General features: G+C 35.8%; 49 protein-coding genes (1 of these 49 running past the window's edge). 35 read left to right on the forward strand and 14 right to left on the reverse strand.

Translation table 11 applies throughout. The features are described from left to right. The 9 genes from pth to HNQ37_RS01035 all read right to left on the reverse strand — a co-directional run. Positions 1 to 354: the 5' portion of an aminoacyl-tRNA hydrolase gene (pth, locus tag HNQ37_RS00995; RefSeq protein WP_183538424.1), read on the reverse strand. Its footprint begins 216 nt before the window's first position; the window shows 354 of its 570 coding nt (coding positions 1-354); the start codon lies at positions 352 to 354; its stop codon lies off the left edge, out of view. 171 nt (positions 355 to 525) lie between these two features. Beyond that, positions 526 to 1,641 (reverse strand): redox-regulated ATPase YchF, encoded by a 1,116-nt coding sequence (ychF, locus tag HNQ37_RS01000; RefSeq protein ID WP_183538426.1) that lies wholly within the window; start codon positions 1,639 to 1,641, stop codon positions 526 to 528. Positions 1,642 to 1,747: 106 nt separating this feature from the next. Beyond that, positions 1,748 to 1,945 (reverse strand): DUF951 domain-containing protein, encoded by a 198-nt coding sequence (locus tag HNQ37_RS01005; protein ID WP_183538428.1) that lies wholly within the window; start codon positions 1,943 to 1,945, stop codon positions 1,748 to 1,750. 25 nt (positions 1,946 to 1,970) lie between these two features. Next, positions 1,971 to 5,549, reverse strand: coding sequence for a helicase-exonuclease AddAB subunit AddA (gene addA, locus HNQ37_RS01010; protein ID WP_183538430.1), 3,579 nt, complete (start codon positions 5,547 to 5,549; stop codon positions 1,971 to 1,973). A 4-nt stretch (positions 5,550 to 5,553) separates the two neighbouring features. After that, positions 5,554 to 8,874, reverse strand: coding sequence for a PD-(D/E)XK nuclease family protein (locus HNQ37_RS01015; RefSeq protein WP_331035757.1), 3,321 nt, complete (start codon positions 8,872 to 8,874; stop codon positions 5,554 to 5,556). A gap of 129 nt (positions 8,875 to 9,003) precedes the next feature. After that, complete coding sequence (gene dnaN / locus HNQ37_RS01020) at positions 9,004 to 10,146, reverse strand: DNA polymerase III subunit beta (protein ID WP_183538521.1); 1,143 nt, start codon at positions 10,144 to 10,146, stop codon at positions 9,004 to 9,006. A gap of 219 nt (positions 10,147 to 10,365) precedes the next feature. Further along, positions 10,366 to 11,748: a chromosomal replication initiator protein DnaA gene (gene dnaA, locus HNQ37_RS01025; RefSeq protein ID WP_183538434.1), complete on the reverse strand. Its 1,383-nt coding sequence runs from the start codon at positions 11,746 to 11,748 to the stop codon at positions 10,366 to 10,368. Positions 11,749 to 12,082: 334 nt separating this feature from the next. Next, positions 12,083 to 12,865: a ParB/RepB/Spo0J family partition protein gene (locus tag HNQ37_RS01030; protein ID WP_183538436.1), complete on the reverse strand. Its 783-nt coding sequence runs from the start codon at positions 12,863 to 12,865 to the stop codon at positions 12,083 to 12,085. Continuing rightward, positions 12,858 to 13,328 carry an Rrf2 family transcriptional regulator gene (locus HNQ37_RS01035; protein ID WP_183538437.1) on the reverse strand — a complete coding sequence of 157 codons (471 nt, stop codon included), beginning with the start codon at positions 13,326 to 13,328 and terminating at the stop codon, positions 12,858 to 12,860. The genes HNQ37_RS01030 and HNQ37_RS01035 overlap by 8 nt, the downstream gene beginning before the upstream one ends. Before the next feature lie 103 nt (positions 13,329 to 13,431). Between HNQ37_RS01035 and gap (HNQ37_RS01040) the strand changes: the two genes are divergently transcribed. Continuing rightward, positions 13,432 to 14,448, forward strand: a complete 1,017-nt coding sequence (gene gap / locus HNQ37_RS01040; RefSeq protein ID WP_183538439.1) for a type I glyceraldehyde-3-phosphate dehydrogenase — start codon at positions 13,432 to 13,434, stop codon at positions 14,446 to 14,448. 76 nt (positions 14,449 to 14,524) lie between these two features. On the opposite strand, the gene HNQ37_RS01045 is transcribed toward gap (HNQ37_RS01040), so the two are convergent. Then, on the reverse strand, positions 14,525 to 15,790 hold the full coding sequence (locus tag HNQ37_RS01045; RefSeq protein ID WP_183538442.1) for a replication-associated recombination protein A: 1,266 nt from the start codon (positions 15,788 to 15,790) through the stop codon (positions 14,525 to 14,527). A 29-nt stretch (positions 15,791 to 15,819) separates the two neighbouring features. After that, entirely contained in the window at positions 15,820 to 16,326 is a 507-nt protein-coding gene (locus HNQ37_RS01050; RefSeq protein WP_183538444.1) for a GNAT family N-acetyltransferase, read from the reverse strand. A gap of 102 nt (positions 16,327 to 16,428) precedes the next feature. Here HNQ37_RS01050 and HNQ37_RS01055 point away from each other — a divergent pair, with 102 nt between their 5' ends. The 15 genes from HNQ37_RS01055 to recO all read left to right on the forward strand — a co-directional run bounded on the left by HNQ37_RS01055 (position 16,429) and on the right by recO (position 30,741). Then, positions 16,429 to 16,896, forward strand: coding sequence for a DUF3013 family protein (locus HNQ37_RS01055; protein ID WP_183538446.1), 468 nt, complete (start codon positions 16,429 to 16,431; stop codon positions 16,894 to 16,896). Positions 16,897 to 17,103: 207 nt separating this feature from the next. Continuing rightward, positions 17,104 to 18,663, forward strand: a complete 1,560-nt coding sequence (locus HNQ37_RS01060) for an ABC-F family ATP-binding cassette domain-containing protein (RefSeq protein WP_183538448.1) — start codon at positions 17,104 to 17,106, stop codon at positions 18,661 to 18,663. Between the two features lie 269 nt (positions 18,664 to 18,932). Further along, complete coding sequence (locus tag HNQ37_RS01065) at positions 18,933 to 19,118, forward strand: hypothetical protein (protein WP_183538450.1); 186 nt, start codon at positions 18,933 to 18,935, stop codon at positions 19,116 to 19,118. 355 nt (positions 19,119 to 19,473) lie between these two features. Further along, entirely contained in the window at positions 19,474 to 20,412 is a 939-nt protein-coding gene (locus HNQ37_RS01070) for a cation diffusion facilitator family transporter (RefSeq protein WP_183538452.1), read from the forward strand. Between the two features lie 13 nt (positions 20,413 to 20,425). Continuing rightward, complete coding sequence (locus HNQ37_RS01075; protein WP_183538454.1) at positions 20,426 to 20,569, forward strand: hypothetical protein; 144 nt, start codon at positions 20,426 to 20,428, stop codon at positions 20,567 to 20,569. Then, positions 20,562 to 21,140: an NUDIX hydrolase gene (locus tag HNQ37_RS01080; RefSeq protein WP_183538456.1), complete on the forward strand. Its 579-nt coding sequence runs from the start codon at positions 20,562 to 20,564 to the stop codon at positions 21,138 to 21,140. The genes HNQ37_RS01075 and HNQ37_RS01080 overlap by 8 nt, the downstream gene beginning before the upstream one ends. 280 nt (positions 21,141 to 21,420) lie before the next feature. Then, on the forward strand, positions 21,421 to 22,353 hold the full coding sequence (gene prmA / locus HNQ37_RS01085) for a 50S ribosomal protein L11 methyltransferase (RefSeq protein WP_183538458.1): 933 nt from the start codon (positions 21,421 to 21,423) through the stop codon (positions 22,351 to 22,353). Then, positions 22,353 to 23,093 (forward strand): 16S rRNA (uracil(1498)-N(3))-methyltransferase, encoded by a 741-nt coding sequence (locus HNQ37_RS01090; RefSeq protein ID WP_183538460.1) that lies wholly within the window; start codon positions 22,353 to 22,355, stop codon positions 23,091 to 23,093. The genes prmA and HNQ37_RS01090 overlap by 1 nt, the downstream gene beginning before the upstream one ends. Before the next feature lie 150 nt (positions 23,094 to 23,243). Continuing rightward, positions 23,244 to 25,469 (forward strand): RelA/SpoT family protein, encoded by a 2,226-nt coding sequence (locus HNQ37_RS01095; protein WP_183538463.1) that lies wholly within the window; start codon positions 23,244 to 23,246, stop codon positions 25,467 to 25,469. A 70-nt stretch (positions 25,470 to 25,539) separates the two neighbouring features. Continuing rightward, positions 25,540 to 26,001 carry a D-aminoacyl-tRNA deacylase gene (gene dtd, locus HNQ37_RS01100; RefSeq protein WP_183538465.1) on the forward strand — a complete coding sequence of 154 codons (462 nt, stop codon included), beginning with the start codon at positions 25,540 to 25,542 and terminating at the stop codon, positions 25,999 to 26,001. Positions 26,002 to 26,072: 71 nt separating this feature from the next. Further along, the gene (locus HNQ37_RS01105) at positions 26,073 to 26,684 is read left to right on the forward strand and encodes an HAD family hydrolase (protein WP_183538468.1); all 612 of its coding nucleotides are present in this window, start codon (positions 26,073 to 26,075) and stop codon (positions 26,682 to 26,684) included. Between the two features lie 10 nt (positions 26,685 to 26,694). Continuing rightward, on the forward strand, positions 26,695 to 27,351 hold the full coding sequence (locus HNQ37_RS01110; RefSeq protein WP_183538469.1) for a lysophospholipid acyltransferase family protein: 657 nt from the start codon (positions 26,695 to 26,697) through the stop codon (positions 27,349 to 27,351). A gap of 85 nt (positions 27,352 to 27,436) precedes the next feature. Then, positions 27,437 to 28,546, forward strand: a complete 1,110-nt coding sequence (gene dnaJ, locus HNQ37_RS01115) for a molecular chaperone DnaJ (protein WP_183538471.1) — start codon at positions 27,437 to 27,439, stop codon at positions 28,544 to 28,546. A gap of 115 nt (positions 28,547 to 28,661) precedes the next feature. Then, positions 28,662 to 29,600, forward strand: a complete 939-nt coding sequence (locus tag HNQ37_RS01120; RefSeq protein ID WP_183538474.1) for a 2-dehydropantoate 2-reductase — start codon at positions 28,662 to 28,664, stop codon at positions 29,598 to 29,600. A gap of 382 nt (positions 29,601 to 29,982) precedes the next feature. Next, positions 29,983 to 30,741, forward strand: a complete 759-nt coding sequence (gene recO, locus HNQ37_RS01125) for a DNA repair protein RecO (RefSeq protein WP_183538476.1) — start codon at positions 29,983 to 29,985, stop codon at positions 30,739 to 30,741. A 54-nt stretch (positions 30,742 to 30,795) separates the two neighbouring features. Here recO and HNQ37_RS01130 read toward each other — a convergent pair whose 3' ends face one another. Continuing rightward, complete coding sequence (locus tag HNQ37_RS01130; RefSeq protein ID WP_183538478.1) at positions 30,796 to 30,993, reverse strand: cold-shock protein; 198 nt, start codon at positions 30,991 to 30,993, stop codon at positions 30,796 to 30,798. A 110-nt stretch (positions 30,994 to 31,103) separates the two neighbouring features. Between HNQ37_RS01130 and HNQ37_RS01135 the strand changes: the two genes are divergently transcribed. From HNQ37_RS01135 to HNQ37_RS01160, 6 genes are all read left to right on the forward strand, one after another. Continuing rightward, a complete protein-coding gene (locus HNQ37_RS01135) occupies positions 31,104 to 31,619 on the forward strand; it encodes a 5-formyltetrahydrofolate cyclo-ligase (RefSeq protein ID WP_246415548.1) in 516 nt (171 codons plus the stop codon). Then, complete coding sequence (locus HNQ37_RS01140; protein WP_331035761.1) at positions 31,612 to 32,304, forward strand: rhomboid family intramembrane serine protease; 693 nt, start codon at positions 31,612 to 31,614, stop codon at positions 32,302 to 32,304. The genes HNQ37_RS01135 and HNQ37_RS01140 overlap by 8 nt, the downstream gene beginning before the upstream one ends. A gap of 163 nt (positions 32,305 to 32,467) precedes the next feature. Continuing rightward, positions 32,468 to 32,920: a dUTP diphosphatase gene (locus HNQ37_RS01145; RefSeq protein ID WP_183538482.1), complete on the forward strand. Its 453-nt coding sequence runs from the start codon at positions 32,468 to 32,470 to the stop codon at positions 32,918 to 32,920. 57 nt (positions 32,921 to 32,977) lie between these two features. Further along, positions 32,978 to 33,724: a YutD family protein gene (locus tag HNQ37_RS01150; RefSeq protein ID WP_183538484.1), complete on the forward strand. Its 747-nt coding sequence runs from the start codon at positions 32,978 to 32,980 to the stop codon at positions 33,722 to 33,724. Positions 33,725 to 33,727: 3 nt separating this feature from the next. Next, positions 33,728 to 34,825, forward strand: a complete 1,098-nt coding sequence (rlmN, locus tag HNQ37_RS01155) for a dual-specificity RNA methyltransferase RlmN (protein WP_183538486.1) — start codon at positions 33,728 to 33,730, stop codon at positions 34,823 to 34,825. A gap of 105 nt (positions 34,826 to 34,930) precedes the next feature. Then, the gene (locus HNQ37_RS01160) at positions 34,931 to 35,542 is read left to right on the forward strand and encodes a nitroreductase family protein (RefSeq protein WP_183538488.1); all 612 of its coding nucleotides are present in this window, start codon (positions 34,931 to 34,933) and stop codon (positions 35,540 to 35,542) included. A 65-nt stretch (positions 35,543 to 35,607) separates the two neighbouring features. Here the strand turns inward: HNQ37_RS01160 and HNQ37_RS01165 are convergent, their stop codons facing one another. Further along, positions 35,608 to 36,384, reverse strand: coding sequence for a DUF1129 domain-containing protein (locus HNQ37_RS01165; protein ID WP_183538490.1), 777 nt, complete (start codon positions 36,382 to 36,384; stop codon positions 35,608 to 35,610). A 250-nt stretch (positions 36,385 to 36,634) separates the two neighbouring features. Here HNQ37_RS01165 and HNQ37_RS01170 point away from each other — a divergent pair, with 250 nt between their 5' ends. Further along, positions 36,635 to 36,901: a phosphocarrier protein HPr gene (locus HNQ37_RS01170; protein ID WP_183538492.1), complete on the forward strand. Its 267-nt coding sequence runs from the start codon at positions 36,635 to 36,637 to the stop codon at positions 36,899 to 36,901. A 1-nt stretch (position 36,902) separates the two neighbouring features. Beyond that, positions 36,903 to 38,630 carry a phosphoenolpyruvate--protein phosphotransferase gene (ptsP, locus tag HNQ37_RS01175; protein WP_183538494.1) on the forward strand — a complete coding sequence of 576 codons (1,728 nt, stop codon included), beginning with the start codon at positions 36,903 to 36,905 and terminating at the stop codon, positions 38,628 to 38,630. A gap of 73 nt (positions 38,631 to 38,703) precedes the next feature. Here ptsP and HNQ37_RS01180 read toward each other — a convergent pair whose 3' ends face one another. After that, entirely contained in the window at positions 38,704 to 39,000 is a 297-nt protein-coding gene (locus HNQ37_RS01180; protein WP_183538496.1) for a YbaB/EbfC family nucleoid-associated protein, read from the reverse strand. A 247-nt stretch (positions 39,001 to 39,247) separates the two neighbouring features. Between HNQ37_RS01180 and HNQ37_RS01185 the strand changes: the two genes are divergently transcribed. From HNQ37_RS01185 to gap (HNQ37_RS01235), 11 genes are all read left to right on the forward strand, one after another. Further along, positions 39,248 to 40,024, forward strand: coding sequence for an ABC transporter ATP-binding protein (locus HNQ37_RS01185; RefSeq protein ID WP_183538498.1), 777 nt, complete (start codon positions 39,248 to 39,250; stop codon positions 40,022 to 40,024). Then, entirely contained in the window at positions 40,011 to 41,978 is a 1,968-nt protein-coding gene (locus tag HNQ37_RS01190) for an ABC transporter permease (RefSeq protein WP_183538500.1), read from the forward strand. Before HNQ37_RS01185 ends, HNQ37_RS01190 begins: the two co-directional genes overlap by 14 nt. Before the next feature lie 85 nt (positions 41,979 to 42,063). Then, positions 42,064 to 42,723, forward strand: a complete 660-nt coding sequence (locus HNQ37_RS01195) for a response regulator transcription factor (RefSeq protein WP_183538501.1) — start codon at positions 42,064 to 42,066, stop codon at positions 42,721 to 42,723. Beyond that, a complete protein-coding gene (locus tag HNQ37_RS01200; protein WP_183538502.1) occupies positions 42,710 to 43,606 on the forward strand; it encodes a sensor histidine kinase in 897 nt (298 codons plus the stop codon). The genes HNQ37_RS01195 and HNQ37_RS01200 overlap by 14 nt, the downstream gene beginning before the upstream one ends. Before the next feature lie 83 nt (positions 43,607 to 43,689). After that, on the forward strand, positions 43,690 to 45,648 hold the full coding sequence (locus HNQ37_RS01205) for an alpha-amylase family glycosyl hydrolase (RefSeq protein WP_183538503.1): 1,959 nt from the start codon (positions 43,690 to 43,692) through the stop codon (positions 45,646 to 45,648). A 140-nt stretch (positions 45,649 to 45,788) separates the two neighbouring features. Beyond that, a complete protein-coding gene (gene codY / locus HNQ37_RS01210) occupies positions 45,789 to 46,577 on the forward strand; it encodes a GTP-sensing pleiotropic transcriptional regulator CodY (protein ID WP_183538504.1) in 789 nt (262 codons plus the stop codon). Positions 46,578 to 46,712: 135 nt separating this feature from the next. Next, positions 46,713 to 47,015 (forward strand): Asp-tRNA(Asn)/Glu-tRNA(Gln) amidotransferase subunit GatC, encoded by a 303-nt coding sequence (gene gatC, locus HNQ37_RS01215; protein ID WP_183538505.1) that lies wholly within the window; start codon positions 46,713 to 46,715, stop codon positions 47,013 to 47,015. Next, complete coding sequence (gene gatA, locus HNQ37_RS01220; protein WP_183538507.1) at positions 47,015 to 48,481, forward strand: Asp-tRNA(Asn)/Glu-tRNA(Gln) amidotransferase subunit GatA; 1,467 nt, start codon at positions 47,015 to 47,017, stop codon at positions 48,479 to 48,481. Before gatC ends, gatA begins: the two co-directional genes overlap by 1 nt. 37 nt (positions 48,482 to 48,518) lie before the next feature. Further along, positions 48,519 to 49,952 (forward strand): Asp-tRNA(Asn)/Glu-tRNA(Gln) amidotransferase subunit GatB, encoded by a 1,434-nt coding sequence (gatB, locus tag HNQ37_RS01225; protein ID WP_183538509.1) that lies wholly within the window; start codon positions 48,519 to 48,521, stop codon positions 49,950 to 49,952. A 215-nt stretch (positions 49,953 to 50,167) separates the two neighbouring features. Next, the gene (locus HNQ37_RS01230) at positions 50,168 to 50,671 is read left to right on the forward strand and encodes a DUF536 domain-containing protein (protein ID WP_183538511.1); all 504 of its coding nucleotides are present in this window, start codon (positions 50,168 to 50,170) and stop codon (positions 50,669 to 50,671) included. Positions 50,672 to 50,955: 284 nt separating this feature from the next. Next, on the forward strand, positions 50,956 to 51,969 hold the full coding sequence (gap, locus tag HNQ37_RS01235; RefSeq protein WP_183538513.1) for a type I glyceraldehyde-3-phosphate dehydrogenase: 1,014 nt from the start codon (positions 50,956 to 50,958) through the stop codon (positions 51,967 to 51,969). Positions 51,970 to 52,168: the final 199 nt, after the last annotated feature.

Below are 52,168 nucleotides of genomic sequence, written 5' to 3' on the forward strand. Positions count from 1 at the left end.
AGACTTGATTCCTCGTTGCCCTCCAGATGAACCTTTTTGACGCATCCGAAGTCTACCTGTAGGTGAATCCATATCATCAACTACAACTAGTAAATCTTCCAAATCAAGATTGTAATAAGTTAATAAAGGTTTAACTGCGCGACCTGATTCATTCATAAAAGTTAAAGGTTTAACCAAAAATATTTTTTCACCGTTCACATAAGCAGTGGCTATGGAAGCTGAAAAAGTTTTATTCTCCGTAAAACCTACCCCAAGTTCTTGGGCCAAAAGATCGACCGTCATAAAGCCCATATTGTGGCGTGTAATCTCATACTTTTCTCCTGGATTTCCTAATCCTACAATCATCTTCGTCATTAAATAATACTCCTTTACGAACGCAAAAATGCTGAAAGTTCCGTTTCAGTTTTGTCTTAGTATACTATTTTATTTCAATTTTTAAATCAAAACTCAAATAAATAGTTTTAAAACATCTAAATAAAAATGGTGACCGCTCACCATAGTTAATCAATCTATTGTAAACTAACTTTACACATTAAAACGGAACTCCATGATATCCCCATCTTGACCTACATAATCCTTTCCTTCTTCACGAAGTCTACCAGCCTCACGGACCGCCTTTTCAGAACCATATTTAATTAAGTCATCAAAAGATATGGTGACCGCACGAATAAAACCTCGTTCAAAGTCTGTGTGGATTATACCTGCCATCTGTGGTGCCTTCATACCTTGTTTAAAGGTCCAAGCACGGCATTCTTTTTCACCGGCTGTCAAAAAGGTTGAGAGCCCCAACAAGTGATAAGCAGCGTGTGTTAATTCATCTATACCTGATTTCTCAAGTCCAATAGATTCTAGGAATTCTTTTTTATCTTCTTCAGCTAAATCAGCAATTTCTTCTTCAATTTTTGCAGAAATAACAACTACCTCAGAATTCTCGGTCGTAGCAAAATCACAAATTTGCTTGACATATTCAATTGAAGCAGGTACACCTACTTCATCCTCTGATACATTTGCAACATATAGTACTGGTTTGCTTGAAAGAAGGAAAAGACCCTTAACAATCTTTTTCTCTTCTTCATCAAATGAAATTGTACGAACAGATTTACCTTCTTCAAGGACAGATTTAATCTTTTGTAATACATTAAACTCGGCCACAGCAACTTTATCAGTTTTGGTTTTGGCAATTTTAGCCACACGTTCATATCGTTTGTTGACAGATTCAAGATCGGCAAGAATTAATTCAAAATTTATTGTTTCTATATCAGAAATTGGATCCACAAAAGCACCTTCGTGGTTTTGCTCACGCATTACGCTCTCATCATCAAAAGCTCTTACCACATGAATAATTGCGTCGACTTCGCGGATGTTAGCTAAAAATTTATTTCCAAGACCTTCACCTTTTGAGGCACCCTTTACAATACCAGCAATATCTGTAAACTCAAAGGTTGTATGAACAACTTTTTTTGTGTTATAAATTTTTGCTAATATATCAAGTCGACTGTCAGGTAGTTCAACCACGCCAACATTTGGATCAATAGTAGCAAATGGATAATTGGCAGCTTCCGCGCCTGCTCGAGTGATGGCATTAAATAAAGTTGACTTACCAACATTAGGTAAACCTATAATTCCAGCTGTTAAAGACATTTAATAGAAACTCCTCTAAAATAAGTTGTCTACATTTTAGCAAAAATCAACATTTTTTGCTAACTGATAGAATTAATGCCTTTTAATAATGTTAATTTCAATGAATTTACAAAATCTTCTTCATCTTTCGCTCAAATTCCCAACGGCTCATCATTATTTCATGTTCACAATTTGAGCAACGAAGTTTTATGTCAGCACCGAGGCGTGTGATCTCAAATCTGTTGGCATGTTTTCCTGTTGACTTTATCTTACAGGCATGAGGTTTTTTCATTTCAACGAAATTTCCCAAGTCATAGCTTTCCATAAATTTCTCCCAATAAATTGCAAGTCTAATCAAGTTTTTCTACTATCACTTTAGTAGGACCACCTAATAAGATCAAGTATTTTTCTACAGTAAATCCAGGGTTTGCCTTAACCAAAGCTTCTGAATAAAGCCTCTGCTGTTCAATATATCTATCCTTGATTTCGTCAATTTTTGATTCGTCTTTAAAGAAATCTGTTTTATAATCAAAAAGAATTATATTATTGGAATCTAAGTAATATCCATCAATAATACCACGAACCACTGTTTGTTCAACAAATTTTCCTTTCTTTTCAACCGTCTTTAACATTGAAAAAGGTTGCTCCAAATGTAAATTGTTTGCATTTCGAATCAAGGCTTTTCCAAAATTCGTATCAAATAATGTCAATATCTTTGGAATGTCAATCGCTTCTTCCAATACTTCTGGTAAGTTCATGTTATCAAGTTGAGACTGTAAAGTAAATAAATCTGGATTTTGAAAATTTAGATGTTCCATAAAGCTATGAACAACTGTTCCTCTATCTGTAGAGCTGTAAATTTTACTGTCAAGCATGTCAAGCTCAAATTTAAAGTCTTTTTCAAATGGAATATCTTCATCATATTTAAGTATTTGTCTCTCCAACATACTTGGTGAAACGTTGCTTGATAGTCTCGTCGCTTCTATATTGTACGTGTTGAATTCCATGATTTTCTTTGCTTTAACAAAATCTTGACCTACTTCCAATTTATTTGACCAGCTTGTTTCATTTTCTGAAAGTTGAAAGAGAATTTCGGGTTTTATATGTTTCATTTCGATGTTAGATTTAACACCTTCAAAAATTAGTGATCCCTTCTGTTCAGTCAAAAAATTCAACAAAGTCAATATCCAAGTCAAATAACCTTTACTTGGCAATTTTTCAAGATTTAAAGAAACTTGATTGACAATTTCTTCAGCTTTATTGACTTTTCCAACCATGTAAAGTTTCTTCTTTGCACGTGTAAATGCCACATAAAGCATCCTTAACTCTTCCTCAATAATTTGGTGGGTTTGCTTATTCTTATTTATTAGATAAGGGATCGTTTCCATTTTAACCAGGGCATGTGGAAAGTCTGAAGTAATTTTTTTGTCTTTAACAAGATCAGCTGTAAACTTGATCCCTGCTCCCTCTTCCTTATCAAGCAAGATATCACTTCGAAAATCTAGAGCACTAAATTTTGATTGAAAGTTCATTACGAAAACATAATCAAATTCAAGGCCTTTTGATTTATGAATAGTTTGAATACGGACAGCGTTTTGTGGGAGACGATTATTTACATCAATTAAATCATTATTTTGTTCCAAATAATTGTCAATCATGTCAATGAACTTCACTAATCCTTTGTAGCCGTTACTTTCATATGACAAAGCTCGAGAAACTAATGATTGTAAATTTGCTTGACGTTGCTCTCCATTTGGCAAAGCACTAACATATTCCATATAAAACGTATCAAGATAAATTCTATTAAGTAATTCATGGACGGAAGAAGTAGCTGACAATTTTCTCCAATTCATAAAAGTCACTTCAAAATCAGTCAACTTATTGTAAAGATTACCCTCAAATTGAATGTTTTCAGAGTGAGCCTTTTCCCAAAAATTTTCTCCTTTTTGTAAGCTGATTCTAGCCAGATCATCATCAGAAAAATTAAATAAAGGAGAATGTAAGGTAGCAACCAAGGGGAGGTCGAAAAGAGGATTATTAATAGCTCTAAGTACATCCAACATAATTTGAATTTCAATCGATTTCAAGTAATTTTCTGGTACTTCATCAAGAACAACTGGTATCCCATGAGATTCAAAAATCTTTTTAATCTTTTCATTGTTTGATTTGGTCCGCACTAACACTGCGATATCCTTAGGTGCTACATCGTCATTAATTAGGTTTACAATTCTGTTAGCTGCTAATTCAATTTCACCATGCGAAATTTCAAAATTCTCAAGTTCGTTTGATTCAACTCTTTCATTCGCTTGACCTGATTGCTCTGAACAATAAATTAGTAATTCTGCTTGAGGTGAAATACCCATAGGCAACCGATATTCCTCATTAAACCTATCTAACAATGTGTCTTCCCGTTTTGGAAAGACTAACTTTTCTTTTTCACCATAGCTCGACATTAGCTTGACAAAAACATCATTGGTAAATCCTAAAACTTCCTCACGCGATCGAAAATTTTCCTGCAGGAGAAGCAGCCTATTGTTCTCATTTGATTCATCCTGTGGAAAATTATCATATTTTATTTTGAAAAGGCTAGGATCTGCTTGACGAAAACCATAAATTGACTGCTTAATATCACCTACCATAAACATATTATGACCATTTGACAATAATTGATAGAGTTTTTCTTGTGCTTTGTTGGTATCTTGATACTCATCGATCATTATCTCAGAATACCTTTCTTGTAAGGTTTGATGAATCTCTGGATGCTCACTCGATTCTAAAATCTCTAAAGCAAAATGAAGAATATCGGAAAATTCAAATGCAGCAAGTTCTTTCTTTTTATCCATATATGTTCTCGAGAAATTTTGAATAAAATCTCTTAAATCCTCAAGCATTTTTTGGGCTGGTACATGATAATATTCTATTAATTCTGAAAAACGAACCTGTTCTAAAAGAACAAAAATGGAACCTTTAAGTTTTTCTGGACCGCCCCCCATGACTTCATAAAATTTATCTTGAAGTCCCAATTCTTTTGCATCTTTACCTTTGAAGTTATTCCCATTTAACTTTGCATTTGTTTTTAAACTACTGACAATTTCTGTAAATTCTTTAAAGTCTTTTTGATTGATGGCTTCGAATATGTAAGTTGAATTTTCAATCCATTTTTTTACTGCTTCATTTGTATTTTTAGATAAAGCCTTTTGATCTATTGCCACATTGAAAAGGCCAATTAGATCTTCAATACCTTCCTTGACTTGATCCAAGTTTAACAAATCATCTGGTAAAACTCGAAAATTGGAGTATAATTCAAAACCTTGTAAAAAGTTTGTATTCAACCAATCCGTAACATTTTCTGTTGATTGACAGAAGTTGTAAACTTTGTAAACCACATTTTTAAAACCATCAATATTTCTATCATTTGAAAAGTTCTTGACTAGTTTTTCAAATTTTACATGATTTTCCGCTGATAGATAATCTTCAATTAAATCTTTAAAAATTTGATTTTTAATTAATTCCTGTTCAGCTGAATCAGTTAAAACTCGAAAATTTGGATCAATATTTACAATATTGTAATAATCCTTAACTAATGCATTTGCGAATGCATCTGTTGTTCCAACCGTTGTAAATGGTAATTCTTGTAAAGCTCTGTTAAAAAGTTGCTTAATTTCTAATGAATTCTCATCATTTTTAAGTTCAATTCTAATTGCAGATTCTATGCGATTTTTTAATTCTGCTGCAGCCTTTACTGTAAAGGTTGAAATAAAGAGCGAAGATAAAGATACGCCTTTTCGAATTTTTTTGATAATTCGATTAGTTAACACAAAGGTTTTACCAGACCCAGCACTTGCTGAAACTAATACATTTTTAGGTTCTGAATAAGAGATTGCCAATTCTTGTGAGGCAGTTAACCTTAATTTGATCTTTTCAGACATGTCTTTAATCCTTTCTAGCTTTCATCTCTTCTAAAACTTTTTTCCAATCTTTTGCTTTTACAGAACTACCATCACTAAAAGTATTAATCTTTCTCCCTATATGTCTTGTAGCTTCAAATTTGCAAATTGATTTGAACGGACAAAAACGACAACCAGTAACATTGTATTGATCATCTGCATCTGTGTAAATAGGGTTTACAGCTATTTGACTTGATTGTAACCTCGAAATACCTTCTGAGTACTGATGAACAGCAAAATCAATTAACGCTCCAATGTCATCTGCTGAAAATTGATTTCCTGAACTATTCCACGTTTCATTTTTGAGTTGAACAAATGAAGCTATTTTATTCGTATCATCAATAGCTGAAGAGTTAATCAATCCTTTATATTTCATTTGTTCTAGCAATTTTTGGTTCACGTCTGTCAAACTAGACAATTCAGATAATATTAAAGTTGGGTTTTGAAGATGCAAATATAGCGCGCCCCAAACACTTGAATCTTTCGATAAAGCTGCTAGATATGTTAAGAGTTGTAAACTTGTCTTGTTAAAAACTTCTGTTAAATTAAAATCATGACGCCCTGATTTGTAATCAGTTGCTCCTATTAGATTTTCAAAATGATCTACTCTGTCAATCTTACCTTTGATGTTAATTCCTCGAATTTTAGAGAATTCAACTTCAGTTTGATTCTTTTCAATTTCAAAAACCTGGATAGATTTTTGAATCATTATTTTTGATTGCTCTAAAATTTCTGACAAATTTAATTTTGTAAACATTGACAAGAAGTCTCTTTCAAAAAGTTTTTGATACTCCAAATCAACTTTACATTGAGCTTCCCTTAATTTTTTGTCAAATTTTTCTGAATCCAAAACTTCTGAAGATCCATCCTGTAATAATATTTGAAAAATTCTATGGAAATAATTACCTATTGTGCTTGATTCCAGAGTTACTTCTTCAAGCTCTTTTAGTCCCAGTGTTTTATCTAAGAAATATTTATATTCACAGTTATAAAACTCTTCAAATGAAGAGGCAGATGGAGTCAATTTGCTATACATCTGATTAGATACTTTGCGAGAAAGACCCGATGATTTAATATCGTTATTATCCAATTTTGTTAATCTAGCGAAATAAGGATCTTTTTCTATAAGGTAATTTTTTATCTTTACCCAGAAGTTTTCCTGATTATTTTCATTTACATCCTCCAAATCCATTGACAAGACTGAACGCATAGTTGATTCAATGTTACCTATATGTTTTATTCCTTCATTTAGTTTTGCAGTGTAAACTTTTTTGACAGGGACTTTATACGATTTTAAGAGTTGAATTAGTGGAGGATTTTCATTTTCTTGAAGATTGTTAAAAATCTGAGGGCTTGATAGTGTTAATTTTTGTTTTGCCGAATTTAAAAGTGACAAGATTGCAAAATTTGACTTACTAATACTACTAGTTTCAAGTTCCTCAATAAATTTTTTATCCTGACCATTTTCATTAATTAAGGCACGATCACTATCGGATAATAAACTAGTATTTCTCTTAACATGTGGAAAATTACCGTTGGTTAAGCCCACAGCATACACAAACTCGTTTTCTCTCGGTTGAACCAATTCATAATCACGTACACGAACTGAATCAACAGTCCCAGGAACTTGCCTAAAAGCAGCCGTTTTTACGCCAGAAACCAAAACATCCAAGAACTCGTCAACCGTGAGTTTCTCGCCCAAAAAAACTTCTTGAAATTCTGATAAAGTTTTTTGAAATAATTTCCAAACCTGTTGATGTTTATCTTTTAATGTTTCATCTTTGGACTCATTATAAAGGTGTTGAAAATTTTCAGGGATATTACCGTATTTCAAAAACTTTAAAAACTTTGAAAGAAGATTTTCAACTGACGTTTTTTTGGTCCCTAAAAATTCACCTAATGGGGAATTTTTTGAAATTAATTCTTTTCGGATATTCTCAATTTTCTCAGCCTTATCGAAGTAATGTTTCTTATAATTTGATGGATTCTCAGGATAATTCATAGAATTGAACACATTTGAGAATTTAATTTTTCCACGAATTTTAAACTTTTTCAAATAATATTCAAAATTATCTAAATATTGTAAATCCGACTTTACAGTACTGTAAAGTTGAGTTTTTAAAAGATTTACAACATCTACTGCTTGGTAGTTATTTCTCTTAATTGACTGAATAGATTCAATAAATACAATCAAAGGGTGATTTCTCATTAATTCTTGTTGTGAATAGAAAAATGGAATCTCGTAAAGTTGAAAAATCTGCTTGATAGGTAATTCATATTTTTCAACATTTCCCACTAAGACCGTAAAGTCTTTATAATGCTTATTTTCTAAAACAATCTTTTGCCGAATTTCCTTGGCCACCATTTCTACTTCAGCAGTCACGTTTTCAGCTTCCCAAATCTCAACCTTTTCTGTGCCAAATGGCACATCAGAAAGTTCATTTTCTAATAGAAAATCATTTTCTTTCTCCCAGATAGTTGTTAAATCATCATAAACTTTATCAATATTTTTGGTTTCTCTTTCCTCAATCATATCTATTGAAAAACTATCAATCGTTTTGACTGCTTCAGAGTATACACCAATGACATTATTATGTTGTTTATATGAGCGCGCATTTGCATATGTCCCAATAACAACGCGATCGCTCAAGGCATTTATTAATAGTTTTTCTTGTGCTGAGAATCTTGTAAAACCAGCAATCACAAAAATAGAATTCTCAATCAACGACTTATATTTTCCTTCAACCACTTCGTCAATAAATAAAGAGTAAACATCTATCGAAAGAAACTTATCCTCCAGCTCTGCTTCAAAGCGACAAATGATTTTTTTTAAATCCCTGTTCTTTTCTGATTCAGCTAATTTGCCATTCACCAAATCCTCTGCAACTAAGTTCGATATCTTCATTTCCTCCCTTAGTTGAATTAACTTTTCAATAAAACTTTGAGAGTCACGCATTTTATCAAAATAAGATAGTTCTCCATCTTTAAAATTGTGAAGGACTTTTCGAAAAAGCATAGCCTCACCAATTGATGATAATTGGGTCTTCTGAGCAAAGTTAGCCCTATCCTGGAAATAATATGGCAGCTGTTTAAAACGTGTCACTAGGACGTCAAAAACAGCCGTTTCTGAGTCTCTTGAAAGATTCATTAGAAGTTTCCGCTGTTCCAAGACTTCTCTCTCTTTTTCGAAAGAAAGAGAAGAAGGAACAATATAGAAAATTCGTTTATTGTCTAATCGCAAATTTTCTAATTCTTTTGTAAGAATTTCTGTTAAGTCTGAAGTTATTTCTGTATAAATGACACGCATAAATCTATCACAAGCACCTTTCCAAAAATTGTTGATACTTAGTATATTTTTAATCTTTTATAAAAATAAAAGACCAACTAACGTTGGTTTAATTATAACAAAATTGCACTACTAAGAAAAAAGGAATGGTTAGTTCGTACGAACAGGTGTAATCAATTGAATGAAGTTTTCACTATCATCTTTTGGCACAAGTGTAAATGGACGAACATTTGAAATGAATGAAATTTTAACTTTTGGTTCTTTCAAAACACGAAGTGCATCAATTAGAAATTGTGGGTTGAAACTAATTTCTATATCTTGCCCACTTTTTTCAAGCATAGTTAATTCTTCGAATGAACTACCAACTTCAGGCGTGTTAACTGTCAACATTAACTTATCATCATGAACAGACAATTTAACAGTTCCTCCTTGAAGTCCCGCAGTCAAGAGTTTAGCACGATTCATAGCATGAAGAAAATCAGCAACATCCAAAATTAAGTTTAAGCTATAAAGACTTGGATCTGGAATTAAACGGTCTGTATCTGGGTAATTTCCTTCGACCAATCGTGAATAAAAATTGATTGTTGAATTCTTGAATAAAATTTGAGTAGCATTCAAAAACACAGAAATTGTATCTTCATCATTTGAGAATACAGAACGGAAACTATTAATTGCACGATTTGGCACAACCACTTGGAAATCTTCGCCAAATGATTCAAGTTTAATACGACGTTGACTTAAACGATGTGAATCTGTAGCTACTGCTTGAAGGTTCTGGTGATCAATGAGTTGAATATTGACTCCTGTCAATATTGGCCGAGATTCTTGAGTCGAAACCGCAAAGGCAGTTTCATTAAAAAGTTCTTTCAATTCACCGACCGCAATTTTTGTTGAAGGTTTGGCAGTAATTTGTTGAATCATAGGATAAAGTTCAGGCTGCTGACCTTTAAGAGTAATTTCTGATTTTCCTGAACTCAATTTAACTTGATAATTTTCAATTTCTTCGAATGTAAATGTAATATCTGGAAGTTGGGCGACAATTGAGTCAAAGAAGTTAGCTTCCAACAGAATAGCACCTTCAGAGTCAATCAACATACCTGCATCTTTATCATTAGCTGGAAGTAGTTTCTCAATAGAAATTTGTCCATTGGAAGCCGTGAAGTGAATTCCTTCCGAGGTAACTTGAATCTTAAGCTTAGACAAAACAGGGATGGCAATCTTTGAACCTATAGCTTGTTTAGCGATTCTCATGGCTGAAAGAAAAGCATTTTTATTAATCGTAAATTGAATCATTATTTTATGACCTTTCATTATGAAACTGGCTACGCCATCATTATTATATATTAAATATAATAATAAATAGTAACAGTAGTAATAAGTCTTGTGAAAAAGTTGAAAATAGACTTTGAGATAGATTTAAATAGTCTTTTGAGAATTAAAAACATGTGGAAAAGTCCTAAATTAAATTGAATAAGTTGTTAAAAAGAAAAGAAAAGAAAAAATTTTTTCAGATTAACCTTCGAGTTTTCTTTTTAGATTATCGACATCTCTTTGAGTCTCGTTATCATTCTTCAACTTATCTGTAATGACACGCACTGCATACATGACGGTCGTATGATCACGTTTACCAAACTCTTGCCCAATTGCTGGAAGAGATGTAGCTAGTAAATCACGTATAAGGAACATTGCCACTTGACGAGCATAGGCAATTTCTTTGATTCTTTTTGGACCAGATAAATCAGCCACAGGAAGATGAAAGTATTTAGAAACTTCATCTTTTATTTTTGTTATATTGAGATTGTTTTTTCGACTATGTGAATTAGAAGAACGAAGATTTTCAATGGCTTTTTCAGCTGTTGAAATTTCAACCGTTGAATTTTTTTCCATTTTCGCAAGGAATTCGACTTGATTCAAGGCACCTTCAAGTTCACGAACATTGGAATTAATTTGACTTGCAATATAAGAAATTGTCTCATCAGGGAAATTCAAACCAGTTTTCTCGGCTTTATTCATAAGAATTGCCATACGAGTTTCAAAGTCAGGAATTGTGATATTTGTAGTTAATCCCCATGAAAAACGACTGACTAAGCGCTCCTCCAAGTTATTCAACTCTGAAGGTGGACGGTCAGAGGTTAAAACAATTTGAGCTCCTTTTTCATGTAACGCATTAAAAGTTTGGAAAAACTCATTTTTTGTTCCTTCCTTATCAGAGAAAAATTGTACGTCATCTAAAAGAAGTAAATCAAGATTACGATACTTTTCCACGAAGCTGTCCATTTGTTTTTTTCGACTTGCATTGACATAATCAGTGACAAATGCTTCAGAACTCACATAGATTAAGCGAGAACGAGGATGCTTTTTAAGAAATTCATTTCCTATCGCATGAAGCAAGTGAGTTTTTCCCAGACCTGAATTTCCAAAGATAAAAAGTGGATTGTAAAGATCTCCTGGTGAATCTGTAATAGTTAGCGCAGCCGCCAAAGTCATACGATTTTGATCACCTGCTACAAAATTGTCAAAGCTATATTTTTTTTGTAAATTTGTTCTAACTGGCTCAAGGATAGTTTCACTAAAATTATCTGGAGTTTCTGTTCTTGTTTCAATTGATCTATTCATCTCTTTTCGGTCTGCATCTGACATATCAGCATCTGAAAGAATTTTGATTGTTAAAACATCTCCGTAGACTTCAAGGCTAGCAGTGTTAAAAAGATCTGTTTGCCTCTTTAAAAAGTCTTTGTGCATGTCAGAATTAATTAAGATTTTAGCTTTATTGCCGCTTACTGAAATAAGTTTTGCGGGAGCAATAAAGTAATCATAAGTTGCTTTAGGTAGGTTTTGCCTCGCCAATTCATTGACACGATTCCAAAAGCGTTTATCCGATTCTTTTAATGGCATCTCTTTCCTTCTTAAATAAAATATTTCATAAACTTTTCATTCCAAATTGTTAATCTCCAAAATTACACATATCCTGAATTGTTAACTTCCATATAGAATAACACTTTTAAGAATGACTTTCAACAAAATAATAAAAAAAATTTTTAAAAATGAACAGCATAATTAACAGGTGGAAAATTTCTGTGGAAAAAGTGGAAAAATTTGAATTACTAACAGAAACTTTTAGTTGAAAATTGCAATTGTATTGGGTCCAAAGGTTATGCACATTTCTGTTTAAGTTAACATAATTGTGTAAAATTTATGTGTAAAAGATTTATAAATCAAAAATTTGATGTTAAAAATTTGATGATGAAAGTTTATTTATTAGATTTTCCAACTCATCAATGCTATTGAATTTTATACTCAAATTTCCTTGATGGTGTTTATTTTCAGTGATTTTAACTGTGTTTCCAATTTCTTTTTTTAATTTTTCTTCAATTTCTTCAATAAAAATATTTTTTGCCTTTGTTCTAGAATTTTTATCTTTATGATAGATTAATTGTTCTATTTCACGAACAGATAAATGTTTTTTTCTAACAAGACGTGCTAGTTCAATTTGTTGTATAGGATCTGATTCAGCTAATAGAGCTCTAGCATGACCAGCTGAGAGTTCACCAGATTCTACAAGAAAAGTCAATTCATTTGGAAGCTGGAGCAATCGAATCGTATTTGAGACAAAAGTCCGTGATTTCCCAATAATTTGAGCAATTTCTTCATGTTTTAAACCGGATTTTTCAGTGAGATTGAAAAGAGATTTTGCTTCTTCTATTGGATTTAGATTCTCTCTTTGTAAGTTTTCTAGAAGAGCCAAGATTTGCATCTGTTGATCATTGTAGTTTCTTACAATCGCAGGAATTTCATTCAAATTTGCAATACCTGACGCAAGAAAACGACGCTCACCAGCTAATAATTCATAACCAAAAACTTTTGATTTACGAACAATAACTGGCTGTAAAACCCCATTTATTGTTATAGATTTTGCAAGTTCTTTGAGTTTTTCTTCATCAAAATGCATCCTTGGTTGATAAGGATTTCGTACGATTTCGCTGAGTTTTAAGTTTAAAATTTCTTCAGTCATTTTCGTTAATCCATTTTTTCAAATTACTAAGATCATAGTTACTTTCTGTCTCCTCTTTCACTCGTGCTAATGTAACCTTTGATAGAGTAGAAAACAAATTATTTTCGATAGTGTTCATGGCATCTGAAATTGAACATTTTTGTCCCTTGTCTGAATCTAGGCCAAGAAAATTAATAATTAAGCGTTGACTGTTAAAAATTCTTCCACGCCCTTCCACAGCTGTAAAAACATCATAAAAAGTGATATCTTCTATTTTTTTAGTCAAAGAAAATCCACCATTTTTTCCTGGGGTGGATTTTAGTAATCCTTCATCAACGAGAGATTTTATAATTTTTTTTAAATAAGAAGGAGAAACTTTTAAGCGCTCAGCAATAGCCATTGAACTCATAGAAGAGCCCGCAGGTAAATTCGCAAGAATCAGTAAGGTATAAACAGATTGCTCCCAACCAAGTGATAACTTCATAGCTTGACAACCTTTCCCAAAAAGGATATAACTATATTAGAGACAAAAAATATCTCTAATATAAACATTTATAATAATATTATAGCACATCGAAGGGATTAAAATGACCGTAAAAATAGGAATTAATGGCTTTGGCCGCATTGGCCGCTTAGCTTTACGTCGTATTGAGGGCGTTGATGGAGTAGAAGTTTCTCAAATAAATGATTTGACAGATCCAGCAATGCTTGCACATTTACTCAAATATGATTCAACACAAGGGCGGTTTAAGGGGGATATTGAGCTTACAGAAGATGGATTTAATGTGAATGGCAAATTTATAAAAGTAACTCAAGAACGTGATCCAGGAAAAATTAATTGGTCTGAAAATGGTGTTGAGATCGTTCTTGAAGCAACAGGTTTCTTTACCACAAAAGAAAAAGCCGAAAAGCATTTACACGCAAGTGGTGGTGCAAAAAGGGTATTAATTACAGCGCCAGGTGGAAATGATGTAAAAACAGTCGTTTTTAATACAAACCATGACGTTTTAAATGGCACTGAAACAGTTATTTCAGCTGGTTCATGTACAACCAATTCCCTTGCCCCAATGGCCGATGTTTTGAATAAAACTTTCGGAGTCAAAGGTGGAACGATGACCACGATTCACTCTTATACAGGTGATCAAATGCTATTGGATGGTCCACATCGCGGTGGTGATTTCCGTCGTGCTCGTGCAGCGGCGATAAACATCGTTCCTGCATCTTCTGGTGCTGCAAAAGCTATTGGTCTTGTATTACCAGAGCTTGAAGGACGGATGAAAGGACACGCCCAACGTGTTGCTACACCAGCAGGCTCTGTTACAGAACTTGTGACAGTTTTGGATAAAAGGGTCACTGTCGATGAGATTAATGCTGCAATGAAAGCAGCTCAGACCGAGAGTTTTGGTTACAACACGGATGAAATAGTATCAAGCGATATTATAGGCATGGCCTATGGTTCTCTCTTTGATGCTACACAAACGGAAGTGACAAACATTGCTGATGGTTTACAGCTCGTTAAGACAGTGGCCTGGTATGATAATGAGATGAGCTTTACAGCACAATTAATTCGTACATTAGAATATTTTGCTAAAATTGCAAAGTAAATAAAGTTTACGGATAGTTTACAAGTTCTGAAAAAAGTCTTTGAAATTTTCAAGGACTTTTGTTAATTTTTATAAGTTAATTAGACTTTTTTTTATTGTTTTCAATCCAACGTTTCCGTTCCATTAAAGCACGCTCATACTTTCCCATTCCATCTGGAGTAAAATATTCAGCTGACTTGATTTTGTCAGGTAAATATTGTTGGTTTATCCAATGTTCTGGGAAAGAATGTGGATACTTGTAACCAATGCTACGACCAAGTTTTTTAGCACCTGAATAGTGTCCATCTTGCAAATGAGGGGGTATGGCTAAGTCACCATGCTTATGTAAGTCTTCTATAGCACTTTCCATGGCAGCATATGCAGCATTTGATTTGGGTGAAAGTGCTAAGTCAATAATGACATTTGAAACAAGAATTCTAGCCTCAGGAAAACCAACTCTTTCAGCAGCTTCTAATGCTATTACGGCATGGATCTGTGACTCAGGATTTGCTAATCCGATATCTTCATAAGCAATTACTATAAGTCGACGCGCCAGTGACATCAAGTCTCCCCCTTCAATCAAGCGAGCAGCGTAGTGTAAAGCAGCATTGACATCAGAGCCACGAATTGATTTTTGAAGTGCAGATAATAGATCATAGTGAGCATCACCATCTTTGTCAAAAGTGGCTGCTTTTTTCTGTAAAGAATTTTCCATATCATCCAATGTTACATGATGATCAGAGCTAGAAAGAATGGCTAATTCAAGCGAATTAAATACTGATCTTAGGTCGCCATTTGTAGAGTGTACTAAAAAAGTAAAAGCCTCATCATCCAGTTCGACTTCAAAGTTAAAACCCCGTTCATGATCAGATAAAGCTAATTTTATAGCCTCAGTTAAATCTTCAACTGTTAAACTTTTAACTTCGAATATCTGAACACGACTACGAATAGCAGGAACTACACTGAAATATGGATTTTCTGTGGTTGCACCGATTAGGATAATTTCGCCATTTTCTAGTAAAGGTAGTAAAAAGTCTTGTAAAGGCTTTGTCAACCTATGTATCTCGTCTAATAGTAAGATGAGCGTTCCAAACACCTTTGCTTCTTCAGCGATTTCTTGTAGTTTTTTCTTTGCGTCACTAGTTGCATTAAAGTTACGAAAAGTTAGTCCCATAGTTCCAGCAATGGCAGATGCAATGGAAGTCTTTCCTGTACCAGGTGGACCATAAAGAATCATACTTGATAAAAGTTTGGTCTCAACCATACGTCGAATTATTTTTCCTGGGCCGACGAGATGTTGCTGTCCAATAACTTCGTCGATAGATCGAGGTCGCATGCGTCTGGCTAAATTTTCTGTTGCCATATTTTTACCTCTCCATCTATAATTAATACTTAATTATTTTCAACAAAATAAGCATACCAGAGATTATCCACCCATTTTCCATCGATGAAAAATTCATTCTTCTGTTTACCTTCTTTAACAAAACCACACTTTTCATAAAGGTGGATAGCTGGAATGTCAGTTGATAAAACCTCAATGGTAATTTTTGAGTAACCTTCGCTAGCAGCATAGTTTTTAACGAATTCAACTAAATATGTTCCAAGACCTTGACCTCGAGCTGACTCTATCACGAGTGGAGAAAATGTTAATACATGCTTCCCTGCTTCAATCTTGTGTCGATCGTGTAAAACGAGCACGCCAAAGATTTCGTCGCTCTTTTCTTCTACCGCTAAAAGATAACGGACACCGGCTTGAAGATTCTCAATATAACGTTCTGGTGAACTCTGAATATTTACAGGTGTAGAAATAGAAGTCCAGCCAATATTTTCAATCTTGGCGACTTCAACAAAGTCTCTTGGTTCCATTTGTCGAATGATGATTTCTTGTGCTTCTTTCATTACTGACATTATACTATATAAAGATAAAGGAAATAAAGGAATAAAGGTAATAGTAAATTAAAACTTTAAAATCTGGGTATAAAATATGCTAAAATAGGCGCTATGAATAAGAAAAATGGATTTTTAGATATTCTTGATGAGGAACTTTCGAAGAATTTTAACTACGATTACGAAATTAACTGGGACAAAAAGAATCACGGTATCATTGTTTCATTTGTCCTCGAAGTTGAAAATCTGGATAACATAGAGGTTGAAGATACTGATGGCGTTTCATCAACGGAAGATCTTCTCTATGAAGATGCTGTCCTCTTTTATAATCCTTCAAAAACTCAATTTAATGATAAAGACTATCTTGCAACGATTCCTTATGATGAGCAAGGTTTATCGCGTGAGTTTCTTGAATTCTTCAGTCTTTTTCTACAAGACACTGTAGATGATGGATTATCTGATTTGATGGATTTCTTAGAGTCTGAAGAAAAAGAATTTTCAATTTCTTGGGACTGGGATAAGTTTAATGCTGGAGATGATACTTTGGAAGATACTGAATTTTTTAAGTATCCAAGATATTAATTGTTATTAAACTATAATGATTTTGATGAGATTTTAATAAGACGAGGGTCTCATCCCCGAGGAAAAATACTTTATAGAATTCTTGAAAAGAAACACCCGGAAGAAGTTTGGCTTTTTTGAACTCCTTGAAAACAGTCCATTACTTACCTAATGTAAAAAATTCATTATCATAAAGTAAAAAAATATTGAAAGTTATAAATTAAAAATATGAGTATCTTAGAAGTAAAAAATCTTTCCCATGGCTTTGGTGATCGCACAATTTTTGAAGATGTGAATTTCCGACTACTTAAAGGCGAGCATATTGGTTTTGTAGGTGCCAATGGGGAAGGAAAATCGACATTTATGTCAATAATCACTGGTACATTAACACCTGATGAAGGAAAGGTTATTTGGTCAAAGCAACATCGTGTAGGTTATATGGATCAGCATGCAGTATTGGGACAAGGTAAAACAACACGCGAAGCTTTATCCGATGCCTTTAAGTATCTTTTTGATGTGGAAGCTCAGATAAGTGATCTCTATTTGAAAATGGGTGACATGGATCCAGACACCATGAATGCAGCTTTGGAAGAAGTTGGTGAACTTCAAGAAGAACTTGACACTAGTGACTTCTATCTGATTGATTCTAAGGTAGAAGAAGCTGCTCGCGGTCTTGGTTTGACTGATTTACTTGATAAAGATGTATCAGAGTTGTCAGGAGGTCAACGCACTAAAATTTTACTTGGAAAATTGCTTCTTGAAAAACCAGATATACTCCTACTGGATGAGCCAACAAACTATCTTGACGAAGAGCATATTTTTTGGTTGAAGAATTATCTACAAAACTATAAAAATGCTTTTATCCTGATTTCTCATGATGTACCATTTATGGATTCGGTTGTTACTGTGATTTATCACGTACATGGTTTGGGACTCACTCGTTATAGTATGGGTTATGCTGAATTTGAACGTGTGTTTGAAGAGAAAAAGGTTCAACTTGAAGCTCTTCATAATGCACAAGTAGCAGAAGCAGAAAAGCTAAAAGATTTCATTGCTCGAAAAAAAGCTAACTTGGCAACAAGTGGTCAAGCGAAAGCGCGTGAGAAGAAACTAGCAAAGATGGAAATTGTCGATACAATTTCTGAAAAGCCAAAACCACACTTTGAATTCAAATCAAGTCGTAAATCAAGTCGCTTAGTATTTGAAGCAAAGGAATTAATAATTGGTTATCCAGCAACCGGTCCCCTTTCATCAGTTATCAATTTGAAGGTTGAGTCTGGTGATAAAATTGCCTTCGTAGGTTCAAATGGTATTGGTAAATCAACACTTTTGAAGAGTTTGATGGGATTAATACCATCACTCAATGGAGAAGTGAAAAAAGGTGAATTTCAACATATTGCTTACTTTGAGCAAGAGGTCAAGGAACCTAGTACGAAGAATGTTTTAGATGATCTTTGGGATGAGTATCCAAGCTGGAATCAGGCGGAACTACGTGGCGCTCTGGCACGTGTAGGGTTGACATCTAAGCAAATAGAAAGTCGGGTACACGTTCTCTCTGGAGGTGAACAATCAAAACTTCGTTTTGCGAAACTCATGAACACCGAATCAAATATTCTGATTTTAGATGAGCCAACCAACCACTTGGATGTAGATGCTAAATATGAATTGCAACGTGCGATAAAGGAATATGCTGGGACGGTTTTGATGATTTCCCACGAACCAGAATTCTATGAAGACTGCACTGATTTAGTAATAAACTGTGAGGAATGGACTACCAAAGTTATCTAATTTTTTGAAGTTTAAATATTTTAAAAGATTACAAAAAGACTCATACAAAATACAAAATAAAGTATTATAAACTAACAAAACTCAGGCCTTCCTGAGTTTTGTTATAATAGCCTTACTAATCTAATATCAAGGAGAAATGTCAAATGAAACCTTCTAACAAATCAAAAAAATCCATGGAAAACCCAGATCAAAGTTATTAAATTGAACTCGCTCCGCGTCGTTTTGAACAACGTTATCGTGCCTTACAATTTGCTAAAATTTTTCGAATTATGTTGAATCGTTTTAAAGATTTTGGAGTTAGTAATTTTGATGCAAAACTTGTAAAGATAATTGACGATATTGAGAAAGATGCGAGTTACATTGATAAGTTAGGTTTTAAAAAATTGTCAACTAAGTTGACAAAAGAACTTAATAAACTTGAAAAGAAAAACGAAATCCTAAGGACAAATAAATAAATATAAACTCGATACACAGGAATTTATTTTTCTTTAAAGTTTCAGAAACACTATTATTTGTTAAAAAACCGATTTCTTAAATGTTAATAGAATATGTGTTCTTTTTATTTATTTAAATATATCAATCTCTGCTGTTGTTTTTAAATTTAATGACTTAGAAATTTCCACTTGTTTTACAATAAATAAGGAAATATGAGGTTAGGAATGAGTTTTTTGAGAATTAGAAATAGACTATTCTTTAAGCTCTTTTATAACTTTTTAGATTGATTATTTACCACAAAATAATTTTCACAAAACCTTCAAGGTTACAAAAGTTGATATCAGGTTTACAAGCTTTACAAGATTGAGAAAAATAATGGAAAATAAAATAAAAAATCATGGAATGGCTGCGGTATTTGCTGCTTTGTTTGCCAATTTACTTGTTGCAGTAAGTAAATTTATAGGTTTTCTCCTATCAGGTTCTGCTGCTATGATGAATGAAGCAATTCACAGTTTGGTTGACACAGCTAATGAAGCTCTGTTACTTCTCGGTAATAAAAGAGCGAAGCGTGGTCAGTCAGACATACATCAGTTTGGCGAAGGAAGGGCCAAATATTTCTATTCTATGATCGTTGCCACTTTATTATTTTTTGGTGGTGGTGTAATTGGTGTTATAGAAGCATGGGACAAATTGACTCATCAAGGACATAGCATAGAAAACCCAATTCTCATCTTTGTTATTTTAACGTTTGGTATCATCATTGAATCTTCTTCGTTGAGAGTTGCTTTTAGGGAAATTCATGAACTTAACAAACAGAATCTTCCACTTTTCCAATTTTTAAGAAATACTAAGCACAGCGAGATATTAGTTATTTTTGCAGAAGATACATCTGCAATAATTGGTCTACTTTTGGCAGTGTTTGGAACTGCTTTGACATTCATTACTGGTAATGGATTCTATGATGCTTTCTCTGGTCTTTTGATAGGTTTATTATTGATGAGTGTTTCAATCCTTTTGATCAGAGAATTTTACTCACTGCTTGTTGGAGAACGCGTAAGCAATGAAGATTTGGCAGTAATTAAAGCTGCCTTTGAGCGAGGTGAAGTTGAGCATATTATCAATATAAGGACGACACACTTATCTGCGGATGAAATCTTAGTTGCCGCAAAAATTGATATTAAAAATAGTGAAGAAGCTCATGATTTTGATATCGTCAATAAAATTGAAAGCCAGATTCGTCGGGGTTTGACTGGTAAAAAATGTTATATTTATATAGAGATTGACGAATGGGATGAAAATTATTCTCGTCGCTAAAGGGGGAAAAACCATGCCAACAGATATTGGAAATCTGATTAGTTACATTATTTCAGGAATTTTTGCGCTTTTACTGGCAATCTTTGTCGGGCGTATGTATTCTAAACATAAAAAAGACGATGATAATAAAAGAAATACAGGCAACAAAAATGAATGAACTGGAGGTATTGCTAGAAAACTTTCAACCAGAGGGAGAACAGGAAGTTTCAGATTTGCTCATTTTCAAAGAATTGGCTAAAGATCCGAAAAATTATACACGTGCAAGTTTAGCCCATTTCACAGCATCAGCCTTTGTGGTTAATGAAAATCGTGATAAAATTCTCGGAATTTTCCACAAAATCTATCAAAGTTGGGGGTGGCTGGGCGGACATGCTGATGGGGAAACTAATCTACTTTCTGTTGCGAGACGTGAAGTTGAGGAGGAGTCTGGGTTAACAAGTTTGAAACTTTTGTTAGATGAACCAATTTCTATTGAAAATTTGACAGTAACTGGGCACTTTCACCGAAAGTATGGTTATGTTTCAGGGCATTTACATTTAAATGTCACTTTTCTATTCGAGGTGAGTGGTTCAGAAGAATTAATTTTGAATGAAGTAGAAACTGATGGAATAGGCTGGATTCCAATTAATGATTTTGTAGAGAAGTCGACTGAACCTGAAATGAAGATTGTTTATAGTAAGATTATTGAAAGGATAATACGTTTAGGTAAGCGAGATGAAAATAATTAAGCATAAGTTTGAAAATTTAGATTCTATCTAGATATAATTTCAGACAGCTACACGAAGTTTTCGTAAAGGCACTTTTTAGAGATCAAAGTTGTTAATCATCATTGGTTAAATTGGTAAAAGGTTATTATTAAAAAATTGAAAATAAGACTATTCATAAAAGTAGGTCTAAGTGAAATTTACCACTCTGACCTAGTAAAATCCAGATTTTTACCAAAACAGAGTAAAAACATTTCATTTTATGTGATAACAAAATATTTTTTAAAACAATTCGGAGAAGTATATGAATAATTGGATAAAAATTACCATTAATGTTTCACGTGAAACTGAAGAAATTATTACTGCTATTTTGGTAACTGCAGGTTCAGGTGGGGTAGAAATTTCGGATAGTTTAGATTATTTGGATCTTGAAGTGAATCATGGTGAAAATTTTCCAGAAGTTGAGCAATTAGATACTATTGAAGTAGCAGCTTATTTTCCAGAAGAGATAGTCACTCAAGATTTCATTTCAGGTCTCCGTGATAAAATATCTGAGTTCGGACGTTTTGAACTAAAAACTGACTCTTTAGCTGAGGAAGAGTGGGCGAATGCCTGGAAAAAATACTTTGTACCTACTCGCATCAGTAGATACCTAACAATTGTTCCAAGTTGGACTGATTATGTGGCTTCTGGCAGAGATGAAAAGCTCATAAATCTAGATCCAGGCATGGCTTTTGGTACAGGCACTCATCCTACAACGCGTTTGTCGCTCTGGGCATTGGAAGAAGTGTTACGAGGCGGGGAAATTTTATTTGATGTAGGAACAGGTTCTGGTGTTTTATCAATTGTTGCTGCCCACTTAGGTGCTGAAGATATTTATGCTTACGACTTAGATGATGTTGCAGTGCGAGTTGCTCAAGAGAATATCGAACTTAATCCTGAAACAAAAAATAAAATTCATGTAGGTGCTGGTAACCTCCTACAAGGAGTGACTCAAACAGCAGATGTCATAGTGGCAAACATCTTAGCCGAAATTTTATTACTAATGATTGACGACGCTTATAAATTATTAAACCCCGAGGGGACTTTAATTTTGAGTGGTATTATTGATAATAAAAGAAACTTAGTCCTTGAAAAGGCTTTAAACACAGGTTTCCAACTTGAAGCTTCGATGTTACAGGGACAATGGAACTGCCTCATTCTCAAAAAAACTGAAACGGAGTTATTTTTCGGCTAATGGCAAATCAATACTTTGTAAAGCAAGTTTACACCACGTTTAATTTTTTTATTGAAAATCCAGAAAAACATCATATTTTCAATGTGATGAGAGCTAGAAATGGTGAAAGATTAGAGTTAGTTTTCTCAGATGGAAAAATTGCCTTAGCTGAGGTGGTCAATGCTGAAAAAGCTGAATTCAAGGTTATAAAGGAAATAAATAGAAACAATGAACTTCCAATCGAAGTTACAATTGCAGTTGGCTTTCCGAAAGGTGATAAGCTTGACTTTATAACTGAGAAGGCAACAGAGTTAGGAGCTTCAGCAATATGGGGGGCTCCCTTTGAATGGTCAGTAGTGAAGTGGAATCAAGAGAAGTTACTTAAACGGGAGCAGAAGCTCGCGAAAATTGCTCAAGGAGCCGCAGAACAGTCTAAGCGAAATCTGATTCCTGAAATCAAACTCTTTGAAAAATTTACAGAATTTTTCGAAAAATTGCATGACTTCGATAAAGTAATAGTGGCCTATGAGGAATCTGCAAAACTAGGCGAATTAAGTAAGTTTGTTCAAGTGGTTGATCAAAGACCTACCAAAATAATAGTCATTTTTGGTCCTGAAGGTGGCATTTCACCTCAAGAAGTTAATAGTTTTAAAGATAACGGAGCTGAATTAGTAGGTTTGGGTTCAAGAATACTTCGTGCAGAGACAGCACCTTTGTATGCTTTGTCAGCAATTAGTGCATTGCTTGAACTCAATAAATAGATTTTAATAATTTTTAACGATATCGCTTTGTTTTTTTGAAATGTCCTCATAACCCATTGAAATCCGCTTCAAGCGGATTTTTGCTATAATAGTGCAAAGACTGAAGGGCCTTGCGCTTTTTGATGTTGATAGAGAAGGTAGTGTAATAGTATGGCCGATTATAAAAATATTACAGGTGAAGAGCTCCTCAAAAAAGTGAGGGCATATATGACGGAAGAAGACGCCAATCGCGTCGCTTTTGGTTTGAAATGTGCAATTTCTGCTCATTCTTCCCAGGTTCGAGCATCTGGTGAACCTTATGTCATCCATCCAATCCAAGTTGCAGGTATTTTAGCAGACTTACAGCTTGATGCAACAACCATTATTTCAGGGCTATTACATGATGTTGTTGAGGACACTGGGGCAATCTCTGAAGATTTGCGTGAACTTTTTGGACCTGACGTTTCTAAAATTGTAGACGGCGTAACAAAGCTTGGCAAGGTAACCTATAAATCGCATGCTGAGCAATTAGCTGAAAATCACCAAAAGATGCTCATGGCCATGTCAGAGGATATGCGTGTTATCTTAGTGAAATTAGCCGATCGTCTTCACAATATGAGGACTTTGAAGCACTTACGTCCAGATAAACAAAAGCGTATTTCTGAAGAGACTATGGATATATATGCTCCTTTAGCTGATCGTCTCGGTATTGCCAGCATCAAATGGGAATTGGAAGATCTGAGTTTTCGTTACTTGAATGAAGTTGAATTTTATCGTATCCGTGGCTTGATGAATGAAAAGCGCGCAGATCGAGTGGCCTTAGTAGCTGATGTCATTGAAAAGCTTAAGAATTCTGTTGAAAAGGCGGGTGTTAATGCCAAAATTTCTGGTCGTCCGAAGCATATTTATAGCATCTACCGTAAAATGGTTGATAAGAAAAAGCGTTTTGATGAAATATACGACTTGATTGCCATTCGGTGCTTGACTGAGACAACAAGTGACGTTTATACAACTCTTGGTTACATTCATGAATTGTGGCGCCCCATGCCTGGTCGTTTCAAAGACTATATTGCAAATCCAAAGGCGAATGGCTACCAATCTGTACACACTACAGTCAATGGCCCAAAAGGTCCGATAGAGTTCCAAATTCGTACTCGAGAAATGCATGAGGTTGCAGAATATGGTGTTGCCGCACATTGGGCTTACAAGCAAGGTAAAACCACGGCTATTAATGTGAATGAAGTTTCACAGACCTTAAATTGGGTCCATGAATTAGTTGAGCTTCAGGAAATTTCAGGAAATTCTGCTCAAGAATTTGTTGAGGCAGTTCAACATGATATCTTGGGGAAAAAGATTTATGTATTTACACCCCAAGGTGCTGTACAAGAATTGCCAGAAGGATCAGGTCCAATTGATTTTGCATATGCAATTCATTCAGAAGTAGGAGATCATGCTGTAGGTGCAAAGGTCAATGACCGAATGCAACCCTTGACTTATACTTTGAAAACAGGAGATAGAGTAGAAATTATTATATCAAAATCTTCGTTTGGGCCGAGTCGAGACTGGATTAATATCGTCAAGACGAGTAAAGCACGTTCAAAGATTAAACAATTTTTCAAGAATCAAGATCGTGAGTTCTCAATAAATAAAGGACGAGAACTTTTGCAGACAGCATTACAAGAACAAGGTTTTGTGGCAAACAAGTTTCTTGATAAGTCAAGCATGGACAAAACAGCACGGGATATGAATCACAAGGATGCTGAAACACTTTATGCCAGCATTGGTTTTGGTGACATCAATGTATTGTCAGTCTTTAATAAGTTAACTGAAAAAGAGCGACGTGAGCAAGAACGCGAAAAACGGGAAAAAGAAGCTCAAGCTTTACAAAACGGTGAAGTCAAACGTGAAGCCAAAGCAAGTGAAGTCTTAAAGGTTCGTTCAGATGGGGGTGTTACAGCAGGTGGTGTAAGCACCATGATGATTCGTATTGCAAAGTGCTGTAACCCAGTACCTGGGGATGAAATTCTTGGTTATATAACTAAGGGTCGTGGTGTGTCTGTACACAGAACTGACTGTAAAAATGTCCAAGCTATGGAAGACTTTGAGAAACGGCAAATCTTAGTTGAATGGGATAATGAAGAAATCAATAAAAAAGATTACGTAGCAAACATTGATGTATATGGCTTCAATCGCCCAGGTATACTTAATGATGTTATGCAAATTCTTTCCAATCTGACAAAAAACCTAATTTCAATTAATGCTCAACCAACTAAAGATAGAAAATATGCTAATATTCACATTGCTGTTGGTATTAAAAATCTAGCAGAATTGACAGTTATAGCTGACAAGATTAAAATGATTCCTGATGTTTACAGCGTAAAACGAACAAACGGGTAATAAAACCAAAAGAGGTTTACAATATTGTAAATCTCTTGTAAAACAAATTTACAATAGTAAAAGGAAACGTATGAGAGTCGTTATTCAAAGAGTAAAGTCAGCCTCTGTCTCAATAGATAAAAAAATGGTTAATAAAATAAAGCAAGGTTTTTTAATCTTCATAGGGATACAAGATTGCGATACGGAGAGTGATCTTGATTACGCTGTCAAAAAAATTTTACAGATGAGAATCTTTGAAGACTCAAATGGAAAAATGAATTTATCACTTCGAGATGTATCGGGTGAAATTCTTTCAATAAGTCAATTCACACTATATGCAGACATTAAAAAGGGAAATAGGCCAAGTTTTTCATCTGCTGGAAAGCCAGACTTTGCCAATCTGATGTATAATAGATTCAACGATAAGCTAAATCTTTTTGTAGCAACAAAGGTTGGAATTTTTGGGGCTGATATGCAAATTGAACTTATAAATGATGGCCCAGTTACCATTGTCTTTGATACAGCAGAACTAAAAGTAGATAGGAAAAATTGAATTTGATTTTTGTAAAGTAATTTCCAAATTTAAAATTGGTTAAGAAAGTTTACTAAATCATAAAATAGAAAATGGAAGAAATAAAGGCGATAATATTTGACCTTGGTGGTGTGATCATTGATCTGGATCAAGAAAGTGAAATACGATACTTTGTAGAACAAGGAATTCCAGATTATGAGAATATCTTTTCACAAAAAAACATGACTAACTTTTTCAAAGAGCAAGAAGTTGGAGATATTTCAGAGCCTGAATTTTATGAGGGCTTTCGCAAATTAACAAACGTCAGATTGTCAGATGAGAAAATTGAAGAAGGTTGGAATAAAATTCTGACTGATTTTTTATCAGAGCGGATTATGTATTTAGAAGAATTATCGAAAAGATACCCTATTTACTTATTCTCGAATACAAACACCATACATACTCGTGAATTTGAAAAACGCTGTCTCGGGCAATTTGGACGGCCATTGTCATCTTATTTTAGGGAACTATTTTATTCACAAGAACTCGGTTTACGCAAGCCCGAGCGAGAGGCATTTATTAAAGTTATTGAACTAGCAGGTTTGGATGTAAAAACAACTGTTTTTATTGATGACAATCGGGATAATATAGAAGGAGCCATTTCTGTTGGCTTGCAAACAATGCATTTAACTTCACCAACGACTATTTTAGATTTGAAATTTTAAGGAGATAATTTTGTCTAAATTTGATTACAGCAAACTTCAGCAGCACCCTGTTTTCTATGTTTTTCTTAGAAATTTAGTACACTTCTTGCTCTTTATCTTTAATGGACGTTCAAAATATTATCATTTGGAGCGAATTCCTAAAGGTGAAAATTTTATTTTGGTTGCGCCTCACCGAATGGCTTGGGAACCGGTATGGTTTGCTTTTGGAGCATCACCAAAACAATTTATTTTCATGTCAAAGGAAGAACTTTTTCAACACGCTTTTGTTTCCTGGTGGATCAAGATGTGTGGCGCTTTTCCTGTTAAACGAGAAAATCCTGGAACGAAACCTATTAAATACGCTATTAAGATGCTAAAAGAAACGGATAAATCTATGATTATGTTTCCTTCAGGCTCTCGACATAGTGCAGCCATGAAGGGGGGAGTTGCAGTTATTGGTAAGGCGGCCAATGTTCGCCTATTACCTGCTGTTTATCAGGGCCCACTAAATATGCGAGGTGTTTTTAAGCGCCAAAAGGTTGCTATTAACTTTGGCGAACCAATTGATATCTCGGATATCAAGAAAGCGAATACCGAGGGTATTGAAGAAATTAATCGTCGTATGGAAGAAGCATGGGCAAAGCTTGATAATGAGATTAACCCAGACTTTCATTATGTGGCAAAATAAAAAATAAGTAAAAATGAATTAGCACTCTGTTAAATAGAGTGCTAATTATTTGTCAAAGAAGGTCAAACTATGATATAATATTGCCATGAATAATGAAGAATACTATCAAGAACTTGGTGTTGACAAAGGGGCAAGCCAAGATGAAATAAAAAAGGCCTATCGAAAGCTATCAAAGCAGTACCATCCCGACTTAAACAAGGATGCGGGAGCTGAGGACAAATATAAAAAAGTTCAGGAAGCTTATGAGACTCTTGGAGATGAGCAAAAGCGCGCTAACTATGATCAATATGGTACAGCAGGTGCTAATGGTGGTTTTGGCAGTGACCAAGGTGGATTTTCTGGCTTTGGTGGTCAGAGTGGCTTTGGTGGTTTCGAAGACATCTTTTCAAGTTTCTTTGGCGGTGGCGGACAAGTTAATCCAAATTCACCTCGTCAAGGTGATGACCTTCAATATCGAGTGGATTTGAAATTTGAAGAAGCCATTTTTGGTACTGAAAAGGAAATCAAATACAACCGTGAAGATAATTGTCATGTCTGCCATGGAACGGGTGCTAAACCGGGTACCAAGGTTGAGACCTGTGTTAGGTGTGGTGGTCGTGGCGTTGTGAATGTTGTCACCAACACTCCGCTTGGTCGCATGCAGACTCAACAAACTTGTGATGTCTGCCACGGTCGTGGTAAGACTATTGCTAGCCCTTGTGAAACATGTAATGGATCAGGCCATGAGAAACAAGCACATACTGTTAAAGTTAAAGTACCGGCTGGTGTAGAAACAGGTCAACAAATGCGCTTACAAGGTCAAGGTGAAGCGGGTACAAATGGTGGTCCATTCGGCGATCTTTATGTACGTTTCCAAGTTGAAGCTTCGAAAATATTCGAACGTGATGGCAGCGAAATCTATTATCAAATGCCAATTAACTTTATCCAGGCAGCCATGGGTGATGAAGTTGAAGTCCCAACCGTACATGGTAATGTCAAACTGAAGATTCCAGCAGGTACTCAGACAGGTACAAACTTCCGCCTCAAAGGGAAAGGAGCTCCAAGGCTTCGTGGCTCAGGCCTAGGTGATCAGCATGTCGTGGTTAATCTTGAAGTACCCAAGTCACTGACTGATGCTCAAAGAAGAGCCTTGGATGAATTTGCGATTGCTTCGGGTGTCAAAGTTTCAAAGCAGAAAAAAGGATTATTTAGATAATTGAGCAGATAGGATACTCAGATATTTACGAATGAGGTAGATAATTGAGTATCTTTTTAAATAAAAATATTGAAAATATTTATTTCTTGGTTAAATTAAAAAGGGGATAGGGAAGATGAAAATTGCAATTGCAGGTGCTGGAGCTATGGGGAGCCGATTTGCTTTAATGTTAGCCCAAGCTGGAAACAATGTCTTAATGATTGATGGTTGGCAAGCTCACATTGATGCGATTAAAGCTAATGGGCTCCAAGCGAATTATAATGGTGAAGAAGTTGTAGTCAAGATTCCAATCGTGAGTCAAACAGAAGTGCCTTCGGATGAAAAATTTGAATTAATCATCCTGTTTACAAAGGCAATGCAACTTGAAAGCATGTTACAGAGTATTAAAGGAATTATTGATCAGAATACGAAGGTCCTTTGCTTGCTCAATGGAATCGGTCATGAAGATATTATAGAAAAATTCGTTCCCATGGAAAATATCTTTATTGGTAATACAATGTGGACCGCTGGACTTGAAGGCCCCGGTAAAGCTAAGCTTTTTGGTGAGGGTTATTTAGAGCTTCAAAATCTTGGTGAAAATAGCGAAGATAATGCCAAAGAAATAGCTGATGTTTTATCAGAAGCAAAATTGGATGCTCGTTATTCAGAAAATATTCGCTATTCAATTTACAAAAAAGCCTGCGTCAATGGGACTATGAATGGTCTTTGTACTCTTTTAGATGCAAACATGGCAAGTGTTGGAGCGACATCTACAATTAAAGTCATGTGTCAGCTCATAGTCAAAGAGTTTGCATCTGTTGCAGATAAAGAAGGAGTTAAGCTCAACCAAGACGAAGTCTTAGAACTTATCTATGGTAGCTTTAATCCTGAAACAATTGGTCTTCATTATCCATCGATGCACCAGGATCTGATTAAGAATAAACGTCTTACTGAAATTGACTATATCAATGGAGTTATTTCGCGTAAGGGCATAAAATATGGCATTCCGACTCCTTATTGTGATTTCTTAACTCAGCTTATTCATGCTAAAGAAGAAATTATGGAAGCTAAATAAAATAATAATAAGATTGTTTTTTTAACCTAGAAGGTTGAAGTTAAAATAAATCGATCAATCTTAAGAATAGTTAAAATAAACGTTATAAATGAGTGATAAGCCAAAATAAGAGGGAAGGCAGGAAAAGATCTTTTTTCCCTAAACCACACGTTTTTTTTGATCTGAGACGAGCTAAGCAAAGTTTTTTTCAATATATGGATTAAATTTTACCATTAATGAATGTCAGATTGATATTTTTATAAATTTCTATCATATTTTCTCTGAGCAATCGAGTAATATAGTTGCTCTAATTTTGATTAATATGAGTTTATAGTGAATTAATTATATTATTTTGTTAAAAGATACTAAATTTAAATAAAAGATAAATGTTATAATTGCTCAGATGGAAGAAGCTATTACAAAAGGCTTAGTCTTGTACTCTCGTCCTTATAAAGAACGTGATCGCCTCATAAAGATTTATACCGAAAAATATGGGAAATGCCAATTTTTTATAAAAAACGCAGCAATTTCAAAGTTTGCCGCATCTTTGCAGACCTTTACTACTGCAGAATTAATTGCTACCATCAATGATAGTGGTTTTTCATTTGTTCATGATATTAGTGAAGTTAAGCATTATCAACATATTTTAGAAGATTTTGAGGCTAATGCCTATGCTAGTTATGTGGTATCATTAGCGGATATTGCGATTGAAGATGGAGAGTACGATTCTGCTCTTTATAGTTTTTTGATTCAAGTTCTTAATATGATAGACATAGGAAAAGATGTTCAGATTATGACAAATATCTTCGAACTGCAAATCTTATCTCGTTTTGGAGCCGGACTTAACTTATCAGAATGTGTCATTTGTGGTCGGAAGGACTTACCCATGGACTATAGTTTTTCTTACAATGCGTGTCTTTGTAAGGAACATTTTGATAAAGATTTACGTCGTTTACATGTTCAGCCAAATGTTATTTACATGGCTAACAAGTTTCTAAATATTTCACTAGAAGTTTTAGAAAGTATCTCTGTAAAAGAAAATATGAAAAAACAACTTCGTAATTTTATTGATAGTCTTTATGATGAGTATGTTGGCTTAGAGACAAATGCCAAAAAATTTATAAACAATATGGATAACTGGGCAGATATTATGAAAAAATGAGATTAAAAAAAACGAACCAAGAAAGTTCGTTTTCTAATAATCTTATATAAAAAATTATTTAGTAATGTTGATTGCTTGAGGTCCACGAGGGCCATCTTCAAGATCAAAGTTAACTTTTTGGCCGTCTTCAAGAGTCTTGAAGCCGTCGCCTTGGATAGCTGAGAAGTGTACAAAAACATCTTTGCCATCTTCAGTTGTGATAAAGCCGAAGCCTTTAGTAGCGTTAAACCACTTAACTGTTCCAGTTGCCATTGTTTGATTCCTTTCTGAAATTCTGTAGCTTTTCTTAGAGAAAGGGTGTCAGTGACAACGAATCTAAAAACAAAAACTTACCTGACTATGTTATCATATTTATAATGAAAATGAAAGCGCAAATAAGAGAGGAAATCATTGATAAACTAAGTAAATTTGAACCTCACAAAAAAAACAATCAGACAAAAGAAATCACTGAGAAATTTCTTTCTTCAAAAGCATTTCAGTCAGCAAATTCGGTTGCTCTGTATATGAATACACAAATCGAGTTTGACCTTTTAGCAATCTTTAAAGCAACAAAAAAAGTGGGAAAGAAAATTTTAATTCCAAAGACTTATCCCAAACGTAAAATGGCCTTTATTGAATATGATGAAAAAAATTTAACAAAAACCAAGTTTGGTCCCCTTGAACCGGTTTCAAATGTTGAACTCATACCTGACTTAATCCTAGTACCAGGCCTTGCCTGGAATTTTGAAGGCTACCGCATAGGCTATGGAGGTGGTTTTTATGACCGTTATTTAGCCAATTATAAGGGAGATACAATTAGCTTAGTCTATGATTTTCAACGCCTTAACTTTTTCCCAGAAGTATTCGACATCCCAATAAAGGAGACTTTTAGTGTATAGTTTTGAATTAGCTTATAACAAGAAGCATATAGTGACCTACCTCTTAATAGGAATGACGACTTTAGTCTGGTTATTACAATTTTTCTTGTATGGCATGAATGTTGCGACAGCGCAAAATCTGTTGAATTCAGGAGCTCTTTGGGGATGGCAGATCATTCTACATCCTTCCGAACTTTGGCGTTTAATTACCCCAATTTTTGTTCATCTGAGTTGGCCACACTACCTCATGAACATGTTTACCTTATTCATGGTTGGGCGCTTAGTTGAGGAGGAGTTTGGCTCTTTAAGATATGCAGAAATTTATCTACTTTCAGGAATTTTTGCAAATAGCTTCACCTTCTTTATTTCACCCAACACTCTAGCTGCCGGAGCATCTACTGCTATTTTTGGAATATTTGGTGCCATGGGTACATTAGGTTTCTTTACAGGTAGTCCTCGACTTAAGGAAATCGGACAAGGTTTTCTTGTTTTGATTGCCATAAACCTGGTTTTGAATATTTTTCAACCTGGAGTATCCATCGTGGGACATATTGGAGGAATTATTGGCGGTTGTTTATTAGCTGGTGCTTGGCCACCGGCTCGTTATAAGAGGTGGGTGCCAAGGAATGTGCAGATCATATGTGCTTCTCTAACAGTTTTATCTTTCACCTTGTTTATCGTTTTAACATTCGCCCGTTTAGGCTAGAACCAAAAGAAGCGCATTGGATAATTTTGGAATGTGCATTTTTTGAATACCTTATAAATTACTTGTATCCATTTATTCTTCAAGCCTCTCAGAGCTGTTGTGCTATAATATAAAATGGCTAGTTTTAAACCCAGATATTACCAAAACAGACTCAGGAGAATAAATGAAAACACGTGGTTTTGAAATCGTAAGTAAATACAAAGACGCCGGACTTCACTTGCCCCAAAGGTCAACTAGGCATTCTGCTGGATACGACATTGAATCAATTGAAACAGTTACTTTTGGAGCTGGTGAAATTAAACTAATTCCTACTGGTTTAAAAGCATACATGCAGCCGGGAGAGGTTTTATACATGTATGATCGCTCTTCTAATCCTCGAAAAAAAGGTCTAGTTTTGATAAATTCAGTTGGTGTGATTGACAGCGACTATTACAACAATCCTGATAATGAGGGCGAAATGTTCATGCAAATGATGAATATCTTAGATCGCGATGTTATTGTCGAAAAAGGTGATCGTGTTTGTCAATGTGTCTTTATGCCCTTCTTAGTGGCTGATGGAGATGATGAAGTAGAAAAGAGCGACCGCTTAGGGGGCTTTGGATCTACTGGAAAATAAACTAGAAGAAAAGGAAAACTTTCAAGCTACATTCAGAGGTTGATAAGTAACAAATTAATGGCAAAAGAAATTCCAGAAGAAGAAAAAAATTACAATAAATATCCAGGTGAGCAAGTTTTAATCTTACAAGATGATCTCATAAAAATTGGAGGTAAATCTTTCCGGTTAATCAAGAATTATAAGGGAGGGTTCGATGGAATTGCTCTTGGGCAACGTTATGGGCATGTTTTTGACAAGTTTGACTACATTGTAGGTGACTGGGGACATGAACTTTTGCGATTGCGTGGATTTTATGAGAATGACAAAAACGATATTGAAGTGGATGAAAGGATTGATCACTTAGCTGATTATTTGCAGGAATATTGTGCTTTTGGTGCAAAATACTTTATCTTACATCGTGAGCGAGCAGACGGTGAGGTTGATGAACCATTTTTGGCAGATGAAGAAGATTTAGAGGTTTTAAAACTTTCACGTCAGAACCAAAATATTTTAAATGGCCACTCAAACCGCGATCGTATTAATAATCGTCGTGTTGGTCATGGACGGAATGACTTAGGGTTTTCAACGGTTCGTCCAGATGCCATACCGGTTGAGTCAGAATCAACAAAAATAAAGACAAACAGTAATAATAGCTTTAACAAAAATAAAAGCAAAAATAATAATCATAACAAGAATAATCACAAAGAGAAAAATTCTGAAAATAAGCCAGATATGAAACAACGGAGTAACAGTGATCGCCGTAACCGTAACTCGACACCGCAGAAATCAGAAAAAAAATTCGTGATTCGAGAAAGAAAAGATTAATTTATGAGAGAAATACTTAGCACGTCTACTGAAACCAGTCCCACGATATATGGCCTAACTATTGATAAACTAACAGACTGGGTTGAATCAGTTGATGAAAAGAAATTTCGTGCAAAACAAATCTGGGATTGGCTCTATCGTCAACGTGTACAAACTTTTGAAGAAATGACAAACCTCTCCGTGAGAATTATTGATAAGCTTAACGAAAACTTCATCATGAACCCTTTGCAACAGGTTGTAGTACAAGAATCAGCAGACGGTACCGTAAAATATCTTTTCATGCTTCCAGACCATATGATGATCGAAACAGTATTAATGCGTCAAAGCTATGGTCTTTCAGTCTGTGTGACGACTCAAGTTGGTTGTAACATGGGGTGTACTTTTTGTGCATCTGGAATTTTGAAGAAGGAACGGGATGTTACTGCAGGAGAAATCGTTGCTCAAATCATGTTGGTTCAAAAGTACTTTGATGAACGTAAGCTTGATGAACGAGTGAGCCACATTGTAGTGATGGGTATTGGCGAGCCATTTGAGAATTATAATAATCTTATGAACTTCCTTCATATTGTAAATAATGATAATGGTTTAGCAATCGGCGCAAGGCATATTACGGTTTCAACGTGTGGCTTCAACCCTAAAAAAATTCGCGAATTTGCGCACGAAGATTTACAGATTAACCTTGCAATTTCTCTCCATGCTCCAAATAATGAACTTCGTAGTAGCTTAATGCGTGTTAATCGAAATGCTCCACTTGAAAGATTATTTGAAGCAATTGACTACTATACAGAGACAACTAACCGTCGTGTGACTTATGAGTATATTATGCTTTCGGGGGTAAATGATAGTTCGCAAGTAGCTCAAGAATTGGCTGATTTGATTAAGCCAAGAAACAAACTCTCATATGTTAATTTAATTCCTTACAACCCAGTGGCAGAGTACATAAAGTATGAGCGTTCTGCAAAAGATAATGTCACGAAGTTTTACGATATTTTGAAAAAAAACGGAGTTAACTGTGTAGTTCGCCAAGAACATGGTGCAGACATTGATGCAGCCTGTGGGCAATTACGCTCAAAGAATATCAAGAAAGAAGTCCTAGCTTAAAAGGAAATAGAAGCTATTACTTTTCTGTGATCAACTTTCACAAGCCACTTGATGAAATCGTAGAAGTAAGTTAAAATATAATCAATAAAATTTTAGGGAAATCTGATGGAATATTTAAAACTCAATAAATCTCGCCACGCAGTCAAACACTTTGATGGTTCACGTATCGCAACAGTTGATGTGAAACAAATTATTTCAACCGCTTTACTTGCACCTTCTGCTCACAACATTCAACCTTGGCTATTTACCATTGTAGATACAGCCGAAAAACGTCAGCTTTTAACAGATGAAGTAGAGCAAGGAAATGTGGCTCAGCTTGAAGAAGCAGGTTCAATCATCGTAGTCTTCAGTGACACAGCTATTTCTGAGCGCTCAAAAGATATTGCACGTCTTATGCGTAATGAAATGTCTCCTGATGAGTTTAACCGGTATAATAAGATTTTCCCGGATCGTTTCAGTAAATATAGCCCAAGCTATACTTCAGATTATTTAGCTTTGAATGCTGGTATTGTTACTATGAACTTGGTACTCGCTATCAACGATATGGGTTATAAATCAAATGTTATTCTTGGTTTCCACAAAACAGATCACGTAAATGAAGCTCTTGATATTCCGCTTCGCTATCGTCCAGAGGTGATTATTACTTTGGGGCGCAGTGAAGAAAAGGGCGAGCCACATTTAACTTTACCGGCTGATATGATGTTTAAGATTGTTTAATATTAAAACGGTTATCAAAAAAGTCTCCACGTATGTGAAGACTTTTTTGATAACTTTATCTTATTTTATTTTAATTGATTCCTTGGGACCATGGCAGATTGAATGTTGTAACGACGCTTTAAGAGATAACGTATACCAAAAGCAATTACAGCAATAGCAACATATGGTATTCCACCAAGAACTGGATTAAATGCTAGTGGAATTAAGGCGCCAAGTGAGGTAACAAAAATCCAAATAATTGCATAAACGGCAAGTAAAATGGATGGTTTGAAGCGAGCAAAACCTTTAGTTTTTTCTTTTCGAGTTGTAATTGCCAGTTGTACACGATAAACTTGGTATAAGGCTAACCCACCAGTAATAGCTGAAAGAACAATCGTTGTGATACCATAAGTTACACCACTATTATTGTTAATGAACATCATGATGCCGTATAGTGCTGAAAGTAGAGCAAGGAGGAGGAGGATGCTGTCAAGAATCATCAATTTTGGATCCTTGTTTGTCTCTTTCACATTCTTGCTACCAACTTTTGGCTTATATTGTTCGATAAATTCAGTAGGCGTGCCAAGAAGATTGCGTGCAGTTATGCCGGTTTTTTGAGCCTCTAAAATTTGAAGAACGATCTCCGACAGGATTTCCTTCACCTGTTCGTCTGTCTTTCCTTCTATAAGTAGCCCTCGTGTCACACTGTGCACATAATCGGAGTTTTTAGCTGTTAATGCTGATAAATCAAAATTATTATCAATTTCAGATGGCGTGCTTATAGAATTCTCATTTACATTTTCCGCTGTTATATCATTTTTATTTCTTGTAGAATCTACTGCAGTTTCTTTTTCATTTTTCATTTTTTAATTATATCATAGCTTAGTTGGACTGTAAACGTTTTGCGCTCTTTTCCAGACTTTATCAAATGCTTGAAAAGAAAAATCATAAATTGGTAAAACTTCATTTATATTGTAAAAAATAGTGAAAAAAATCTGAAAATGTATGAAAACAACTAAAATCGCACTATTTACTTGCAACCCTTTTCAATTAATAGTAAAATGAACTGTACAGCTTAAAAAGCAAATTTATATCAAACAAGGAGTCCATATAATGGCATCTAAAGAATTTCACGTTGTTGCTGAGACAGGTATTCACGCTCGTCCTGCAACATTGCTCGTTCAAACAGCATCAAAATTTACCTCAGAAATCACTTTGGAGTACAAAGGAAAATCTGTAAACCTTAAATCAATCATGGGTGTTATGTCACTCGGTGTTGGTCAAGGTGCTGATGTTACTATCGCTGCCGAAGGTGCTGATGCGGATGACGCAATGGCAGCAATCAACGATACCATGGTTAAGGAAGGACTCGCTGAATAAAATGACAGAAAAGCTTAAAGGTATTGCCGCATCATCTGGTGTTGCAGTAGCAAAGGCTTATCTGCTTGTTCAGCCTGACTTGTCATTCGAGACAAAGTCAGTTGAGAATCCTGCAAATGAAGAAGCTCGCCTTGATGCCGCACTTGCAGCATCCACAGACGAGCTTTCTATTATTAAGGAAAAAGCAGTAACTAGCCTTGGTGAAGAAGCCGCAGCTGTATTTGATGCTCACATGATGGTTCTTGCAGATCCAGAAATGATTGGGCAAATTAAAGCTGTTATCAACGACAAAAATGTAAATGCGGAGGTAGCTCTCAAAGAAGTCACTGATATGTTTATCACGATCTTTGATGGTATGGATGATAATCCATATATGAAGGAGCGTGCAGCTGACATCAAAGACGTGACAGAACGTGTGTTGGCTAATCTTCTCGGTGTAAAACTTCCTAGTCCAGCCTTGATTAATGAAGAAGTGATAATAGTTGCTGAAGATTTGACACCGTCTGAAACAGCTCAGCTTGACAAAAAATTTGTTAAAGCTTTTGTTACAAATATTGGTGGTAAGACTTCCCATTCTGCTATCATGGCCAATACGCTTGAAATTCCAGCTGTCCTTGGTCTTGGTAACATTACCGAACTTGTCACTGAAGGCGTAATGATCGCTGCCAATGGATTGACGGGTGAGGTTATTATCGAGCCATCTGAAACTGAAGCAGCCGCTTACCGTGCAGCTGGTGCAGCTTATGTGGCTCAAAAGGCTGAATGGTCATTACTCAAAGATGCAGAAACTGTTACAGTTGATGGCAAGCATTTTGAATTGGCTGCCAACATTGGTACACCTAAAGATATAGAAGGTGTAAATGATAATGGTGCTGAAGCAATTGGTTTATATCGAACAGAGTTCTTATACATGGATTCTGATCATTTTCCAACAGAGGATGAACAATATGTAGCTTACAAGGCAGTGCTTGAAGGTATGAATGGTAAGCCAGTTGTTGTCCGCACGATGGATATCGGTGGTGATAAGAAGCTTCCTTACTTCAAATTACCTGATGAAATGAATCCATTCCTTGGTTGGCGCGCCCTGCGTATCAGCTTGTCCGAGGGTGGAGATACTATGTTCCGTACTCAACTTCGTGCCTTGCTTCGTGCTTCAGTTCATGGTCACTTACGTATTATGTTTCCAATGGTTGCATTAGTAGCAGAATTCCGTAAGGCAAAATCTATTTATGATGAAGAACGTGCTAATCTCAAAGCTGAAGGCGTAGCAGTAGCAGATAACATTGAAGTAGGAATCATGATTGAGATCCCTGCAGCCGCTGTTTTAGCAGATCAATTTGCAAAGGAAGTTGACTTCTTCTCTATTGGAACAAACGATTTGATCCAATATACAATGGCTGCAGATCGTATGAACCAAAAAGTTTCATACCTGTACCAACCTTACAACCCTTCAATTTTGCGTTTAATCAATAATGTAATTAAGGCTTCTCATGCTGAAGGTAAATGGACAGGTATGTGTGGTGCCATGGCTGGTGATCAGACTGCGGTTCCACTCTTAATGGGCATGGGGCTTGATGAATTTTCGATGTCATCAACTTCTGTGCTCCAAACACGTTCACTCATGAAACGTCTTGATAGTAAGAAGATGGAAGAGCTCGCTCAAAAGGCTTTAACTGAAACTTCAACTGTTGATGAAGTTCTTGCTCTGGTTGATGAATACACTAAATAAGAATTATAAAATAAGAATTATAAAAATGTAGAGAAAAACGGACGTTGTGTCCGTTTTTTATAATTTATTGGATTTAGAACGGGAGTTTAGCAAATTTTCCCATTTTTTGTTCAGTAAGTTTGTCAATTTGGTTGAGAGCATCATTTACAGCGGCAACAACCATGTCGTCTAATGTTTCTGGATCTTCAGGGTCAATCAAGTCATTCTTGATATTAAGTGACTGCATTTTTTTATCACCTGAAAAAGTGGCTGAGACAAGATCTTGGGCCGATTTTCCAATAAAGGTTGTATTTTTAATTTCTTCTTGAGAAGTTTGCATCTGTTTTTGCATTTTTTGAGCTTGACGCATCATATTTTGCATATTCATCATAGTAATTTTCTATCTCCTCTATTTTAGAAGGTTTTTGATCCTTTCCTACTTTTCCTATCCCTATTTGGAATCAAAATTTAGAAAAGCAAAGGCTTAATCTTTACTTATTATAGCATTTTATAGCATTTTTCATAAACTTACATTTTTGTAAGTTTAGTTCTGAAAAAAGCTGTTAAAATGAGTTTACACTGATATTGGGAACAATCTAATAGCTAGGATAACCATCGGGCAAAGAAAGAAAAGAATTATGTTACTTGAAGTAAAGCACCTCAAAAAAATTTTTAAAACTCGTTTTTCCAAAGAAGAAACTATGGCACTGGCAGATATTGACTTTTCCGTTGAAGCAGGAGAATATATTTCAATTATGGGGGAGTCGGGTTCAGGTAAGACGACACTATTGAACATCTTATCAACGCTTGAGAAGCCGACTTCAGGAACTGTATTATTGAATTCGGAAGACATCACGGCGATTAAAGATCAGGAGGTTTCTATCTTTAGACGAGAGCATTTAGGCTTTGTCTTCCAGGATTTTAATCTACTAGATACTTTGTCGGTGCGAGATAATATCCTTTTGCCCCTCGTTTTGAGTAAGGCTGAGTTGAACTTGATGAAGGAGAGACTAAAGCTGATGGCAGAAAAATTGCACATTCAAGATTTGTTGAATAAGCAGGCTTTTGAGTTGTCAGGTGGACAGAAACAAAGGGTAGCTGTTGCACGTGCGTTGATTTCGGAGCCAGATCTAGTATTGGCGGATGAGCCAACAGCTGCGCTGGACTTCAAAAATTCTGAGGACCTTATGAACATACTTGAAGATATTAATCTCATGGGACAAACAATTATTATGGTTACACACTCTAGCTTGGTAGCAAGCCACGCGAAGCGAGTGCTTTTTATCAAGGATGGTGTTCTTTATCATCAACTTTATCGAGGAAACCGATCAGCAAACGAATTTTCGAAAGAGATTACTTTGTCAATAGCAGCCTTTCTTGGAGGTGCTAGAGAGGAGGGAAATGCTGACTTTTAAGCTGGCAGTTTTAAATATGCGTAGGGCCTTCATTAGCTTTGCTCCCTTCTTACTGGCCTGTCTGACCATGTTCATTTTACTTTTCATCACGGCTTCAATTTCCTATTCAAGTTCACTTAAAAGTTTACCTGGTGGAAATGCAGTTGCACAACTTATGATATTCGCCATGGTTATTCTGACGATATTTTCACTAATTATCTTAATCTATAGCTATCATTTTCTACAGCTTCAGCGTTCTAAAGAGTTTGGTCTGTATGAAATTTTGGGTTTTGGTAAGAGGAAGATTATTGTTGTAGTCTTCTGGGAACTCCTCTTCAGCTTTTTGACTGTGTTTGTTGTTGGGACAATTCTGGGAATTGCCTTTGCGAAATTTTTATTCTTAATTTTTGTCAATATTGCTGGGGGAACTAAATTTAATCTGGCGATTAACCCCGACTCTATTGGATTAACTAGTGGAATCTTCCTAGCATTTTTTCTCCTCTTGTTTTTAAAAGGGGCAGTTATGATTGAAAAATCATCAAGCATGAATTTACTGAAAGCCGAATCTAAGGGAGAACGAGAGCCTAAAGCGAATTGGTTACTTGCCTTGCTAGGTCTTATCCTGATAATTATCGGTTATTACATGGCCTTGACAGTCAAAAATCCAGTAAAAGCCATCCAATTATTCTTTATTGCCGTTCTTCTGGTGATTCTGGGAACTTATTTCTTCTATACGGCAACCACAGTTTGGACTTTAAAATGGCGGAAAAGACGCGATTCTTACTATAAACCCCAAAACTTTATCACAATATCTAGCCTTTTATATCGAATGAAAGCTAATGCGATTGGTCTGGCTAATATCACAATTTTACTGACGATGGCAATTGTCACAATGGCTGTAACAGTTAGTCTTTACTTTGGTACAATACAACAAGTCTGGCAGTTACATCCCAGTGAAGGAGCAATCACTACAACGAGTGGGAATGAACACGCTGTAGTATCTCCTGAAGAATTCTTGGTAAAATTCGATCAGGTAGTTAAAAATGCAAACATTAAAGTTTCTTCAGTGAGCACGATTCAGGTAGCTGACAACATCCTCGCCTTGAGGCAAAATTCACTGGCAGATAAACTAAAAGTGGGTGGAAATTATTCAGTTGCGACTGGTAAAAATTCAATGCAGATAACCATGACAACATTAGACAGTCTAAAATCTCGTGGTGTTAAAAACCTTCCTAATTTAGCAGAGCACCAAGTTTTAATGACAGGTTCAAAGAAAATCAGGGCGTTAGACTGGTATGGAGTAGACTATCAGGTTAAACATATCAAAAAATCCAATAGCCTCTCAGAGGTGCCATCCTATGAATATGCTTATCATTTTCAAATTATATTCTCAACTCTGAAAGAAATGGAAGAAGCCTTAGCTCATTATGGTAAATCTCCTGGGGGTGAAGAACCCACACGAACGCAGATTCTCTTTAATATTGCTCCTTCAGATGAGGTGGCATTTAGAAAAGCTTCACATAAGGATCCAGATATAGAATCAGGAATCACATTCCGCACAGAAGTTCTTAAAGACACCCAGATGGGACTCAGCGGTTTTATCTTTATCGGCTTTATACTAGGTATCAGTTTTATTCTCGGAGCAGCTCTCATTATTTACTATAAGCAGTTGTCTGAAGGAACACAAGATAGACAATCTTTTAAGATCTTGCAAGAGGTGGGACTCTCTCAAGCAGAAGTGAAAAAAACTATCAAGACTCAGGTACGCATGATTTTTTTCTTACCAATTTTAGTATCCATCGTCCATTTTGGTTTTGCCTATAATATGATTGTCAAGATTGAAAATCTTTTTGGTGTCCAAGACAGCAGCCTCCTACTTGAGTTTTCAAGCTTAACTATTGTGTCTGTGGCTGGTCTTTACTGGATAATCTATAAGCTAACCAGTCGTGTCTACTATAGAATCGTTGAACGTTAAGATTCCTTCTTTCAAAATTTCGTCAAGACAGGCGGGATTTTTTTAAAAAACTGTATAATTAATGTAACTTATGTTGGAGAAAGCCATGCAAAAAATTTTTATTGTGGAAGATGACCCAAGCATTGTAAAATTTCTAAAAAAAGCTCTACTAGTAAATTTTCAAGTTAAAGGTGTGCAAAGTTTTAGAGCTGTTCTTCAGGAAATTTTAGAATTTGACGCAGATTTGGTTCTGATGGACATTCGCTTACCTTTCTTTAGCGGCTTCTACTGGACGACAGAACTACGGAAGGGCTCTGAAGTCCCAATCATCTTTATTTCTTCAACTGGTGATGAGATGAATCAAATTATGGCTATGAATCAAGGAGCGGATGATTTTGTAACGAAGCCCTTTTCGGTTGAAATATTGGTAGCAAAAATTAAAGCTTTGCTTCGCCGTTCTTATGCTTTTAAAGGAGCAGAGAAATTGGAGTTTGCGGGATTTCAATTGAAAGAAAATACACTTTCAGATGGTGTAAAATTATTAGAATTGACAACCTCCGAAAGTAAGATTTTGACGGTTCTTTTTCGTGCAGAAGGAGAAATCATCTCTAAAGAAAAGCTCTTGCAAGCTCTCTGGCAGACCGATGAATTTATTGATGTTAATACCCTAAATGTCAAAATGTCACGCCTAAAAAGGAAACTTGAAAAGATTGGTTTTGACGACCATATCAAGACCAAGAGAGGTGCGGGATATGGTCTTACTTAAGCAATTTGCTTTGTCAAAGTTGTTTCAAATTGCGGTTTTTTTTCTAATTTTCATTGTCTATCTGTGTAACTTTCTACTTTGGCATTTGCCGATGCGCTCGCTTTTTAATAGTACCCTTTTGGTACTTGCAATCTATTTAATTTACTTGGTTTGTTCATATTTTTCTTTTCGAAAAGATGAACAGTATTTCAGCCATTTAATTGAGGAGAATGAGAATTTGTTAGCTGAACTGAAAGATAAGGACTTAGCAAATAAAGAGTTTCTGGATCTGATTAAAGTATGGTCACATCAGATGAAGGTTCCACTTGCAGCCATTGACCTCATGAGTCAGACAAATTTGAATGAAAAAGAGCTTAAAAGTGAGTTGAGGAACCAGACCTTCACCTTAGAGAATTATTTAAATATTTTGCTTGAAACTCAGCGGATTACTAATTTGACGAATGATTTTCGTTTTGAAAAGGTTAGTTTTTCATCCTTAATGAAAAATCTTTTGAGAAAATATAGCTCATTTTTCATTGAAAAAAATCTGTCAGTAGAGCTTAGTGGTGACTGGGAATTAGTAAGTGATGGCAGATGGCTTAGCTTAGCGCTTGAGCAACTTCTTAATAACGCCGTCAAATATACAACCTCTGGTAGTATCAAAATACAAATGACAGAGGGGGAACTTCAACTTAGTGATACTGGGATTGGTATTATGTCAGAAGATCTCCCTCGTCTTTTTGAGCATGGCTTTACCGGCTACAATGGGAGAATCCAAAAAAAGTCATCTGGTCTCGGACTCTATCTTACTCAGTTGATCTTTAAAAAGTTGGAATTTGAAGTAGCAATCGAATCTAAGCTGGGAAAGGGAACTATGGTAATTGTAAGGAAAGTTGAAAAATAGTTAAAATATGCTAAGGAAAACTATTTCAAATATGAAATCGTTTCCCATAATGCTATAATATTCGATAATGAGGAGGTTTCATCATGTCTGACAAACTAAAAATTTTAGAACGTGACCCTTGGCTTGAGCCATTTGAAGGAGATCTGAAGTTTCGTATTAACGAATTTGAGCGTACTAAAAGACGATTGTTGGGAAATAATTTGGAACTCTCTTTGATTGAATTTGCAGAAGGATATAAATATTTTGGCTTTCATCAAGAAGATGAAAGCTGGGTTTATCGAGAATGGGCGCCAAATCCAGCCATTACTAATGTTTATTTAGTTGGGGATTTCAATGATTGGAATGGCATTCAGCATGAGTTAAAGTCACATAAATCAGGGGTTTGGGAGCTCCGAGTACTGGGGAAGATGCCTTTAGGGTCAAGAGTTAAAGTTCAATTGATTGTTAATAGTGCTTCACTTTGGAGAGTACCAACGTACGCTAATTATGTAGAGCAGCAACCAGACTTGAGTTTTGCTCAAGTTCTTTACCAACCAACTTATAAGTTTAAGCATACCGAGCCCAAAATAACAGAGGCTCCTTTAATTTACGAAGCTCATATTGGGATTTCAACAGAAGAATACAGAATTAATAGTTACGCAGAATTTACTCGTGATGTTTTGCCTAGAATAAAAGCTGATGGTTACAACACTATACAACTTATGGCCATTCAAGAACACCCGCTTTACTCATCTTTTGGTTATCAAGTAAGTAATTTCTATGCAGCTTCGAGCCGTTTTGGAAAGCCAGATGACCTGATGGCCTTGATTGACCAAGCTCACGGACTTGGTTTACGTGTACTGCTGGATGTTGTACATTCACATGCTGTGAAAAATGTTGGGGAAGGACTTAATCTCTTTGATGGGACAACTCGTCAATTTTTCCATGATGGGGTACGTGGGGAACATCCTACATGGAATACAAAATTATTTAATTATGGAAAAGATGAGGTGATCCACTTCTTACTTAGTAATCTCAAATTTTGGTTAGATGTGTATAGATTTGATGGTTTCCGTTTTGATGGTGTGACTTCGATGTTGTATAGAGACCATGGTCTGGGTACAAGTTTTGATGCTTATGTCAAGTATTTTAGCATGAATACTGATATTGAAGCAGTTAGCTATTTGATGATGGCGACAGAACTGGTTCATAACTATAGATCTGATGCGATCTGTATTGCTGAAGACATGTCGGCGATGCCAGGTATGGCTTTGCCAATTTCAGAAGGTGGAATTGGCTTTGATTATCGTCTTAGTATGGGAGTGCCAGATTATTGGATTAAACAACTAAAGACAAAGACAGATGATCAACTTGACCTGATGAGACTTTGGTGGGAATTGACAACACGCCGTCCTGGAGAGAAAAACATTGGCTATGCTGAGTCGCATGATCAAGCACTAGTTGGTGATAAAACACTTATGTTTCGGCTTGCAGATGCTGAGATGTATTGGTCAATGGATATTCAAAGTTCATCCATAGCGATTGACCGAGCTATGGCTCTGCACAAAATGATACGCTTAATTACTTTCAGTCTGGCTGGTGAAGGCTATCTTAATTTCATGGGTAATGAGTTTGGTCATCCAGAATGGCTTGACTTTCCAAGGCCTGGCAATGGTGACTCTTACCAGCATGCGCGTCGGCAATGGAGCTTGTCAACAAACCCAGAACTCCGATTTCAATATCTGCTGGCTTTTGACAATTCAATGATTCAACTTGAACATGATTATAAATTTCTAGAAGAAGTAAGCAGGCTGGAACAAAAGTGGATTCAAAACAGTGATAAGATTCTGGCATACCAGAAAGGAAATTTGCTCTTTGCTTACAATTTCCATCCTAGAGATAGCAAGTCAATGATTTTTGAATTTTCCTCTGTGGAGTTAATTCTTGACAGTGATGATACTAAATTTGGTGGATTTGGACCCCGTAATGATTTTAAATTTGAAGGCGGGAAGCTTGAAATAAAACTAGCCAGTAGAACAGCTATGGTGTTCAAATTGAAATAAATCTAAAGGGATTTGACATTTTATTAACAAAACAGAATGAGATAAAAAGAAAAATGTAGTGAATTTTCAGATAATTGTTTTGATTTTTGTCAGTATCTATGTTACCATGTATATGAATAATTATAGAAATGAGTTGAAAAATGGCAAATTTACTTGAGAAAACGCGTCAAATTACTGCAATTTTGCAAGATGATGTGACCGATCTCTCAAAGACATTTCCTTATACCGGTGTGTGTGAGCGTCTCTCAGAGGTAGTAGCAGCAAATGTTTGTGTCATCGACACAAAGGGTAAGCTACTAGGTTACGATTTACCTTTTAATGCTAAAAACGAACGTGTACGTGCCTATTTTGATGAAGGCCAACTTCCAAATAAATATATCAAATTGGCAGTTCGTATTTATGATACGGTTGCGAATCTTGATGTGAATGACCCGTTGTCACTTTATCCTTTGGAAATATCAGACCGTTTTCCAAATGGTATGACAACTTTGTCACCTATCTATGGTTCGGGGCTCCGTCTTGGCACCCTAATTTTGTGGAGGGATGAGAATGAATTTACTGAAGAAGAACTTGTTTTAGTTGAGCTTGCAACTTCAGTGATGGGGGTTCAACTTTCACATAAGCAGGTTGAACAAATCGAGACGCGTCTTCGTTCAGAAGCTGCTTTGAATATGGCTGTCAACACTTTATCTTATTCAGAGCTAAAGGCAGTGCAAGCTATTTTAAAAGAGTTAAATGGTATTGAAGGTCAATTGACTGCTTCTGTAGTGGCTGACAAGATTGGTATAACTCGTTCGGTTATCGTTAATGCTCTTCGTAAACTAGAGTCTGCAGGTATCATTGAGTCACGTTCATTAGGTATGAAAGGCACATACCTTCGTGTCGTGAATGAAGGAATTTACGATAAGTTAGCAAGCTACTTACACTAATTAGAAATACAAGAGAAAATCGGCTTTAAGGCCGATTTTTTGATATAATTTAAAAGTATATTGTGGGTTAATGCAACTATTAGATGAGAATTGTGTAGAGTATTAGCCAATGGACTAGATATTCCGGAGGAAGACATGCCAATAACAAAACATGACGTCGAACACGTGGCCGAACTCGCGAAGTTAAGATTTGCTGAAGACGAGATTGATGGATTTACAGAAACACTCGGAAAAATTATCACCATGTTTGAAAAATTAAATGAGGTTGATACTGAAGGGGTTCCATTTACCATGAATGTTGCAGACAACTTGAATCGTATGCGCGAGGATGTGGCTGAACCAGGATTTGACCGTGAAGAATTGATGAAAAATGTTCCTACAAAGGCAGAAGGTTTTATTCAGGTGCCTGCAATGCTTGAAGGTGGAGGAGATGCGTAATGACTTTTAATAATAAGACCATTTCTGAATTACATGCTTTACTTGTTTCAAAAGAAATCTCTGCAACTGAATTAACAGCTGCAACTTTTGAAGATATTAGATCACGTGAAAGCCAAGTTGATGCATTCTTGAAGTTGACGGAAGATCAGGCCCTTGTTCATGCAACTGAAATTGATGCCTCTGGCATTGATGTGGGCAACGTTTTGTCTGGTATTCCAATTGCTATTAAAGATAACATTGTTACAAAGAACGTTGAAACAACTGCTTCGTCGAAAATTTTGACTGGTTGGATTCCACCTTATGATGCTACTGTAATTGAGAAGCTCAAGTCAGCGGGAGCCATTCTAGTTGGTAAGACGAATATGGATGAATTTGCTATGGGTGGCTCAGGTGAAAATTCCTCAGTTAAGCCAACGAAGAACGCTTGGGATTTGACGAAAGTTCCCGGTGGTTCTTCATCAGGCTCAGCTTCTTCGGTTGCCTCTGGAGAGGTTCGTTTGTCGCTAGGTTCAGATACCGGTGGATCGATTCGTCAGCCTGCTTCTTTCTCTGGAATTGTAGGTGTAAAACCAACTTATGGTCGTGTTTCACGTTTTGGGCTTATTGCTTTTGGTTCATCATTTGATCAAATTGGTCCATTTGCTCCAACTGTTCGAGAGTCTGCTCAAGTACTCACCGCTATTTCTGGCTTTGATAAGAAAGATGCAACAACAACAGACGCCACTGTGCCTGACTTCACCTCGAAGATTGGCCAATCAATCAATGGAATGAAGATTGGTATTGCCAAAGAGCACATGGGACCTGGTGTTGATCCTGAGGTTAAATCCCAAATTTTAGCAGCTGCCTCAATTCTTGAACAACAAGGTGCTATCATTGAAGAAGTCTCGCTTCCGCATTCAGAATATGGTGTAGCTGTATACTATATTGTGGCTTCATCAGAGGCAAGTTCAAATTTACAACGTTTTGACGGTATCCGCTTTGGTTACCGCGCGGAAGGCGCGACGAGTCTAGATGATATTTATGTGAAATCCCGTTCTGAAGGTTTTGGCGAAGAGGTGAAGCGTCGTATTATGCTTGGAACTTACAGCCTTTCAGCCGGATATTATGATGCCTATTTCAAGAAGGCTGGTCAAGTGCGTACCTTGATAATTGAGGACTTTAATAAGGTTTTTTCTGACCACGATTTAATTTTAGGTCCTACAGCACCGACACCGGCATACAAGCTTGGTGCTTTGAATCACGATCCAATTACAATGTATCAGGGAGATATGTTGACTATTCCAGTAAATCTTGCTGGATTGCCAGCCATTTCAGTTCCAGCTGGTTTTGTTAATGAAATGCCTATTGGGATGCAACTTATTGGTAAGCGTAATGATGAAGAAACGATTTATCAAGTTGCTGCAGCCTTTGAAGGAGCAACAAATTTTCATAATGAGAAGCCAACAATTTTTGGAAAGGAGGCTTAATAGTCAGACTTTGTCTGTAAGCTATTTATAAAAATCTATGAATTTTGAAACAATAATTGGACTTGAAGTCCACGTTGAATTAAAAACCAACTCAAAAATGTATAGCCCTGCGGCAACAGCTTTTGGGGTAGAACAAAATACATCAACAAGCATTGTTGATTGGGGATTGCCTGGTGTTCTTCCGACCTTAAATAAAGGTGTCGTTGAAGCAGGTATAAAAGCTTCGTTAGCTTTGAACATGTCAATTGCCAAGACGATGCACTTCGATCGAAAAAACTATTTCTATCCTGACAATCCAAAAGCTTATCAGATTTCACAATTTGACGAACCAATCGGTTCAACAGGTTATCTTGATATTGAACTAGAAGATGGATCTACAAAGCGGGTTCGAATAGAGCGTGGTCATATTGAAGAAGATGCGGGAAAGAATACTCACGGAACTGATGGATATTCATATGTTGATCTGAACCGTCAGGGATTACCTTTGATAGAGATTGTATCAGAAGCAGATATGCGTTCACCAGAAGAAGCTTATGCCTATTTGCAGGCTCTTCGTGAGCGAATTCTTTATACAGGTGTATCTGATGTAAAAATGGAAGAAGGCTCTCTCCGTTGTGACGCCAATATTTCTCTTCGGCCATACGGGCAAGATGATTTTGGTGTGAAAACTGAAGTTAAGAACATGAACTCGTTTTCAAATGTTAAGAAAGCACTTGAATTTGAAGCGGAACGTCAAGCGAAGATTTTGAGGACAGGTGGAGAAATTCGTCAAGAAACTCGCCGTTTTGATGATAAAACTGGTGAGACTATTCTGATGCGTGTAAAAGAAGGTGCTTCTGACTATCGCTATTTTCCGGAACCAGATATGCCACGTGTTAACATTGATGATGAGTGGGTAGCTAAGATGCATGCTGAAATGCCAGAATTTGCTTCTGATCGTCGTGTGCGCTATATTACTGAATTAGGACTTTCAGATTATGATGCCCGTCAGATAACGACAGCAAAAGAAACGTCCGATTTTTTTGATCAAACTGTGAAGCTTGGCGCCGATGCTAAACTTGTGGCTAATTGGCTACAAGGTGATGTGGCTCAGTACTTGAATGCACAAAGTTTAGGATTAGATAAGATTAAATTAACACCCAAGAACTTGGCTGAGATGTTGAGTTTAATTGTAGATGGTACTATTTCAAGTAAAATCGCCAAACAGGTCTTTGTAGAGCTAGCAAAAAATGGGGGGTCAGCCCGTGAATTTGTTGAAAAAGGTGGTTTAGTTCAAATTTCAGATCCAGCAATCTTAGTTCCAATGATTCAAGAGGTATTTGCAAAGAATAAGAAATCTCTTAATGATTATAAGGCAGGTAATAAGAATGCAGCTAAAGCATTAATTGGTCAACTTATGAAAGCTACCAAAGGACAAGCTAACCCTAAAGTTGCCCAAGAACTTTTGTACTCAGAACTTGAAAAACTTTGATTTAAAAAAATTTTTATAAGTGTAATTGAGAGAAAGAAGAATTAGATGTCTGCAAAAAAGAACAAATGTAGTAGTGGTTACTCCAGCTGCAGTTATTCTTATAACACTGGCTGTCTAGGTTACTTTCAAGATCAATTTTTACTCAAAGCTAGGAACTTTAGAAATTACCGCCAGAAAAGCTGGCTTTATTAAGAAGTAAGAGGCTAAGTGGATTTATGGATACGAAAACAGTGACAGAATTGGCGGGCTTATTTGGAGTGTCTCGTCAGGCGATGAACAATCGAGTGAGGGCTCTCGAAGAAGAGTTCGTTGATAAAAATGAAAAAGGCGTGACGGTAGTGACCGAAGCAGGTGTGCATGAACTTGAACATCTCTATGGAAAAGTTGTAACTGCAAAACAAGAAGTTGTTGATAAGCCTACCCTTGCCTCAGGACAAGATAAGACGATATTTGCTATGTTGTCGAATCTTATGGAAGGCAAAGACCAGGAAATTGAACGTCTCCATGAGCAAATTGTCGCTAAAGATCAGCAACTTCATATGTTGGGGAGCCAGATCGAAATAAAAGATCGACAACTTGAAAAAACCAGTCGACAACTTGATCAGCAACAACAACTTACTGCAGTTGCACTTCAAGATAAGCAACAGTTAGTGCTTGAACTCCGAGAAGAACAAAGTAAGGGATTCTTTGCTCGATTTTTTGGAGGTAAAAGAAAATGAAAAATTTTGGAAAATCTTCCAGAAGTTTTTCTAATAGATCAGGAATTTAGGGCTATTTTTTTTACTTTTGTCTATTTTTTATGTCCCTAACAGACAATCAAATTTCATGGACTTTAAGAGATTGTGAAAATTATTAAAAACCTCTATAAGCCCGTTTTGTAACCCTTTTCATGATTTATTTACAAATTTATTACAGTAATATTTTTTTGAAAGTGTTATAATTATTTTGTAAGTTAAAAGATTAACTTAGTTAATAAAAAAACCTTATAGGAGGCAACTACAAAATGGTAGTTAAAGTTGGTATTAATGGTTTCGGTCGTATTGGTCGTTTAGCTTTTCGTCGTATTCAAAATGTTGAAGGCGTTGAAGTAGCTCACATCAATGACTTGACAGACCCAGCTATGCTTGCTCACTTGTTGAAATATGATTCAACTCAAGGCAAGTTCAATGGAACTGTTGAAGTTAAAGATGGTGGATTCAATGTGAATGGTGCTTTTGTAAAAGTTACTCAAGAACGCGATCCTAAAGAAATCGATTGGGCTGCTTCTGGTGTTGATATCGTCTTGGAAGCAACTGGATTCTTTGCTTCAAAAGAAAAAGCTGAACTTCACTTGCATGAAAACGGCGGAGCTAAGAAAGTAGTTATTACAGCTCCTGGTGGAAGTGATGTTAAGACTATCGTCTTCAACACTAACCATAATGAATTGACTGGTGAAGAAACAGTTATTTCTGCAGGTTCATGTACAACTAACTGTCTTGCACCAATGGCTGACGCTCTTAACAAGAATTTCGGAATTAAAGTTGGTACTATGACAACCGTTCACTCATACACTGGTGACCAAATGCTTCTTGATGGGCCACACCGTGGTGGTGATTTCCGTCGTGCCCGTGCTGCTGCAATCAACATCGTTCCTAACTCAACAGGTGCTGCTAAAGCTATCGGCCTTGTATTGCCAGAATTGAATGGCAAACTTCAAGGACATGCACAACGTGTTGCAACACCAACTGGTTCATTGACAGAACTTGTTACTGTTCTTGACAAGAAGGTCACTGTTGACGAAATCAATGCTGTAATGAAGGCTGCTGGAAATGATTCATTTGGTTACAACGCTGACCAAATCGTTTCATCAGACATCATTGGTGAATCACACGGTTCAATCTTTGATCCAACACAAACTGAAGTAACAACTGTAGGTGATACACAACTCGTTAAGACTGTTTCATGGTACGATAACGAAATGTCATACACTTCACAACTTGTTCGTACTCTTGAGTACTTTGCTTCAATTGCTAAATAATTAGCAAATATTGAGACCTTCGGGTCTCTTTTTTTATCTCATATACTCATTATAAAATTATAAGATTCATAAGTGTAAAATAATTGGCGGTAGCTCGAAAGAGCGATCGCTTTTTGATTTCAGAAAAAGGACAAAAAGAAAAAGAACCTTTAAAATTGAGTTTGCGAAAACAACTTAGAAAGGTTCTTATGGACTCGAT

The organism is Lactovum miscens, from assembly GCF_014202895.1.
GTDB lineage: Bacteria > Bacillota > Bacilli > Lactobacillales > Streptococcaceae > Lactovum > Lactovum miscens.

Coding starts and splice junctions, on each gene's coding strand:
- dtd (WP_183538465.1), top strand. CDS start 25,540: ATGAGAGTCGTTATTCAAAGAGTAAAGTCAGCCTCTGTCTCAATAGAT.
- HNQ37_RS01005 (WP_183538428.1), bottom strand. CDS start 1,945: ATGGAAAGCTATGACTTGGGAAATTTCGTTGAAATGAAAAAACCTCAT.
- HNQ37_RS01070 (WP_183538452.1), top strand. CDS start 19,474: ATGGAAAATAAAATAAAAAATCATGGAATGGCTGCGGTATTTGCTGCT.
- gatA (WP_183538507.1), top strand. CDS start 47,015: ATGACTTTTAATAATAAGACCATTTCTGAATTACATGCTTTACTTGTT.
- dnaJ (WP_183538471.1), top strand. CDS start 27,437: ATGAATAATGAAGAATACTATCAAGAACTTGGTGTTGACAAAGGGGCA.
- HNQ37_RS01200 (WP_183538502.1), top strand. CDS start 42,710: ATGGTCTTACTTAAGCAATTTGCTTTGTCAAAGTTGTTTCAAATTGCG.
- HNQ37_RS01030 (WP_183538436.1), bottom strand. CDS start 12,865: ATGACTGAAGAAATTTTAAACTTAAAACTCAGCGAAATCGTACGAAAT.
- gap (WP_183538513.1), top strand. CDS start 50,956: ATGGTAGTTAAAGTTGGTATTAATGGTTTCGGTCGTATTGGTCGTTTA.
- gatC (WP_183538505.1), top strand. CDS start 46,713: ATGCCAATAACAAAACATGACGTCGAACACGTGGCCGAACTCGCGAAG.
- HNQ37_RS01165 (WP_183538490.1), bottom strand. CDS start 36,384: ATGAAAAATGAAAAAGAAACTGCAGTAGATTCTACAAGAAATAAAAAT.
- HNQ37_RS01150 (WP_183538484.1), top strand. CDS start 32,978: ATGGCAAAAGAAATTCCAGAAGAAGAAAAAAATTACAATAAATATCCA.
- HNQ37_RS01035 (WP_183538437.1), bottom strand. CDS start 13,328: ATGAAGTTATCACTTGGTTGGGAGCAATCTGTTTATACCTTACTGATT.
- codY (WP_183538504.1), top strand. CDS start 45,789: ATGGCAAATTTACTTGAGAAAACGCGTCAAATTACTGCAATTTTGCAA.
- HNQ37_RS01180 (WP_183538496.1), bottom strand. CDS start 39,000: ATGATGAATATGCAAAATATGATGCGTCAAGCTCAAAAAATGCAAAAA.
- HNQ37_RS01205 (WP_183538503.1), top strand. CDS start 43,690: ATGTCTGACAAACTAAAAATTTTAGAACGTGACCCTTGGCTTGAGCCA.
- HNQ37_RS01065 (WP_183538450.1), top strand. CDS start 18,933: ATGTTGAATCGTTTTAAAGATTTTGGAGTTAGTAATTTTGATGCAAAA.
- HNQ37_RS01135 (WP_246415548.1), top strand. CDS start 31,104: ATGAAAGCGCAAATAAGAGAGGAAATCATTGATAAACTAAGTAAATTT.
- gatB (WP_183538509.1), top strand. CDS start 48,519: ATGAATTTTGAAACAATAATTGGACTTGAAGTCCACGTTGAATTAAAA.
- ptsP (WP_183538494.1), top strand. CDS start 36,903: ATGACAGAAAAGCTTAAAGGTATTGCCGCATCATCTGGTGTTGCAGTA.
- HNQ37_RS01095 (WP_183538463.1), top strand. CDS start 23,244: ATGGCCGATTATAAAAATATTACAGGTGAAGAGCTCCTCAAAAAAGTG.
- HNQ37_RS01060 (WP_183538448.1), top strand. CDS start 17,104: ATGAGTATCTTAGAAGTAAAAAATCTTTCCCATGGCTTTGGTGATCGC.
- HNQ37_RS01015 (WP_331035757.1), bottom strand. CDS start 8,874: ATGCGTGTCATTTATACAGAAATAACTTCAGACTTAACAGAAATTCTT.
- HNQ37_RS01055 (WP_183538446.1), top strand. CDS start 16,429: ATGAATAAGAAAAATGGATTTTTAGATATTCTTGATGAGGAACTTTCG.
- HNQ37_RS01145 (WP_183538482.1), top strand. CDS start 32,468: ATGAAAACACGTGGTTTTGAAATCGTAAGTAAATACAAAGACGCCGGA.
- ychF (WP_183538426.1), bottom strand. CDS start 1,641: ATGTCTTTAACAGCTGGAATTATAGGTTTACCTAATGTTGGTAAGTCA.
- HNQ37_RS01130 (WP_183538478.1), bottom strand. CDS start 30,993: ATGGCAACTGGAACAGTTAAGTGGTTTAACGCTACTAAAGGCTTCGGC.
- HNQ37_RS01185 (WP_183538498.1), top strand. CDS start 39,248: ATGTTACTTGAAGTAAAGCACCTCAAAAAAATTTTTAAAACTCGTTTT.
- prmA (WP_183538458.1), top strand. CDS start 21,421: ATGAATAATTGGATAAAAATTACCATTAATGTTTCACGTGAAACTGAA.
- gap (WP_183538439.1), top strand. CDS start 13,432: ATGACCGTAAAAATAGGAATTAATGGCTTTGGCCGCATTGGCCGCTTA.
- HNQ37_RS01090 (WP_183538460.1), top strand. CDS start 22,353: ATGGCAAATCAATACTTTGTAAAGCAAGTTTACACCACGTTTAATTTT.
- HNQ37_RS01230 (WP_183538511.1), top strand. CDS start 50,168: ATGGATACGAAAACAGTGACAGAATTGGCGGGCTTATTTGGAGTGTCT.
- HNQ37_RS01105 (WP_183538468.1), top strand. CDS start 26,073: ATGGAAGAAATAAAGGCGATAATATTTGACCTTGGTGGTGTGATCATT.
- HNQ37_RS01045 (WP_183538442.1), bottom strand. CDS start 15,790: ATGGCAACAGAAAATTTAGCCAGACGCATGCGACCTCGATCTATCGAC.
- HNQ37_RS01050 (WP_183538444.1), bottom strand. CDS start 16,326: ATGAAAGAAGCACAAGAAATCATCATTCGACAAATGGAACCAAGAGAC.
- addA (WP_183538430.1), bottom strand. CDS start 5,549: ATGTCTGAAAAGATCAAATTAAGGTTAACTGCCTCACAAGAATTGGCA.
- HNQ37_RS01170 (WP_183538492.1), top strand. CDS start 36,635: ATGGCATCTAAAGAATTTCACGTTGTTGCTGAGACAGGTATTCACGCT.
- dnaA (WP_183538434.1), bottom strand. CDS start 11,748: ATGCCATTAAAAGAATCGGATAAACGCTTTTGGAATCGTGTCAATGAA.
- dnaN (WP_183538521.1), bottom strand. CDS start 10,146: ATGATTCAATTTACGATTAATAAAAATGCTTTTCTTTCAGCCATGAGA.
- HNQ37_RS01075 (WP_183538454.1), top strand. CDS start 20,426: ATGCCAACAGATATTGGAAATCTGATTAGTTACATTATTTCAGGAATT.
- HNQ37_RS01160 (WP_183538488.1), top strand. CDS start 34,931: ATGGAATATTTAAAACTCAATAAATCTCGCCACGCAGTCAAACACTTT.
- HNQ37_RS01080 (WP_183538456.1), top strand. CDS start 20,562: ATGAATGAACTGGAGGTATTGCTAGAAAACTTTCAACCAGAGGGAGAA.
- HNQ37_RS01190 (WP_183538500.1), top strand. CDS start 40,011: ATGCTGACTTTTAAGCTGGCAGTTTTAAATATGCGTAGGGCCTTCATT.
- recO (WP_183538476.1), top strand. CDS start 29,983: ATGGAAGAAGCTATTACAAAAGGCTTAGTCTTGTACTCTCGTCCTTAT.
- HNQ37_RS01120 (WP_183538474.1), top strand. CDS start 28,662: ATGAAAATTGCAATTGCAGGTGCTGGAGCTATGGGGAGCCGATTTGCT.
- HNQ37_RS01195 (WP_183538501.1), top strand. CDS start 42,064: ATGCAAAAAATTTTTATTGTGGAAGATGACCCAAGCATTGTAAAATTT.
- rlmN (WP_183538486.1), top strand. CDS start 33,728: ATGAGAGAAATACTTAGCACGTCTACTGAAACCAGTCCCACGATATAT.